63 protein-coding genes (2 of these 63 running past the window's edge) are annotated in these 57,671 nt (G+C 41.3%); 60 read left to right on the plus strand and 3 right to left on the minus strand.

What is annotated here, in order from left to right:
* From DWX96_RS00515 to gdhA, 20 genes are all read left to right on the plus strand, one after another.
* On the plus strand, positions 1–315 hold the 3' end of the coding sequence (locus DWX96_RS00515) for a GH36-type glycosyl hydrolase domain-containing protein (protein WP_118056653.1). 2,421 nt of this gene lie to the left of the window's left edge; the window shows 315 of its 2,736 coding nt (coding positions 2,422–2,736); its start codon lies off the left edge, out of view; it ends in the stop codon at positions 313–315.
* A 4-nt stretch (positions 316–319) separates the two neighbouring features.
* Positions 320–2,614: a hypothetical protein gene (locus DWX96_RS00520; RefSeq protein WP_147337958.1), complete on the plus strand. Its 2,295-nt coding sequence runs from the start codon at positions 320–322 to the stop codon at positions 2,612–2,614.
* A gap of 214 nt (positions 2,615–2,828) precedes the next feature.
* Positions 2,829–3,362: a hypothetical protein gene (locus tag DWX96_RS00525; RefSeq protein WP_147337959.1), complete on the plus strand. Its 534-nt coding sequence runs from the start codon at positions 2,829–2,831 to the stop codon at positions 3,360–3,362.
* Between the two features lie 51 nt (positions 3,363–3,413).
* Complete coding sequence (locus DWX96_RS00530; protein ID WP_118056651.1) at positions 3,414–3,941, plus strand: hypothetical protein; 528 nt, start codon at positions 3,414–3,416, stop codon at positions 3,939–3,941.
* A 15-nt stretch (positions 3,942–3,956) separates the two neighbouring features.
* The gene (locus DWX96_RS00535; RefSeq protein WP_330416130.1) at positions 3,957–5,306 is read left to right on the plus strand and encodes an MATE family efflux transporter; all 1,350 of its coding nucleotides are present in this window, start codon (positions 3,957–3,959) and stop codon (positions 5,304–5,306) included.
* Between the two features lie 203 nt (positions 5,307–5,509).
* Positions 5,510–6,058: a stage V sporulation protein T gene (gene spoVT / locus DWX96_RS00540; RefSeq protein ID WP_022243657.1), complete on the plus strand. Its 549-nt coding sequence runs from the start codon at positions 5,510–5,512 to the stop codon at positions 6,056–6,058.
* Positions 6,059–6,110: 52 nt separating this feature from the next.
* A complete protein-coding gene (locus tag DWX96_RS00545; protein WP_118056650.1) occupies positions 6,111–8,207 on the plus strand; it encodes a transglycosylase domain-containing protein in 2,097 nt (698 codons plus the stop codon).
* Between the two features lies 1 nt (position 8,208).
* Positions 8,209–8,868, plus strand: a complete 660-nt coding sequence (locus DWX96_RS00550; RefSeq protein ID WP_118056649.1) for a hypothetical protein — start codon at positions 8,209–8,211, stop codon at positions 8,866–8,868.
* Between the two features lie 143 nt (positions 8,869–9,011).
* Complete coding sequence (srtB, locus tag DWX96_RS00555; protein ID WP_118056648.1) at positions 9,012–10,127, plus strand: class B sortase; 1,116 nt, start codon at positions 9,012–9,014, stop codon at positions 10,125–10,127.
* Between the two features lie 51 nt (positions 10,128–10,178).
* Complete coding sequence (locus tag DWX96_RS00560) at positions 10,179–11,435, plus strand: leucine-rich repeat domain-containing protein (protein ID WP_118056647.1); 1,257 nt, start codon at positions 10,179–10,181, stop codon at positions 11,433–11,435.
* Positions 11,436–11,763: 328 nt separating this feature from the next.
* Complete coding sequence (acpP, locus tag DWX96_RS00565) at positions 11,764–11,994, plus strand: acyl carrier protein (RefSeq protein WP_022243652.1); 231 nt, start codon at positions 11,764–11,766, stop codon at positions 11,992–11,994.
* Between the two features lie 3 nt (positions 11,995–11,997).
* The gene (gene fabK / locus DWX96_RS00570) at positions 11,998–12,924 is read left to right on the plus strand and encodes an enoyl-[acyl-carrier-protein] reductase FabK (RefSeq protein ID WP_022243651.1); all 927 of its coding nucleotides are present in this window, start codon (positions 11,998–12,000) and stop codon (positions 12,922–12,924) included.
* A 10-nt stretch (positions 12,925–12,934) separates the two neighbouring features.
* On the plus strand, positions 12,935–13,849 hold the full coding sequence (fabD, locus tag DWX96_RS00575; protein WP_118056646.1) for an ACP S-malonyltransferase: 915 nt from the start codon (positions 12,935–12,937) through the stop codon (positions 13,847–13,849).
* Positions 13,836–14,576 carry a 3-oxoacyl-[acyl-carrier-protein] reductase gene (fabG, locus tag DWX96_RS00580; protein WP_118056645.1) on the plus strand — a complete coding sequence of 247 codons (741 nt, stop codon included), beginning with the start codon at positions 13,836–13,838 and terminating at the stop codon, positions 14,574–14,576. The genes fabD and fabG overlap by 14 nt, the downstream gene beginning before the upstream one ends.
* Positions 14,577–14,670: 94 nt before the next feature.
* Positions 14,671–15,906 carry a beta-ketoacyl-ACP synthase II gene (gene fabF, locus DWX96_RS00585; protein ID WP_118056644.1) on the plus strand — a complete coding sequence of 412 codons (1,236 nt, stop codon included), beginning with the start codon at positions 14,671–14,673 and terminating at the stop codon, positions 15,904–15,906.
* A gap of 14 nt (positions 15,907–15,920) precedes the next feature.
* A complete protein-coding gene (fabZ, locus tag DWX96_RS00590) occupies positions 15,921–16,358 on the plus strand; it encodes a 3-hydroxyacyl-ACP dehydratase FabZ (protein WP_117698965.1) in 438 nt (145 codons plus the stop codon).
* A 1-nt stretch (position 16,359) separates the two neighbouring features.
* Positions 16,360–18,072 (plus strand): acetyl-CoA carboxylase carboxyltransferase subunit alpha, encoded by a 1,713-nt coding sequence (locus DWX96_RS00595; protein ID WP_278336391.1) that lies wholly within the window; start codon positions 16,360–16,362, stop codon positions 18,070–18,072.
* 11 nt (positions 18,073–18,083) lie between these two features.
* Positions 18,084–19,046, plus strand: a complete 963-nt coding sequence (locus DWX96_RS00600) for a beta-ketoacyl-ACP synthase III (protein WP_117698963.1) — start codon at positions 18,084–18,086, stop codon at positions 19,044–19,046.
* Between the two features lie 12 nt (positions 19,047–19,058).
* The gene (locus tag DWX96_RS00605; RefSeq protein WP_117841417.1) at positions 19,059–19,520 is read left to right on the plus strand and encodes a MarR family winged helix-turn-helix transcriptional regulator; all 462 of its coding nucleotides are present in this window, start codon (positions 19,059–19,061) and stop codon (positions 19,518–19,520) included.
* A gap of 238 nt (positions 19,521–19,758) precedes the next feature.
* Positions 19,759–21,093, plus strand: coding sequence for an NADP-specific glutamate dehydrogenase (gdhA, locus tag DWX96_RS00610; protein WP_118056642.1), 1,335 nt, complete (start codon positions 19,759–19,761; stop codon positions 21,091–21,093).
* Positions 21,094–21,227: 134 nt separating this feature from the next.
* Here gdhA and DWX96_RS00615 read toward each other — a convergent pair whose 3' ends face one another.
* Together DWX96_RS00615 and DWX96_RS00620 are read right to left on the minus strand one after the other, a co-directional pair.
* The gene (locus tag DWX96_RS00615) at positions 21,228–22,340 is read right to left on the minus strand and encodes a tyrosine-type recombinase/integrase (protein ID WP_118056641.1); all 1,113 of its coding nucleotides are present in this window, start codon (positions 22,338–22,340) and stop codon (positions 21,228–21,230) included.
* Positions 22,341–22,367: 27 nt separating this feature from the next.
* Entirely contained in the window at positions 22,368–22,982 is a 615-nt protein-coding gene (locus DWX96_RS00620; RefSeq protein ID WP_118056640.1) for a YHYH domain-containing protein, read from the minus strand.
* Positions 22,983–23,109: 127 nt separating this feature from the next.
* On the opposite strand from DWX96_RS00620, the gene DWX96_RS00625 reads away from it, so the two are divergent.
* Positions 23,110–23,298 carry a helix-turn-helix domain-containing protein gene (locus DWX96_RS00625; protein WP_118056639.1) on the plus strand — a complete coding sequence of 63 codons (189 nt, stop codon included), beginning with the start codon at positions 23,110–23,112 and terminating at the stop codon, positions 23,296–23,298.
* Between the two features lie 325 nt (positions 23,299–23,623).
* Here DWX96_RS00625 and DWX96_RS00630 read toward each other — a convergent pair whose 3' ends face one another.
* Positions 23,624–23,986, minus strand: a complete 363-nt coding sequence (locus tag DWX96_RS00630; protein ID WP_118056638.1) for a helix-turn-helix transcriptional regulator — start codon at positions 23,984–23,986, stop codon at positions 23,624–23,626.
* 127 nt (positions 23,987–24,113) lie between these two features.
* Between DWX96_RS00630 and DWX96_RS14195 the strand changes: the two genes are divergently transcribed.
* The 39 genes from DWX96_RS14195 to DWX96_RS00810 all read left to right on the plus strand — a co-directional run.
* Complete coding sequence (locus DWX96_RS14195) at positions 24,114–24,263, plus strand: hypothetical protein (RefSeq protein WP_158561809.1); 150 nt, start codon at positions 24,114–24,116, stop codon at positions 24,261–24,263.
* A 10-nt stretch (positions 24,264–24,273) separates the two neighbouring features.
* Entirely contained in the window at positions 24,274–24,459 is a 186-nt protein-coding gene (locus DWX96_RS00635) for a hypothetical protein (protein WP_118056637.1), read from the plus strand.
* 9 nt (positions 24,460–24,468) lie between these two features.
* Positions 24,469–24,699, plus strand: a complete 231-nt coding sequence (locus DWX96_RS00640) for a helix-turn-helix domain-containing protein (protein ID WP_242988674.1) — start codon at positions 24,469–24,471, stop codon at positions 24,697–24,699.
* Entirely contained in the window at positions 24,696–24,989 is a 294-nt protein-coding gene (locus tag DWX96_RS00645) for a hypothetical protein (protein WP_118056636.1), read from the plus strand. Before DWX96_RS00640 ends, DWX96_RS00645 begins: the two co-directional genes overlap by 4 nt.
* The gene (locus tag DWX96_RS00650; protein WP_117841411.1) at positions 24,979–25,236 is read left to right on the plus strand and encodes a hypothetical protein; all 258 of its coding nucleotides are present in this window, start codon (positions 24,979–24,981) and stop codon (positions 25,234–25,236) included. Before DWX96_RS00645 ends, DWX96_RS00650 begins: the two co-directional genes overlap by 11 nt.
* Positions 25,215–25,748, plus strand: coding sequence for a hypothetical protein (locus DWX96_RS00655; protein WP_118056635.1), 534 nt, complete (start codon positions 25,215–25,217; stop codon positions 25,746–25,748). Before DWX96_RS00650 ends, DWX96_RS00655 begins: the two co-directional genes overlap by 22 nt.
* Positions 25,749–25,923: 175 nt before the next feature.
* Positions 25,924–26,694: a rolling circle replication-associated protein gene (locus DWX96_RS00660; RefSeq protein ID WP_118056634.1), complete on the plus strand. Its 771-nt coding sequence runs from the start codon at positions 25,924–25,926 to the stop codon at positions 26,692–26,694.
* 2 nt (positions 26,695–26,696) lie between these two features.
* On the plus strand, positions 26,697–27,149 hold the full coding sequence (locus DWX96_RS00665) for an RNase H family protein (RefSeq protein ID WP_118056633.1): 453 nt from the start codon (positions 26,697–26,699) through the stop codon (positions 27,147–27,149).
* Positions 27,112–27,459 carry an HNH endonuclease gene (locus DWX96_RS00670; protein ID WP_118056632.1) on the plus strand — a complete coding sequence of 116 codons (348 nt, stop codon included), beginning with the start codon at positions 27,112–27,114 and terminating at the stop codon, positions 27,457–27,459. The genes DWX96_RS00665 and DWX96_RS00670 overlap by 38 nt, the downstream gene beginning before the upstream one ends.
* Positions 27,460–27,461: 2 nt before the next feature.
* Complete coding sequence (locus tag DWX96_RS00675) at positions 27,462–27,881, plus strand: hypothetical protein (protein ID WP_118056631.1); 420 nt, start codon at positions 27,462–27,464, stop codon at positions 27,879–27,881.
* 151 nt (positions 27,882–28,032) lie between these two features.
* Positions 28,033–28,380: a hypothetical protein gene (locus DWX96_RS00680; protein WP_118056630.1), complete on the plus strand. Its 348-nt coding sequence runs from the start codon at positions 28,033–28,035 to the stop codon at positions 28,378–28,380.
* On the plus strand, positions 28,370–29,065 hold the full coding sequence (locus tag DWX96_RS00685) for a hypothetical protein (protein WP_199535168.1): 696 nt from the start codon (positions 28,370–28,372) through the stop codon (positions 29,063–29,065). Before DWX96_RS00680 ends, DWX96_RS00685 begins: the two co-directional genes overlap by 11 nt.
* Positions 29,066–29,083: 18 nt before the next feature.
* Positions 29,084–29,257: a hypothetical protein gene (locus DWX96_RS14200; protein WP_158561808.1), complete on the plus strand. Its 174-nt coding sequence runs from the start codon at positions 29,084–29,086 to the stop codon at positions 29,255–29,257.
* 22 nt (positions 29,258–29,279) lie between these two features.
* Positions 29,280–29,576: a hypothetical protein gene (locus tag DWX96_RS00690; protein ID WP_118056629.1), complete on the plus strand. Its 297-nt coding sequence runs from the start codon at positions 29,280–29,282 to the stop codon at positions 29,574–29,576.
* 2 nt (positions 29,577–29,578) lie between these two features.
* Complete coding sequence (locus tag DWX96_RS00695; RefSeq protein ID WP_147337960.1) at positions 29,579–29,866, plus strand: hypothetical protein; 288 nt, start codon at positions 29,579–29,581, stop codon at positions 29,864–29,866.
* 73 nt (positions 29,867–29,939) lie between these two features.
* Positions 29,940–30,437, plus strand: coding sequence for a hypothetical protein (locus DWX96_RS00700; protein ID WP_147337961.1), 498 nt, complete (start codon positions 29,940–29,942; stop codon positions 30,435–30,437).
* The gene (locus tag DWX96_RS00705; RefSeq protein ID WP_118056626.1) at positions 30,434–30,973 is read left to right on the plus strand and encodes a DUF7666 domain-containing protein; all 540 of its coding nucleotides are present in this window, start codon (positions 30,434–30,436) and stop codon (positions 30,971–30,973) included. The genes DWX96_RS00700 and DWX96_RS00705 overlap by 4 nt, the downstream gene beginning before the upstream one ends.
* The gene (locus DWX96_RS00710) at positions 30,970–33,117 is read left to right on the plus strand and encodes a PcfJ domain-containing protein (protein WP_118056625.1); all 2,148 of its coding nucleotides are present in this window, start codon (positions 30,970–30,972) and stop codon (positions 33,115–33,117) included. The genes DWX96_RS00705 and DWX96_RS00710 overlap by 4 nt, the downstream gene beginning before the upstream one ends.
* A gap of 1 nt (position 33,118) precedes the next feature.
* Complete coding sequence (locus DWX96_RS00715; RefSeq protein WP_118056624.1) at positions 33,119–34,228, plus strand: hypothetical protein; 1,110 nt, start codon at positions 33,119–33,121, stop codon at positions 34,226–34,228.
* Positions 34,225–34,545, plus strand: a complete 321-nt coding sequence (locus DWX96_RS00720; RefSeq protein WP_118056623.1) for a hypothetical protein — start codon at positions 34,225–34,227, stop codon at positions 34,543–34,545. Before DWX96_RS00715 ends, DWX96_RS00720 begins: the two co-directional genes overlap by 4 nt.
* Positions 34,508–34,645 carry a hypothetical protein gene (locus DWX96_RS14205; protein ID WP_158561807.1) on the plus strand — a complete coding sequence of 46 codons (138 nt, stop codon included), beginning with the start codon at positions 34,508–34,510 and terminating at the stop codon, positions 34,643–34,645. Before DWX96_RS00720 ends, DWX96_RS14205 begins: the two co-directional genes overlap by 38 nt.
* A complete protein-coding gene (locus tag DWX96_RS00725; RefSeq protein WP_117841396.1) occupies positions 34,645–35,142 on the plus strand; it encodes a hypothetical protein in 498 nt (165 codons plus the stop codon). Before DWX96_RS14205 ends, DWX96_RS00725 begins: the two co-directional genes overlap by 1 nt.
* Complete coding sequence (locus DWX96_RS00730; RefSeq protein ID WP_118056622.1) at positions 35,139–35,717, plus strand: hypothetical protein; 579 nt, start codon at positions 35,139–35,141, stop codon at positions 35,715–35,717. Before DWX96_RS00725 ends, DWX96_RS00730 begins: the two co-directional genes overlap by 4 nt.
* A 24-nt stretch (positions 35,718–35,741) precedes the next feature.
* Positions 35,742–35,972 (plus strand): hypothetical protein, encoded by a 231-nt coding sequence (locus DWX96_RS00735; RefSeq protein ID WP_117841395.1) that lies wholly within the window; start codon positions 35,742–35,744, stop codon positions 35,970–35,972.
* Positions 35,973–35,992: 20 nt separating this feature from the next.
* A complete protein-coding gene (locus DWX96_RS00740) occupies positions 35,993–36,334 on the plus strand; it encodes a hypothetical protein (RefSeq protein WP_118056621.1) in 342 nt (113 codons plus the stop codon).
* 213 nt (positions 36,335–36,547) lie between these two features.
* On the plus strand, positions 36,548–37,309 hold the full coding sequence (locus DWX96_RS00745) for a terminase small subunit (RefSeq protein WP_158561806.1): 762 nt from the start codon (positions 36,548–36,550) through the stop codon (positions 37,307–37,309).
* The gene (locus DWX96_RS00750; RefSeq protein ID WP_242988675.1) at positions 37,248–38,696 is read left to right on the plus strand and encodes a terminase large subunit domain-containing protein; all 1,449 of its coding nucleotides are present in this window, start codon (positions 37,248–37,250) and stop codon (positions 38,694–38,696) included. Before DWX96_RS00745 ends, DWX96_RS00750 begins: the two co-directional genes overlap by 62 nt.
* An 11-nt stretch (positions 38,697–38,707) precedes the next feature.
* The gene (locus DWX96_RS00755) at positions 38,708–40,681 is read left to right on the plus strand and encodes a portal protein (protein ID WP_197420787.1); all 1,974 of its coding nucleotides are present in this window, start codon (positions 38,708–38,710) and stop codon (positions 40,679–40,681) included.
* 9 nt (positions 40,682–40,690) lie between these two features.
* Positions 40,691–41,041 carry a ribosomal-processing cysteine protease Prp gene (locus DWX96_RS00760; RefSeq protein WP_117841391.1) on the plus strand — a complete coding sequence of 117 codons (351 nt, stop codon included), beginning with the start codon at positions 40,691–40,693 and terminating at the stop codon, positions 41,039–41,041.
* Positions 41,042–41,089: 48 nt separating this feature from the next.
* A complete protein-coding gene (locus tag DWX96_RS00765) occupies positions 41,090–41,992 on the plus strand; it encodes a hypothetical protein (protein WP_118056618.1) in 903 nt (300 codons plus the stop codon).
* Between the two features lie 17 nt (positions 41,993–42,009).
* On the plus strand, positions 42,010–42,990 hold the full coding sequence (locus DWX96_RS00770; protein ID WP_118056617.1) for a N4-gp56 family major capsid protein: 981 nt from the start codon (positions 42,010–42,012) through the stop codon (positions 42,988–42,990).
* Positions 42,991–43,001: 11 nt separating this feature from the next.
* Positions 43,002–43,322 carry a hypothetical protein gene (locus DWX96_RS14455; RefSeq protein WP_242988676.1) on the plus strand — a complete coding sequence of 107 codons (321 nt, stop codon included), beginning with the start codon at positions 43,002–43,004 and terminating at the stop codon, positions 43,320–43,322.
* A 69-nt stretch (positions 43,323–43,391) separates the two neighbouring features.
* Complete coding sequence (locus DWX96_RS00780) at positions 43,392–43,757, plus strand: hypothetical protein (protein ID WP_117841388.1); 366 nt, start codon at positions 43,392–43,394, stop codon at positions 43,755–43,757.
* 11 nt (positions 43,758–43,768) lie between these two features.
* On the plus strand, positions 43,769–45,589 hold the full coding sequence (locus DWX96_RS00785; protein WP_118056616.1) for a hypothetical protein: 1,821 nt from the start codon (positions 43,769–43,771) through the stop codon (positions 45,587–45,589).
* Positions 45,582–45,764 (plus strand): hypothetical protein, encoded by a 183-nt coding sequence (locus DWX96_RS00790; RefSeq protein ID WP_118056615.1) that lies wholly within the window; start codon positions 45,582–45,584, stop codon positions 45,762–45,764. Before DWX96_RS00785 ends, DWX96_RS00790 begins: the two co-directional genes overlap by 8 nt.
* Positions 45,751–46,908 carry a hypothetical protein gene (locus DWX96_RS00795; protein WP_118056614.1) on the plus strand — a complete coding sequence of 386 codons (1,158 nt, stop codon included), beginning with the start codon at positions 45,751–45,753 and terminating at the stop codon, positions 46,906–46,908. Before DWX96_RS00790 ends, DWX96_RS00795 begins: the two co-directional genes overlap by 14 nt.
* A gap of 11 nt (positions 46,909–46,919) precedes the next feature.
* Entirely contained in the window at positions 46,920–56,315 is a 9,396-nt protein-coding gene (locus tag DWX96_RS00800) for an ADP-ribosyltransferase-containing protein (RefSeq protein ID WP_118082904.1), read from the plus strand.
* 52 nt (positions 56,316–56,367) lie between these two features.
* On the plus strand, positions 56,368–57,357 hold the full coding sequence (locus DWX96_RS00805; RefSeq protein WP_117841383.1) for a BppU family phage baseplate upper protein: 990 nt from the start codon (positions 56,368–56,370) through the stop codon (positions 57,355–57,357).
* A 1-nt stretch (position 57,358) separates the two neighbouring features.
* Positions 57,359–57,671: the 5' end (the start) of a tail fiber domain-containing protein gene (locus DWX96_RS00810; RefSeq protein ID WP_118056612.1), read on the plus strand. Its footprint extends 725 nt past the window's final position; 313 of the gene's 1,038 nt are visible here — the first part of the coding sequence; its start codon is at positions 57,359–57,361; its stop codon lies beyond the right edge, outside the window.

The following is a 57,671-nucleotide window of genomic DNA, read 5'->3' on the forward strand; positions in this document are numbered from 1 at the left end:
CAGGTATATGGTGTGAGGGGAAAGCTTGGAGACTTATTAATTGAACCAAAACTAGTAAAGGAGCAGTATGATTCCGGTGAAGTTTTAACAGTAGACACATTATTTGCGGAAAAAGAAGTATGTGTTTCTTTTTATAACAGAAAATATTTGGATTATGGAGAATATCAGTTGGGAGAACTTAGCATAAATGGAGAAGTATGGAAGAATCAGATAAATAGTACCTCTGTTGTGCTACATCAGGCTGAACTGGAAGAAAAGCTTATAGCAGGTAGGAAAAATCAAATTTGTATCGAATTAGTGGAAAGGAAGGGATGATGTGATGGAACTTAAATTTCCGGTAGGATTAGAAAAAAATGAAGTTTTAATAGAAAGGGACGGAATAAAAATAGAAGTACCGTGGCCGGTTCAGATTCAGATTTTAAAGGAAAGAAATAAGAAAGCAAAGTATGATGTTATAAGAAGTGAAAAAAACATTCATATTGCAGAAGCAGACGTAGAAGTAAATAAAGAAAATAGATTTCATATTATTGATATGTGGGAACAAAATACAAATAATATAAAACTGAGTAGAAAGGTGGCCTGTATTTCAGCAGAAAAAGAGACTGCTATCCGGATATCTACGGAATTCCATTGTAAATCAAAACATGCAAAAAATTTTGACGATTATCAATTTGTAATACCGGGTGCTTTTTATAATAAGAATGATACAGACCAGAATGGACAGGATGATTATCTTGGAACTTTTGAGCAGGATTATAAGGATGATAGAAATCCAAATTTGTCAGTGACAGGATTTGCAAAAAATGACAAGCAATTTATTTCACTAATTCGGGCAGATATTCCAAAGGTGGATACTACAATAACCAGAAAACAGATAGCAGAAAGGCATTTTGTTCATAATACAGATATTGGATCCCTGGGAATTGCACCATCTGCAAATAGAATGGAAGAATTTTTGTTACGTTGTGATTATCCATTTTATGAGAGAAATTCATTTTGCTTAAATGTAGATGGATCAGAGTGGGCTGCATATCGAAAGATAAAACAGGGAGAAGAATTGGAAGTTTCATATATCCTGCAGTTTGGAGAAGCTGAAAATCTGACAGAAGCATCGTGGAAGACGAGCGTATTTCAGATGGAACGAATTCTTAATGATGATATCAGACATCCATTTAGTCTGGAAGAAACAATACCATACAGAAGAGACTTATTACACAATAGCTTTAGAGATTTTCCAGAAAAGAAAAATCATCCTTGTGGTTATGTGTGCCATTTCTCACCAAGAGAAAAATATGGAAATCAGAATGTACTGGAATATGGATTTTCTGGAAATCAGACTATGGTTTGCTATGAAATGCTTCGGGCTGCAGAAGAAACAGGAAAGGAAGAATATAGGGAACGGGCATTAAAAACAATACAATTTTTTGTGGAACACTGTATTGCAGAAAGTGGTTTGCCGAATGCAATGTACAGTGTAGAAAAAGAAGAATTTGTTTATTGGTGGACTGGCGTATTAATGCCATTTCAGTATTCGGAAAACAGGAAAGAATTAGAAAAATTTCTGGGGAATCAGGTCGTAGGTGCAATGATGGGAATTGCAGAAAAATTAAAAGGAACAAAAGGAAATTATTGCCGGACTATGACGGAGGCTATGTATTATTTAATGCTCTGTTTTCTGGAGGAAAAGGAAAATGGAACATTACATAAAGACTGGCTGGATGTAGTGGTTGCATTTTGTGATAAAATGATTGAAATTCAGAATACAGATGGCTCCTGGTATCGGGCATATACGATGGAAGGTACTCCAATGACATATCCGGAAGAATGGTTTGGAAGTAATGTGATAGAGCAGGGGTCAGGAACAATTTTTCCGGGAGAAGTATTAGCATTAGTACATGAATACACCGGTAATGAGAAATATAGAAGTGCATTGTGTAAAGCTGCTGATTTTATTATGGAACATTATGTAGAAGATGTTTTATATCTGGGAGGATTAAATGATACAACACATAAAAAGTCTGTAAAGATAGATGCTGTTGGAGTAATGTATAATATGCGGACATTGTTGTTGGCATATGAAACTACCAAAAAAGAACGATATTTGTATGGCGCAAAATCAGCAGCACAGATTCTTGCATCATGGACTTATCTTTGGGATATTCCGTTTGATGAAAATACACTTCTTGGAAAGAATGATTTTGGAACAACTGGCTGGGCAGGGTGTGATGTTATTCCGGGATGTAGCTATGTGGACGATGAATTTGTAGAATTCGTACCAGATTTAATGCGAATTGCAGAGTATAGCGGGAATAAAAAACTGGCTATATTGGGAAAAATTGTAACATTAGGAATGCAGCACGGTTTATCTATGCCACAAAGAATGTATGGATATACAATGCCTGGAATTCAGTGTGAAGGATTTCTGACATCCTTATGGCTTTCTGATACAGATGATTTGGAATTTTCGGGAGCTGTAGCAAAAAATAAAGGAGATGATAATGATACTTGTAATGGACTGATAAATGGTCAGGCACTTTACAATCTCGATTCATTAAAAAGAAGATATCACACATTAGAGTTTGATAAAATAATTGAGCAGATATTTGCCGAGTAAAGTTATAATGCCTCATAGACATTTTATGCGTCTATGAGGCATTTTCTATAGAAGTTGGTATCGTGCCGATTAGTATCAGCAGTGCTCCCGGAATTTCAAAAGGAGTCAGAGTTTCGTGCAAAAGCAGAACAGCAAAGATAACAACCGATAGTGTTTGACAGAATAAGCAGTGTTCATTACAATGTTTTTAGAAAAAAGAAATGGGGGAACAGAGATGTTGGAATGTGAAATTGAAATCGGAAAAGAAGAGCAGGATGCGCTGCTTGAAATCGCTTTGAATTCGAAGGAGTATCGAAAGAAAAGAAAAGTGGAAGCAATAAAATTTTCAATTCTGATTGTAGCTTGTATTTTGATTATAATATGGAGAGTAATAAATAACGATACAAGGCTTGTTGTACTTTGCTCACTCCTGGCTGCATATAGTCTTTTTATGATATGCGGAGGAAGCAAGCTGATGCAGAAGACGGTATTAAAGAAATCTGTTACAGCAATGGATAAAGAACTAAAATCCGGTTATCGGAAGTATACTTTCAGTGAAGATGGAATTCTTTTAAAATCAGAAGTTTCAGAAGGAAATACTGCATGGACACTTTATAAGGATTGGGAAATCTATGGAAATTACATCTGCATCAGGAATCTGTCGAATGAAAATGTTCTTGTAAAACAGGATAAATTGTCGGCAGAAGAGAGGACATGGCTGATTGATTTACTGACCCGTCATCTGGGAAAAGCAGTAAATGAGAAATGAATGGAAAGAAAATAAATAAAAAATAGACGAAAAGAAAATGGGGGAACAGAGATGTTAGAATATGAAATTGAAATCGGAAAAGAAGAGCAGGATGCGCTGCTTGAAATAACTTTGCAATCGGATGTATACCGGAAGAGGAGAAAAGTGGTAACGATTACTTCTGTGATTATGTGCATAATCTGTCTGCCGTTCGGAATGTTAAGCTTTATGCTTGGCAGGGCAGAAATGGGTTCACTTTTTATGATTCTTTGGGCAGCTTTTCTATATTTTGCATGCGGCGGGAAAAAGGTACAGCAGAGAGCAAGACTTAAGAGATTTTATGCAAATGCACAGAAGGCACTGGTAAGTGGCCACCGCAAGTATATTTTCAGTGAAGAAAGCATCAGCATAAAATCAGAAATAGCAGAGGGTGTGAATCTGTGGACTGCCTATAAGGACTGGGGATTCTATGAAAATTATATTTATATCAGAAATCTGTCCAATCAGGTGATTCTGGTAAGGCAGAGCGAGCTGTCAGCAGAAGGCCATGCATGGCTGGTGGATTTGCTGACCCGTCATCTGGGCGCAGCGCTGGCTTAGAGGAAGCAGAATGAAATGGTGGAACGGAATCTTACTACAGGAAGTGTATTTAAAAATGTAATTATATTTTCGCTGCCATACCTTTTATCTTATTTTTTACAGACATTGTATGGAATGGCAGATTTATTTATCATCGGGCAGTTTGAAGGAGTTGCCAGCACTACGGCGGTATCCATTGGCTCACAGGTCATGCATATGATAACAGTTATGCTGGTGGGACTTGCCATGGGAACAACGGTCAGCATCGGACAGGCGATTGGAAGCAAAGATAAGAAACGGGTGGCAGAAGGAATTGGAAACACGGTAATCCTATTTATGGGAGTTGCCCTTGTGCTGATGACGGTGCTGCTCTTGCTGACAAAACCAATTGTAACAGTAATGTCTACACCGCAGGAAGCAATAATGGGAACGATATCCTATCTTACCATCTGCTTTATCGGGATTCCTTTTATTACAGCATATAATATTATCAGTGCAATTTTCCGTGGTATGGGTGACAGCAAGAGTCCGATGTACTTTATTGCCATTGCATGTGCGGCAAATATTGTCTTGGATTATGTATTTATCGGCGGCCTGCATCTTGGACCGGCAGGTGCAGCTCTTGGAACTACCTGCGCTCAGGTCATCAGTGTAATGATTTCCCTCGTTATGATTATAAGACAGCGGGAGAAATTTTCTCTTAGCAGAAAAGATTTCAGACCGAATCGAAATGTAATGGGACAGATTTTAAAAATCGGTATTCCCATTGCATTGCAGGACGGTTTCATTCAGGTGGCATTTATGATTATCACCATCATTGCGAACCAGCGTGGATTAAATGATGCAGCAGCTGTGGGAATCGTGGAAAAGATAATAAGTTTCCTGTTCCTGATTCCGTCCTCCATGTTATCAACAGTATCTGCACTTGGTGCACAGAATATCGGAGCGGGAAAGAGGCAGCGTGCCAATGAAACACTGCGCTATGCTGTGATGATTACAGTGGGATTCGGAATTATAGTAGGAATCTTTATGCAGTTTTTCGCCAGTCCGGTGGTGGCGTTATTTACAGATGCATCGGATGCATCGGGAGCGGAAGTGGTACGTCTGGGAGGTCAATACTTAAGGGGATATGTCTGGGATTGCATGTTCGCAGGAATTCATTTCAGCTTCAGCGGATATTTCTGTGCCTGCGGCAAATCCGGCATCTCATTTTTACATAATATCATTGCAATTACACTGGTAAGAATTCCGGGCGTTTATCTGACTTCGACTTTATTCCCGGATACCTTATTCCCAATGGGACTGGCAACGGCAGCAGGCTCCCTGCTTTCCGCAATCATCTGTGTTGTTGCATTTACAATCTTAAACCGGAAGGAAAAATCATGAAGCCGTTAATTTTGTTTGCACTGCCAGTACTGTTTGGTTGCAGCTATCAGCCAAAAATGAAAAAAGATTGATTTTGGCTAATAAAAACACCAGTGATTTAAAAATGTAAATACGAGGAAGGCTTGCATAATTCCTCCTGTTTTCCACATACTACCCATACAGCACAAAAATGGAAAGTATGTAGGAAACAGGAGGAATTTTTAATGAAAGCAACAGGAATTGTACGTAGAATAGATGATTTGGGGAGAGTTGTAGTGCCAAAGGAAATCCGCAGGACACTGCGAATCCGGGAAGGTGACCCGCTGGAAATTTTTACAGACCGGGAAGGTGAGATTATTCTTAAGAAATATTCACCGATTGGAGAACTGAGCCAGTTTGCCGGACAGTATGCGGAGAGCCTTGCGCAGAGCACCGGGCATCTGGTATGTATTACCGACAGGGACCATGTGATTGCGGCTGCAGGAAACGGAAAGAAGGAATTCGAAGGAAAACCAATCAGCAGGCAGTTAGAGGAACTGATCGAAGACCGGAAAAATATTCTTGCACAGCAGGGAGACAGCAAATTTGTACGAATTACCTTAGATGATACCGGGAACTATCATGACCAGGCAATCAGCACGATTATCTGTGAAGGAGATGCCATCGGAGCAGTTGTTTTATATGAGAAAAATGAAACTGCAAAAATGGGAGAAACCGAAAGCAAGCTTGCTATTACAGCGGCGGGATTTTTAGGAAGACAAATGGAACAGTAGCCTTGTAACTTTTTATGGAACAGTGTAAAATAGAGCAATATGGAGGAATCCCATGTCCCATAAAGAGAAGAAAAAAAGGAAAAAGAAATACCGTGGTTTCTGGCTTTTTGTAAAGCTGCAGATAGTTCTGATACTTCTGGTAATCGGCGGGCTGGCGTATTACTATTTTGGCGGGTATGCCAGTCAGGTCAGTGCCATGCATGAAGAGGCAGTCCGGTTTGTAAAAGAGTCGACGAAGGACACATTCCGGGCGGAGCAGACCAGCCAGGTTTATGATGTGAATGGAACGAGAATCATGTCGCTTCGTGGTACCAAGGATGTATGCTATCTGACGAGTGATGAGATACCGGAAGAAGTCAAAGAAGCCATGGTCAGTATAGAAGATAAAAAATTTTACAGTCATGGCGGAATTGATTTTAAGGCAATTATCCGTGCAGTCTGGGCGATGGTGCGTAATGGAGAAGTAACCCAGGGCGGAAGTACCATTACGCAGCAGCTTGCAAGAACCATTTTCCTAAATAATGACAGAACGTGGCAGCGAAAAATGGAAGAAATATTCATTGCCACAGAGCTGGAAAAGAAATATACCAAGGATGAAATCTTAGAGTTTTATCTTAACAATATTTATTTTGGAAATGGATATTATGGCATTCAGGCGGCGAGCCGGGGATATTTTGATACAGATGTTTCATTTTTGTCATTGTCCCAGATGGCATATCTTTGTGCGATACCGAATAATCCGACGATGTATAATCCTTATAAGAACCCGGATAATACGTTAGGAAGACGTGACCGCATTTTAAAAAACATGTATGAAGATGGCAAAATCAGCCGCAGGGAATATAAGGATGCCAGACAGGAAACGATTGTACTCAGCACAGCAGAGCCAACAAAGCGTTATGATGCGGTAGAGACCTATGCCTGCTATTGTGCAACACGGGCATTGATGGAGCAGCAGGGCTTTGAATTCCGGACAGATTTTTCTTCGGAGGAAGATCGAAAGACCTATGAAGATGCCTATCAGGAGCAGTATAAAACCTGCGAACAGTCTCTTTATACAGGAGGCTATAGAATCTATACTTCCATTGATTTAAATATGGAAGAGCAGCTTCAGAATGCAGTGGATGAGAAGCTGCAGGATTTTACCGATGTCAATGAAGAGGGCATTTATACATTGCAGAGTGCGGCAGTATGCATTGACAATGAGACCGGTTTTGTAAAGGCAATTGTAGGCGGCAGAAGTCAGGAATATGACGGGCATATGCTAAACCGCGCCTATCAGAGTTACCGGCAGCCGGGCAGTGCCATCAAACCGTTGATTGTATACACACCGGCGTTGGAGCGGGGCTATACCCCGGATACTGTGGTGGAAGATGCACCGATTGAGGATGGACCGGAAAATGCCAGTGGCAGGTATCTTGGCAGCGTAACCTTGCGTTATGCAGTAGAAAATTCCATTAATACAGTGGCGTGGAATCTTTTGGAAGAGATGACTCCCGTTACAGGAATTTCCTATCTGAAGGAGATGAATTTCGCAAAGCTGTCCCCGGAGGATGAAAGACCGGCGGCATCCCTGGGTGGATTTACCAATGGAGTCTCTCCGGTAGAAATGGCGGCGGCTTATGCCACCATAGAAAATGATGGAAAATACCGGGAGCCTACCTGCATTGTAGAGATACAGGATGCAGACGGAAACGCTATCTATCAGAAAATTGTCGATGAAAAGCAGGTTTATAAAACCAATGCAGCCCGTTGGATGACCAATATATTAGAGGGTGTTCTGACACAAGGAACAGCAAAGGGACTGGCATTGTCCGAGACTGCCAGTGCAGCGAAAACAGGAACCACCAATTCCAATAAGGATGGCTGGTTTGTAGGCTATACAAAGTATTACACCACCAGCGTCTGGGTTGGATATGATATTCCGGCAGAACTTCCAGGACTGACAGGAGCCAGCTATCCGGGAGAAATCTGGTATGATTATATGGAAAATTTACATAAAGAATTACCGTATGCAGATTTTGTGGCACCTCTTGGCACAGGCAATGATGCTGATGCTGAGAGTGGCACAGATGTGACAGAGGGTAATACAGCAGAGAATGACACTACAGGAGATAATACAGCTCCGGCAGAGGAAGAAAGGCGATAATATGGAAAAGAAAGCTGATTTAAAGACAATGACCTGGAAACAGCGGATCGGATTTGTCTGGGACTATTACAGGCTTGTAATACTGGCAGTAGTTGCAGTGATTATTTTGATTGGTATGACGGTACATCATTATATGACCACAAAGGAAGATATTTCCCAGATTGTATTGGTAAATGCAAAGAGTATGCCGGCAGATGAAGAACCGGATTTCTCAGAATTCATGGAGCAATATGGATATGATCCAGCAGCCCGGGAGGTTGTGGTAAATGATGCATATTATGTGGATTTAACCAGCACAGATACCAGTAATCTCTATTCCTATCAGTCCCTGCAGACAGTGATTGCAGGCGGTGGAGTAGATGTTTTGGGCGCCGATGAAATGGTCTTTGAAAATCTTGCCCAGTCCGGTGCCATAGCAGATTTGACACAGTATTTTTCCAAAGACGAGCTGGAACAGTTAAAGGATTATATCTTCTATGTAGAGGATAAGGACACCGGAGATACTTTTGCAGCAGGCATCCGTCTTGGAGCCGGAAGCTGGCCGGTTGAACACGGTTATTATGAAAAGGAATGTATTCTTGGTATTGCCCTTGGCTCCGAACATAAGGTAGCAGCGGAGCAGATGTTCCGTTATTTGCTGGAAAAATCCAATTTAGACTAAAGAAAGCGCAAGATATAGACGATATAAAAATGAGAAATGGTATATTGTGTATATCTTGCGGAAAAATCTTGCGAAAGATGACAAAATGACCTATAATAAAACTACCTGGACCATGAGAAGATAAGGCAGATGAATCATAAATTATGGATGAAAAGATTTATAAAATAGGCGATTATGAATTCGAAACCTTAAGGGAATACAGGCAGGCGCAGGAAGATTTAAAGAAAATCAAGTATATTACCGATGAACTGGATATTTATGATCCGGAAGTAGCAATCCGGTTGTATACCATGATGCGCACGAAGAAAATCCGTTTTAAAAGTGAAATCGGAAAATCGTTCTTCTGGTGCATTTCAGATATTGTTGCGGATAGTTCGCAGAACATGATAGAAGAAAAAATTGCCAAGGAAGAAGCGGAAGCAGAAGCAAAGCTGCCATTTCATTTTACCTGGCAGAAGGTGGTCGGCATCGTATGCATCATTGTTGCGACAGCCTGTATCGGATATTATGCGATTTCGGAATATGCGGATTATAAAGCTGCTAACAGGCTTAAGGATTTACAGAATAAGAAACAGAATAATGTAGTAGAGCACCTTGTAACAGGAACGGAGCAGATGAATCCGGAAATCACAGAAGATGCAACTGAAACAGGAGAGACAACAGAGCAGCCACTGATTATGTTAGAGGATTATGTTTCCCTGTATGCGGAAAATCCAGAATTAATCGGATGGTTACATATTCCGGATACGGATATTGATTATCCGGTCATGCAGTCTTTACAGGAAGAACCGGATTATTATCTGAAACATGATTTTGATAAAAATGACGACCTGAATGGCACCCTTTTTATCGATGCCAGAAATGATTACATAAACAGGGATACCAATATCATCATTTACGGACATAATATGAAAAGCGGAATGATGTTTGGCGAATTAAAGAAATATCTGGACGAAGATTTTTACAATGCCCATAAGACGATAGAGTTTAATACTCTTTATGAAAGAGGAGTCTATGAGGTCATTGAAGTGGGATTATCAGAGGTTCAGTATCAGGATGAAAATGTATTCCGGTATTATAATTTTCTGAATGCAGATTCCGAAGAAGAATATCAGGAATATTTAAATAATGTGGCACAGCTTTCTGTATATGGCACAGAGATAGACAGTGCTTATGGAGACCAGCTGCTGACTCTTTCTACCTGCAATAATTACACACAGGACGGAAGAATGTTTATACTGGCAAAGCGTGTGCAGTAAGTAGATAAGAAGTATAATGTATCAAGCAGATAAAGCTAGGAGAGATGAGAGATGCAGATATTGAAAAAAGGATTTTCTATTTTTACAGCAGTATGTTTGCTGCTGGCAGTGATGCCGGGACAGACCGTCCGGGCAGACGAGACAACAGATGAAAATGGATTTACAGTAGATGACAGTGGAACACTGGTTGCCTACAGCGGAGCCGGTGGAGCAATTACAATTCCAGAGTCGGTATCTACAATTGCAAGTGGTGTATTTGCATCAAATGCATCCATTACAAGTGTAACGATTCCATCTTATGTGACTGGAATGGGAACCGCAGTTTTCTATAACTGTACAAGTCTTGGTTCTGTCAGCATAGAAGGAGATATTGGTTCTATTCCGGCAGAGACATTTTATAACTGTACAAGCCTTACCAGTGTATCTATTGGAACTTCAATTTCATCCATTGGTTCCCAGGCATTTGCAGAGTGCAGTTCATTATCCCAGTTTACAATTCCGGAATCCGTAGGAAACATCGGGGATAAAGCATTTTATGATTGTACTTCTTTAACCGGAATTACAATTCCGGCTGGCGTTTCCAGCATCGGAAGCAACGTATTTACCGGCTGCAGCAGACTGGCATCCATCAGTGTTGCATCAGGAAATGGTACATATGCATCCAGTGATGGATGTCTATATAACAAAGCAATGACCAGGTTAATCCGTTGCCCGGAGGGAAAATCCGGTGCAAAAATTGCGACCAGTACTGCAACCATCGGAGCAGGTGCTTTTGCAAACTGCAAGTCGGTTACTTCACTGACAGTTCCGGATTCTGTTAATACTATTGAAACAGATGCGTTCAGCGGCAGCAGTATCAGTACAATTTTGATTCCGGCAAGTGTAACGTCAATCGGAAGCCAGAGCAGCTGGAGTCCATCCACAATTTCCGGTTATTCAGGAACACAGGCACAGGTATATGCAACCGGAAATGGAATCAGTTTCCAGAGCCTTGGAGGGGAGAATCCACAGCCGACTCCGGATAATGGAAATAATTCCAATAGCAATGGTTCAACAGATACTTCCAACAGCAACAACGGAAGTGGTTCCGCTACTACAGTAACCGGTGGCGGCACAGCAGTGACTGGCGGAAATGTGATTGGCGCAACCAAGAACAGCAATTCCGGTAAGACAGTAACTTCGGGCAGCCATGAGAAGGACAGCACACCGAAGACAGGTGACGGTATCAATCCGGTATTCTTCTTATGCATCGGAGTATTATTAGTAGGTGTTTACTTTGTAGTATCAAATCGTAAAAAAGCTGCATAAGTGATAAAAAATAAAAGAAGTAACTAACATAAGACAGTGAAAGAACAGAAAAGTTCCGACACTGTCTTTTTTGCTTTACAGGAAATTGCTTTCCTGTAAAGTAAAAAACGCTCCGCGAGGATGCACACTGCGGCGTATAAGGTAGATGTCGCAAGCGACCGCCGCAGGCGCGGGAATGTGCCAAGGCACATTCTTTATTCCTTGAGTAAAAATATAGTTGACAACAGAAATGCTTATGTATATACTTTGAGTTACAAATAATTTGATAATCAAAATATTTGTAACTCAAAGTATTATCAAAGAAAAGACAAAAAAGGAGAACAAAATAATGTTAGAGAAATTAGCAGAATTAATCAAAGAGCAGTTAAACTATGATGGAGAGGTAAAAGCAGAATCCAATTTCAAGGATGATTTAGGAGCAGATTCTTTAGACTTGTTTGAACTGGTTATGAGCATGGAAGAGGAATTCGGTGTAGAGATTCCGTCAGAAGATTTAGAGAAAATCGCAACTGTAGGAGATGTTATTGACTACTTAAAAGCAAAGGGCGTTGAGGAATAAAAGATGAAAACAAGAATCACAGAACTGTTAGGAATAGAAGAGCCTGTTATCCAGGGCGGAATGGCATGGGTTGCAGAATATCATCTGGCTGCTGCAGTATCTGAAGCAGGTGGACTTGGTATTATCGGTGCAGCCAGTGCTCCACCTGAAGTGGTTCGGGAGCAGATTCGCAAGGTGAAGGAACGCACCAGCAAACCATTTGGTGTGAATGTCATGTTGATGAATCCGAATGCACCGGAAGTGGCAAAGGTGGTAGTTGAGGAGCAGGTTCCGGTTGTCACAACAGGAGCCGGAAATCCAGCCAAATTCATGAGCCTCTGGAAAGAAGCAGGTGTTAAAGTAATTCCGGTAGTAGCAAGTGTAGCTATGGCAAAACTTATGGTCCGCGGTGGCGCAGATGCTGTTGTGGCAGAGGGAATGGAATCCGGTGGCCATATCGGTTCCACTACAACCATGGCATTGGTGCCACAGGTGGCAGATGCCATTGATGCACCGGTGATTGCAGCCGGAGGAATTGCAGATGGAAGAGGAATGGCTGCAGCATTTATGCTGGGTGCAGAAGCAGTTCAGATGGGAACAAGATTTGTGGCAGCTAAAGAATCTATCGTACATGCAAACTACAAAGAGAAGCTGATAAAATCCAAAGACATTGATTCTGAAATAACAGGTTCCAGTACCGGACATCCAATCCGTGTCATCCGTAATAAGATGAGTCGTGAGTATCTGAAGATGGAAAAAGAAGGCGCAACATTAGATGAATTAGAACAGCTTACCCTTGGTTCCCTCCGCAAAGCAGTGATGGACGGCGATGTGGTAAATGGAAGTCTGATGGCAGGTCAGATTGCCGGAATGATACAGGATGAATTGTCCTGTAAGGAAATTATTACTTCTATCGTATCAGAAGCAGAACGTCTGATGAATCGGAAATAAGGAGAAGAAAATGAGTAAGGTTGTATTCATGTTCCCTGGACAGGGAGCGCAGTATATTGGAATGGGCAAAGATTTCTATGATGCCTGTGAAGAGAGTAAAGCCGTATATGAGCTTGCTTCAAAAGTAACCGGACTTGATATTGCAAAGCTTTGTTTTGAAGAAAATGAAGAAATCAATATTACAGAGTATACACAGATTGCCATGCTGACCACAGAGGCAGCAATTTATGCAGCATTAAAGAAAGCTGGAAAAGAACCGGCAGCTTGTGCAGGATTAAGCCTTGGAGAATACGGTGCATTGATTGCATCCGGTGTCATGAGTATGGAAGATGCATTCCGTGTCATTCGTGCAAGAGGAATCTTTATGCAGGAAGCAGTACCAACCGGCGGAGCAATGGCAGCCGTTTTAGGACTGGATGCGAAGGCAATTGAAGAAGTATGCAGCAATACCGAAGGAATTGTATCTATAGCAAATTATAACTGTCCGGGACAGATTGTAATTACCGGAGAAGAAGCGGCAGTAGAAAAAGCTGGTGCAGCATTGAAGGAAGCTGGAGCAAAGCGTGTGGTTCCGTTAAAAGTAAGCGGACCGTTCCATTCCGCCATGTTGACCGGAGCCGGAGAAAAATTAGCAGAAGTATTGGAAAATACAAAGCTGCAGGAATTTAGCATTCCGTATGTAACCAATGTGACGGCAGATTACGTTACCACAACAGAACCGGTAAAAGAGCTGTTACAGAAGCAGGTATCTTCTTCTGTAAGATGGCAGCAGAGCATCGAGCGCCTGATCGCGGACGGTTATGATGAATTCGTAGAAATCGGACCGGGACATACTTTATCTGGATTTATGCGTAAAATCAACCGGGATGTCAAGACGATAAGCATTGAAAAACTGGAGGATTATAAAGCCTATGTTGGAGAATAAAGTAGCACTGGTAACCGGTGCAGCCAAAGGAATCGGCCGTGCCATTGCACTTCGTCTGGCAGAAGACAAAGCAACGGTAATTGTAAATTACAATGGCAGTAAAGAGCGGGCTGAAGAAGTAGTAAAAATGATTACCGATATAGGTGGCAGAGCAGAATCCTATCAGTGCAATGTGGCAGATGACGAGGCATGTCAGACCATGATCAGAGATATCATAAAGAAATACGGACATCTGGATATTCTTGTAAATAATGCAGGAATTACAAGAGATAATCTTGTGATGAAGATGAATGATGAAGAATTTGATGCAGTCTATGAGACAAACTTAAAGGGTGTATTCCATACCATTCATCATACATCCCGTTATTTCTTAAAACAGAAAAGTGGAAGGATAATCAATATATCATCTGTATCCGGAATTACCGGAAATGCCGGCCAGGCAAATTACTGTGCAGCCAAAGCAGGAGTCATTGGATTGACTAAGAGTGTTGCAAGAGAACTTTCCACCCGCGGTATTACTGCAAATGTAGTAGCACCGGGAATGATTGAGACCGATATGACAAAGGATTTGCCGGATACGGTAAAAGAACATATGCTTCATAACATTCCACTGGGAAGAATCGGAAAGCCGGAAGAAATTGCGGCAGCAGTTGCATTCTTAGCATCCAAAGAGGCAGGTTATATCACAGGACAGGTGCTTGCTGTAGATGGCGGAATGACTATGTAGATGCAGAAATAATACTGGCTGATGTAAAAGCTTAGAAAAAACAGCGGATGACGAATAACGTGAGATGGATTGTTTAGATAGAGAGGATAAGAACATGAATCGTAGAGTTGTAGTAACAGGATTGGGTGCGATTACACCAATTGGAAATAATGTGCCGGAATTCTGGTCTGCAGTAAAGCAGCAGAAGGTAGGTATTGGAGAGATTACACATTTTGATGCAACAGACTATAAATGTCATCTTGCAGCAGAAGTAAAGGATTTTGATGCAAAAGAATATATGGATTTCCGCTCTGCAAAGAGAATGGAAGCATTCTGCCAGTTTGCCGTAGCGGCAGCCGGAGAAGCACTGGAGGATTCCGGACTTTCCATGGAGGCAGAGAATGCATACCGTGTGGGTACTTCCATCAGTTCCGGAGTCGGAAGTTTACAGGCAATCGAAAGAGAGCATAGCAAATTAGTGGAAAAGGGTCCGGGAAGAGTAAATCCTTTATTTGTCCCGATGATGATTTCCAATATGGCAGCAGGAAATGTATCCATTCAGTTTGGATTAAAAGGAAAGAGCTTAAATATTAGTACCGCCTGTGCATCCGGAACGAATGCCATTGGTGAAGCCTTCCGTACCATCCAGTATGGTGATGCAGAAGTGATGGTGGCAGGTGGAACAGAAAGCTGCATTACTCCGCTTGGAATAGCAGGATTTACATCTTTAACCGCACTTACTTCTTCGGATGATCCAAAACATGCATCCATTCCGTTTGATAAAAACAGAAGTGGATTTGTTATGGGAGAAGGTGCCGCAATTGTAATTTTAGAAGAATTAGAGCATGCAAAGAAACGTGGAGCAAAGATTTATGCAGAAGTAACCGGATATGGATGTTCTTCGGATGCATACCATATTACATCTCCGGCAGAGGATGGTGCAGGCGCAGCAACCGCAATGATAAATGCAATGAAGGATGCCGGTGTAAATCCGGAGGAAATTACTTATATCAATGCCCATGGAACCAGCACCCATCATAATGACTTATTTGAGACAAGAGCAATCAAGCTGGCGTTTGGTGAGCATGCAAAGGATATCCGGATTAATTCCACCAAATCCATGATTGGACATCTTCTTGGAGCAGCAGGAGCCATCGAGTGCCTGACCTGTGTAAAGGAAATCGAAGAAGGTTACATTCATGCAACGGTAGGTTATGAGACACCGGATGAAGAACTGGATTTGAATTACTGCAAAGAGGCATATGAAGAAGAAGTGCCATATGCCATCAGCAATTCACTGGGCTTTGGCGGACATAATGCAAGTCTGCTTCTGAAAAAATATCAGGCATAAAGGAGAAGGGAACTATGTCAGTACTGACAACGAAAGAAATTATGGAAATCATCCCACATCGTCATCCGTTTCTTCTGATTGACACGATTGAAGAACTGGTGCCGGGACTTCGTGCAGTAGGAAAAAAATGTGTTACCTTTGATGAACCTTATTTTGCAGGACATTTTCCGGGAGAACCGGTAATGCCGGGTGTTTTAATTATAGAAGCACTGGCACAGACCGGTGCGGTAGCAATGCTCTGTCAGGATGAATTCAAAGGAAAAACCGCATATTTTGCAGGAATCAGCAATGCAAAATTTAAGAAAAAGGTGGTCCCGGGGGATGTACTTGTTTTAGAAACAGAAATCATAAAAGTAAAGGGACCGATTGGAATTGGAAAGGCAACTGCAACAGTAGATGGAAAAATAGCTGCAACAGCAGAGTTGACATTTGCAATTGGAAGTGGTGAGTAAAGTGAGCAGATTACTGGATAAAATCAAGGAAAATAAAGCCGTAAAGGATGCCGCAGAAGGTATTTTACAGGAAGAAAAAAGGAAAGAGGAAGTACTATGTAAAGCCTGTGGCAAAATGGTAAATAAAGCAGAGGTAGTAAGAAACCGCTATGTCTGTTATGAGTGTGGAGCATATTTCCGCGTAAAAACCGGAAACCGCCTGAAAATGGTATTAGACCCACAGAGCTTTGAAGAATGGTTTGCCGAAGAGCATGGAACAAATCCACTGGATTTTCCGGGCTATGTCGATAAGCTGACGGCAGTCCGTGAGAAAACCGGATTAAAAGAAGCAGTTACCGTAGGAAAAGGTAAGATTTACGGAGAAGATGCGGTTATTGGTGTGTGTGATGCCAGATTTATGATGGGAAGCATGGGTCATGCCGTCGGAGAGAAAATTGCGGGAGCAGTAGAACGTGCTACGGAAGAAAAACTTCCGGTTATTCTTTTCTGCTGTTCCGGCGGAGCCAGAATGCAGGAGGGTATTGTATCCCTGATGCAGATGGCAAAGACAGCAGCAGCTTTAAAGAAACATTCCGATGCCGGACTTTTATATATTTCTGTATTAACTGACCCGACAACCGGAGGTGTAACAGCAAGCTTTGCTATGTTAGGTGATATTATTTTAGCAGAGCCTGGCGCACTGATTGGATTTGCCGGAGCAAGAGTAATTGAGCAGACCATCGGACAGAAACTGCCGGAGGGATTCCAGAGAGCAGAGTTCCAGTTAGAGCATGGTTTTGTGGATGCCATTGTAGAGCGGAAAGATTTAAAGAAACGTCTGTATGAAATCCTTCGTATGCATAAAGTAAGTGGATATGCCAAATTTGACCCGGCAACTGAAGTAGATGGAAGACCGACAGAGCTGATGCGGGAACGCGCTTACAATACAAAAGAAAAGAGTGCATGGGAAAAGGTTAAGATGGCACGTAAGGTAGACCGTCTGTCCGCAGAGGATTATATCAACAGTATCTTTACCAAATTCATAGAATTTCATGGAGACCGTTATTACAGGGATGACCCGGCAATTGTGGGCGGTATCGCATACCTTGACGGACAACCGGTTACGGTAATCGGAATCCAGAAGGGAAAGGACATGAAGGACTGCATGCGTCATAATTACGGAATGCCGTCTCCGGAAGGATACCGTAAAGCAATCCGCCTGATGAAGCAGGCAGAAAAATTCCATCGTCCGGTTATCACCTTTGTTAATACAGCCGGAGCATTCTGCGGTATGGAAGCAGAGGAAGGCGGACAGGGAGAAGCTATTGCAAGAAATCTTTATGAAATGTCAGGGTTGAAAGTTCCGGTTATTACCTTTATGATAGGAGAAGGCGGAAGCGGCGGTGCATTGGCACTGGCAGTTGGAAATGAAGTCTGCATGATGGAGAATGCAACTTATTCCGTACTTTCTCCGGAAGGCTTTGCATCTATTCTCTGGAAGGATGGCAAGCGTGCGAAAGAAGCAGCAGAAGTGATGAAGATAACAGCAAAGGATCTTTTAGAACTTGGCATTATCGAGAAAATTATACCGGAGTATGGTGGAGCAGATGATGAGGCATTGAGTTCCATTGCAGTTTATATGCATAAATGTATCCGCGAATTTTTAGAATCCTATGAAGGAAAAAGCGGAGAAGAGATTGCAAAAGCACGTTATGAACGTTTCCGTAAATTTTAAAGGAGCAGAGCATGAACATTCGAATATGTGGAACTGGAAGTGCGTTACCGGAAAGAAAAATTACCAATGACGATTTAAGTCAGATTATGGATACTTCCGACGAATGGATTTCCAGCAGAACAGGAATAAAAACAAGACACCTTGCAACGGAAGAGACAACAACATCTCTTGCCACAGAAGCTGCAAAAAAAGCACTTGCAGATGCAGACATGAAGCCGGAAGAAGTGGAACTTATTATTGCAGCGACGGTAACACCGGATCATCTTGTGCCGACACTTTCCTGTGAAGTGCAGCGGGAAATCGGAGCAGTGAATGCCGTAGCCTTTGACCTTGGTGCAGCATGTTCCGGATTCTTATTTGCATTGAGTACAGCACAGGCATATATTGCCAGTGGCAGATTTAAAAATGCACTCTTAATCGGAGCAGAAGTACTTTCTAAAATTATGGACTGGAATGACCGCAGTACCTGTGTCCTTTTTGGAGATGGCGCAGGAGCAGCTGTAGTCCGGGCAGACGAAGAAAATATCTGTCATGTGGTGCAGGGCTCAGATGGTGCGAAGGGACTGGTACTGGCATGTGAGAACCGTCCGGTCAATAATCCATATCATAAGATGGAAAGTCCTCTGGGTTATGTAAGCATGAATGGACAGGAGGTTTATAAATTTGCTGTCCGCACAGTTCCGGCAACCATTACAAAGGTGCTGGAAGAGGCAGATTTAAAGGCAGAGGAAATTTCGCTTTTCGTATTACATCAGGCAAACTTAAGAATTATTGAGGCGGTAGCAAAACGATTGAAACAGCCGATGGAAAAATTTCCGGTAAATTTGACGGAATGTGGCAATATTTCGGCAGCAAGTGTGCCGATTTTGCTTGATAATATCAACCGGCATGGTATGATACATAGAGGAGATAAAGTTGTACTGGCTGGTTTCGGCGGCGGACTCACATGGGGCGCAGCGGTACTGGTCTGGTAAAAGGAGATAAGAATGAATGCGGATAAAACCTTAAATGACATTCTGGTAAAGCTGTTTAATGATTTGATGGAAATTGAGGAAAAATGCTTAATCTCCGGAGAATTCATGAACATTTCCGGAAATGATATGCATATTATTGAAGCAATTGGTCTGGATGAACCAAAGCGGATGTCGGAAGTGGCGGCGAGGATGAATGTTACAACAGGAACCCTGACAAAAGCTGTTGAAGCACTGGAACAGAAAGGTTATGTAAATCGTTGCAGAAATGACAGGGATAAAAGGGTAGTCCGTGTATCACTCACCGATTCCGGAGTCCGGGCATATGAGCATCATGCACGTTTTCACAGCAATATGATACATGATATCAAGGAGAGCCTGAGTGACCAGGAGAGTGAGATTCTGATTGGAACACTGGGAAAACTGGTGAAGTTCTTCCAGAAGAAATATGAACCATATCTGAAAAATAAAAAATAGTATATTTATACAAAAAAAGAAGTGGAAAAGGGAAATAAAAAACTGTTTTCTACTTCTTTTTAATTACAAAAATGAATTTTCCTGGTACAAAACTTGCAAAAAAGAAGAAAAAGTACACAAAAGTATAAAGTTTTTGACACAAATATGAAAAAAACGTTGCGAAAAAATTCATTTCATACTAAAATAGTAGTGTTGATGTATATATAATACTCAAATTAATATGTAAAGGAGATATAATATGAGCTACGTTGATGAAGTATTAGAAAGAGTAAAAGCAAAAAACGCTTCTGAGCCAGAATTCCTTCAGGCAGTAGAAGAAGTACTGGAGTCTTTAAGACCGGTAATCGAAGCAAATGAGGAGAAATATCGTAAAGAAGCATTACTTGAGAGAATAACCGAGCCGGATAGACAGCTTAAATTCCGTGTACCTTGGGTAGATGACAAGGGACAGGTTCAGGTTAATACAGGATACAGAGTACAGTTCAACAATTCTATTGGACCGTACAAGGGAGGTCTTCGTCTCCATCCTTCCGTAAATATCGGAATCATCAAATTCTTAGGATTTGAGCAGGTATTTAAAAACTCTTTAACAGGACTTCCAATCGGCGGTGGTAAAGGTGGTTCTGACTTTGACCCTAAGGGAAAATCAGACCGTGAAGTAATGGCATTCTGCCAGAGCTTTATGACCGAGCTTTGCAAATATATTGGCGCTGACGTTGACGTTCCGGCAGGAGATATCGGAACAGGCGCAAGAGAAATCGGATACATGTTTGGACAGTATAAGAGAATCCGTGGAATGTACGAAGGTGTTCTGACAGGTAAGGGACTTACCTATGGTGGATCTTTAGCTCGTACAGAAGCTACCGGATATGGTCTTTTATACATTACAGAAGAATTAATGAAATGCCATGGTGAATCTATGGAAGGTAAGACAGTTGTTGTATCTGGTGCTGGTAACGTTGCAATCTACGCTATCCAGAAAGCACAGCAGATGGGTGCAAAAGTTGTTACCTGTTCTGATTCTACCGGATGGATTTATGATCCGGAAGGAATCGATGTTGCATTATTAAAAGAAGTAAAAGAAGTAAAACGTGCTCGTCTTACTGAGTATGCTGCTGCAAGAAAGAGTGCAGAATATCATGAAGGCCGTGGCGTATGGCAGATTAAATGTGATATCGCTCTTCCATGTGCTACACAGAACGAGCTCCTTATCGATGATGCAAAACAGTTAGTAGCAAACGGATGTAAAGCAGTTTGTGAAGGTGCTAACATGCCTACAACCTTAGATGCAACCAAATACTTACAGGATAACGGAGTATGGTTCATCTGTGGTAAAGCTTCTAACGCAGGTGGAGTTGCAACTTCTGCATTAGAGATGAGCCAGAACTCAGAGCGTTTAAGCTGGACATTCGAAGAAGTAGATGCTAAGTTAAAACAGATTATGGTAAATATCTATCATAATATTGATGATGCTGCAAAACGTTACAACATGGAAGGTAACTATGTAGCAGGAGCTAACATCGCAGGCTTCGAAAAAGTAGCTGATGCTATGCTCGCTCAGGGTGTCTGCTAATAATAAAAAGAAAGTCCCCGAAACCTTATGTTTCGGGGCTTTTTTTATTGTCAGAATTTTCACATAAAAGGAGTAAAAAGGTGGAAAAATAAGGTCGATGGTTACAAGTGGGTTACAAGTGGGTTGCAAGTGGGTTACACAAAAGAAATTGGTAATTTATTGACCTCGTTTACTAACTCAGGGATTGTTTTTTCGGTATATACGCTTTGAGTTACATCGCCGGAGCCGCCAGTCTTAAAAGCAGTTCCGGATTTATTAGAAACGGCATGTCCCATTATTATTTTTTTTGACGTTTCATTCATACAGACATTATCTGCCAAAGAAGCGAATGTATATCGACAATCGTGCGGAGCATGATTAAGATTGAGTTTTTTCATGACAGTGATCCAGTTACTTGCTGTATAAACTGCACGAGTATACATATTGCCGTATTTATTTGTGATAAGGTATGGACGCTGCTGTTTGAGACGATATTCTACCAAAGGAACAATTGCTTCGTGTATAGGTATAATACGATTGCGACCAGCTGCTGTTTTCATACCACCAATCATATACCGCTCATTAAGGTGAACATCTTCAGACTTAATTTCCAACAATTCTGCTGGGCGGAGCCCGGTATAAATATAAATTAAAATAATATCGACATTGTTGATGGACCACAAGGAATTCCAAAGAAGAGCAATCTCAGCATCCGTGAATCTTGTATGGACGGGAGTGTCTGAATCCGTGTATTCAAAGACGAGCCGTTGCGTAATATCGTTTTCCGTGTATTCATTGGCAATTGCATAGTTCCACATACCACGAACGATAGCACGCATATTTCCTATTGTAGAGCGGGATTTACTGTTGTGAGCAGTAATGCAGTCCTGGAGGTCTTGCGCCCGAATAGATATAATTTTTTTGGAATGAACTGGAGCGTACATTGAAAAAGCAATATCATAATTTTTCCAGGTAGCAGCTCCTGGCTTATTTTTTAATGAGCAACGATATTTTTTCCATTTCTCATACATTTCTGCAAAGGTTGGAATATCAGTATATTTTTGATGCTCAGAAACAACAGAACCATTGTTATATTCTGCGAGATAAGCAAGTGCACTGTCTCGTTTAGTGAAAAATTCCAGATATTTTCTTTTGCGCTTTATAGTTCCATCTGGTTGTTCTTCAAGATAAGAGACACGAACGGCATAGGGTTTACGCCGCTTGCCAGAGAGCTTAACAATTCCGCCATAGCCATTAGGTAATTTCATGATTAACACCTCCAAAATTGAAAAAAGTTATCTATTGATAAACATCACACAAAGAAACGGCAATAGTAAAACAAAGAACATAATTAGGAATATGAAGAAAAGTTTTTCTACAAGATTCACAAAGGTTTCATTATCAAAAAAAGGAATTAATTTCAATAGTGGAAGAATGAGCAAAAGGAATAATGCACAGATGTCAATGCGAACGAGTGCTTCAATAAATAATTGCAAATCAACCGAAAAAAACAAGGATACAATTAAAACAACATAGGCAATAAGAAAAATAACCCACACAAATTTTGAAAAATAAGAATCTCCTTCATTGAGGGGGTGTATTTTATTGTAAATATATATTGCCACAAAAAGAAATATATAGAAAAGACCTCCAAAAAGCCAATAACGAAAATAGGAATCAGATGTAGCGACAGCCACTGATTCATCATTACTATCTGATTCAGAATCATCGTAAGGACAAACACCATCAGGGTGCTGGTGCGCAGGGTAGCCATGATGATAATGATACTCGCCGGTAGAGCGGTTGTAGTGACCTCCAGAAGAATCTGTCCTTCCTGGATGAGCAAAAGCATTTAGTGAAAAGATAGAAATAAAAACTAAAAATGTAAAAAGAAAGACTCTTTTTTTCATAACCCAATACCTCGTATAAAAATAATATTAAGGAAATTATAGAAAATAAAATAAGAAAGGTCAAGATAAAATGAAATGGAATACATTACCAGTGGATGTGCAGCAGGCACAATGATAGAATATTTACATGGAAATACTAATCTGGCAAATCAGAAGGGAGAAACATATCACAATGCCAGAGTTGGCAGAACTGACGGGGATAGGAGAAAGCACCCTGTATGACTATGAGAGCGGAAGAACATCACCAACACTGAGAGCTTTAGAAAAAATAGCAAAAGCAATGGGGGTAAGAATCAGAGATTTGTATACAGAATAGAATTGTGCGAAAGATAGAAGAAATAAGCCAAATGTTTAGAATTTCTCCGGATATTCGGAATTCTTAAGCGAAACACTTTTCTGTGGGGAGAAGTAGTGGTAAACTCATAGCAGAAAGGGGGGCTGAGTTATGAAGCTGGAACAAATGAAAAAAGAGATAACAAAAATGATTATGAACTGCAATAGTCTTCATATGCTTAGAGCGGTTTATATATATGTGAAAAAAATGATTGGTTGAAAAAGCCGGGGCATTTGCCCCGGCTTTTTCAACAAGTATAAAGATAATAAAAGAACCAAGGGCCTGCGCATTACCCTTGGTTTTTTTATTATTTACTGGACAATTTATTAAGCAATCGTTCCAGGTCATTCCAGTCATCTTCTGTAAAAGCTGCCAATGCCGAAGCCAATCGGTGCTTAAACGAATCTTCACCGGAAAGCTGGATGTCCGCAAGCATTTCTGCAATCTGCTCATCCTTTGTCTTTTCAATGAACATTTCACCTTCACCAGTTCTGAGCCATTCTTCATTAACGTCAAATTCACGGCAAATTAGAGAAATTGCGGCGTCACTTGGGATACTGCGACCCATTTCATATGTGGCAACGGTATTACGTTTAACTTTAATTGCCTCAGCAAATTCCTGCTGGGTCAATCCAACCTCTTTCCGTATCTTCTTAATACGCTCATTCATAATATCACCTCCTTGACGCTATACTATCATAAGATGTTGAAAAAATCAACAAAAAAGAGTTGACAAAAGTTTGATACCGACATATAATAGTTTTACAATCAACAATAACAGAGAGGAAGTGAAAAACATGAGTGAAAAAGAAAAAAACGTAATGGAGCGCTTGGTGAAAGTCTTACCGGAATTATCAGACTTCGACAAGGGCTACATATTAGGAAAAGCAGAGCAGACAGCGGAGAAGAGACGGGAGGAGTCAAAAGAAGAATTGCCAGTAGCATAAGGAGAAAAATATGGAGTATCAGAAACCAGTGATGAGCATTGCAGAGCTTGGAGCCATGGGATTTTCTGTAAGGGATATGAAAAATGATGTTCATGTTCCGGGGCAGAAATTCGCATGGAAAACATCCGGCGGCGGTAAATGGATGATTGATGTACGAGAATATGAAAAATTCAGAAACAGGCGCCGGAGACGATAGGAGGACAAAATGGAAAGTGAAAAAAAAGAACATGAAAAGCTGGAACGTGTAACTGTAAAACAGGCAGCGGAAGAGCTGAACATGGACCATGAGACAGTGAAATATCTGATGAGAAAAGAAAGACTTCCAATCGGATATGCAGTATTAAGAGAAGGCTGTAAGAGGACAACATATTATATTTACCGGGATGCACTGGATGCCTATAAAAAGAATATGAAAATGCTGGGTGGTAAGAGATGAAAGACTTCTTTGAAATAGACAAAGAAGAACTGAAGAAAGCATATAGACTGGCATACAGTATTGAGAACATGGAAGGATGGGAAGCGGAGAATCGCCGGATAGAGTACATAGGTTCTACGGAAAAAGCTGGAAGAATCACGGATTACTACAGAGATTCCACTGGAATGTACTGGTATTGCAGCAGGCACCGAAGAAAGACCGGAGAGATAGTATCGATGGAGACATTCATATTTGGATCGGGCTTTCAGAAGCGAGAAAGAGAAAGGAAAAGAAAAAGATATGTTTTTTAAGAAGTGGAGAGAAAAGAAGAAAAAGGACAAGGAAATTACAGACAGACTTAATGAACTGATGGACAAGTACCGGAACGAATGCGTATGGTACATGATCATATCAGGGATGCCGGCGGAAGAGATTAAAAAGCAGGATGTCAGTGCTGACCATCTGATGGAGACCGCACTGAAAGAAGCAATTGGAGCAGTGCAGGAAATGAGTGAGGAGATAAGGAGAAAGAAAAAATGCGCTACAGAATCAGAGTGATCACATTAATGGCAATAGCGGTAGCAGTTTTCCTTTTCACCATGTGGATGACATCACCACAGGAAGTGTCCGGAGAAGTAAACAGCTTCACCGCAAAGACTATGAATGCCGTTGGAAATATGGAAGTTGCACCGGTGCAACCGCAGGAGCAGGAGAATCCGCTCGGTGAACCGTTCCTCATCCGCTGCACCTGCTACACATGGACTGGCAACCAGTGCCGGAATGGTAGCTGGCCGGTAGAGGGATTGTCCGTAGCCGGTAAGGAAGAATGGCTGGGAAAGGCAATCATCATGTATTCAGTCACAGAAGATGGCGGAATCGGTGACTTTATCGGATATTTCGATTTCACTGACACAGGGGATGGAATCGACCTGGATGGAGACGGAAGGGGCGAGACCATACGCAACGGGACAAGCATTGATGTATACAGAGATACACTGGAGGGCTGTTACAGATGGATAGAACGGTACGGAGATTATGTTTATATCCAGGTGGTGGATGCTGCCGGATAGATAAAAAAAGAGAACGTGTGGCGCACGTCCTCAAGTGGGCTGTAAGTAATTTGGCGAATTGCAAACTTCCCGCATGAACAATATACCATAAAAGCCGCAAAAATGCAAGGAAACAGGGCATTTCAGACCTGTTTTCGCAACTCGATTAGGAATATTAAAAATAAGGACAAAGGCTATGGCATATTGTGTTGATATTTATAACTTCCCAGGCTCCATTGAGTATGAGTATAAGTGGGAAGGAAATTACGGAGCCAAGGGAGAGAAGAGAGCCGCAAGAGAGAGACCTTCCCCCTGGCAGATAGAATTGCAGAATCAGATTAATAAGAAAAACAGAATACGAAGGACCATAAAGGCAAACTTCGTGGAAAATGACTTCTGGCTGACCTTCACATACCGGAAGGGAGAGAGGAAGGATATGCAGGGAGTAAAAGAAGACCTCAATAACGTTTTGCGGAAGCTGGCAAGACGTTACCGGAAGCTCGGAGCAGAACTGAAATGGATGAGAGTTATTGAAATCGGATCCAGAGGCGGAATACATATCCACATGATCATGAATCGAATCAGAGGAGCAGATACGGATGTCTTAATCAAGGAGTGCTGGCAGCATGGAAGGATATTCTTCTCAAACCTCTATGAAGAGGGTGGATTTGAACAGCTCGCCCAGTATATGGCGAAGGTGCCGGATGAGGAAGAGAGAAAGAAGAAAGGTCTCCCCCGGAAGCTGACCAAAGAGGAGTACAGCTATTCCACGAGCCGGAATTTAATCCGGCCAAAACCGGAGAGAAAGAGATACAGGCGGTGGACTATGAGAAAACTGCTGCTTTATGGACCAAAACCGACACCGGGATATTATATCGTCCCGGAGAGCATCCGGAGCGGCACAAACCGGTATACCGGGTATTCATACATGCGATATACCGAGGAAAAACTGGACAGGAGAATTTGAAGATGGAAGCAAGGATTTATTTAAGAACTTCATACCATGGACTCCGGAAAGCGGAAGGGTGTTACTGTGGCATCCTGGAAGCAGATACCAGTGAAGGAGAGAAGACACTGGAAGAGACCGGAAAAGACACCGGCACAGCCAATCAGATAGCCTTGCTGGGGCTGATAAAAGCCATGGAGCATATGAGAAGAGCGTCTGACCTTGAGATATTCACAGACAGTAAATATCTGGAATCCGGTGTGAATCGGTTCTTGGATAACTGGATAGCGGCAGACTTCAGGAAGCAGAATGGAGAGCCGGTGAAAAACAGTGTTTTATGGAAGCGGACGGCAGAGCTGCTTGCACCACACAATATAAATATTTGCTATGCGGAACACACCAAGTATTCCAATTGGCAGGACAGGAGAATGAAACATTATGAGCAAGAGCAGAAGAACAAAAGCGTGCACCTTTGACAAGGGCACAATCGCAAGAATCATTAGCAGAGACGGAGACACCTGTATATTCTGCGCCAGTGGCAGATGGCCGCTTGTAAAGAAGGACTTCGGGGCGCACATCCGGGATATAGCCCATGTGGTAAACCGAAGCCAGGGTGGTCTTGGAGTGGAACAGAACGGAGTCACCGCCTGCCGGAGCCACCATCAGTTACTTGACAATGGCAACAAGGGCTTAAGAGCTGAAATGCTTGAATTTGCAGAATGTTACCTGAAAGAGCAGTACCCGGGATGGGACCGGGAGAAGCTGGTATACAAGAAAGGAGTATGAAGATGCTGAAAAAATTAGTGAAAGAAAATAAGGACAGGGCTGTAGAAAAAAATGGAGCCTGCAGATTTTGCGGTCAGATAAAGCTCGTAGAGGCACTGGAGGAATTCAACGAGGATGAATTGAACGAACTGGCCACAGAGCAGTGCAATTGTTATGAAGCACAGAATTATATATCAAGGTTGTACCGGAAAGAAAAGGCAGATTTCAGAATTGAAGAGCTTTTCGGATCAGGAAATAAACCGGAGCTTACAGATGCAAGGATGCAGATGCTTCATCAGGCAGCAGGCTATGTGGTGGATGGAATAGCAGAAAAGGTAACTGTTGAGGTTACCGGTGAACTCAAGATGATGGTCAGCGAGACTAAAAAAGGAAACATTAAAATAAACCGCAAAACAACCGTCCAGAGGGCGGCAGAAGTCTAGACCTCCAAGATTAACTTACATATACACGAAGGAACTTATAAATCTGTCACAGCTGGGGCATGGAAACCGCATAAACACAGAATGCGGAGCGTTTTTGGAAGAGGTACAAAGACCACACATATACACCATGCTCCGGAGAAAGGAGAACGTGATGGGAAGACTGACAATTAAGGATGAACAAGGCAACTGGGCTTTGAAAGGTGTTAAATGGAATCAGCTCCATGTGGGCGAGACGATAACACAGCAGGTACAAGAGAAGATATATGGAGCATTGGCAAAACTGAAGGATTATGAAGATTCAGGGATGACTCCGGATGAGTGCTGGGATTGCTGTAATAGAGAAAAGGTTGTGAAGCAGTTGGAAAAGCTGAAAAGCCTTGTCCCAGTAAATAGGGTACTTGATGATATTGTAAATGATAAACCGAAGGAATTAGGAATGCTTATAGCCTATGAAAAAGCTATTGAGGTTGTAAAAGGCGGTGGAGTAGATGGCAATTAAACCGATTTTATTCAACACGGAAATGGTTCGGGCAATTCTGGACGGGCGGAAGACCTGCACAAGACGGCTTGTAAAATTCTTGCCGGGAGAGAATTCGCAATGGACTGGATATATCAAAGACGGATTGATGTTGTACAACGGAAGGAATGAGCCTTGCATCAGAAAGGTGCCGTATCAGCCTGGAGATATCATGTATGTCCGGGAAACATGGCAGTATTTATATGAATTGGACGGAAATGAGCAAATTATTGAAGGAACCGGAAAATATTATTATGCAGCAACAGATACAATTCCTTTTGATACATATGTCGATGCGAGTGGAGTGACACACGAGCGTGTACCGTGGCACCCGTCCATTCATATGCCGAAAGAAGCAGCACGTATCTGGCTTAAGGTTACAGGTGTGAGGATGGAACGGTTACAGGAGATGAAGCCGGTTGATGTGATAAAAGAGGGGGCTTATCCTGATTGTTGGGATTGTCTTAATACATACGGAGAAAGCGGTTTGCAGTGCTGTTATGGGACAGAAGAACAGTGCAGTCAATGTGATGAAGTGATGATGGAATGGGAAAAACTTTGGACCTCCACCATCAAGAAATCCGACATTGACCGCTACGGATGGGATGCATCACCGTGGGTTTGGGTTATCAAATTTGAACGGTGTGAGAAGCCGAAAGAAGTTTGAGTTAGGAGGCCATAGGTAATGACAAGAGAAGAAAAAGATGAACTTTTTAACAACTTAGATGAAACGATAATACAGCCGGAGGAACCAATGAACCTCGCAGAAATGAAAGCGTATGTGAAAGGCTTTGAAGATGCAAGAAACGCAATTTTTGATACTGTAGACAAGTTTTATCGTCTCAATAAGACGGATTAGAGCCGTAGATAGGAGTTGAGATATGCCTAAAGCAATTTTGGTTATGGATATGCCGGAATCGTGCAGTATGTGTAAATTCCTGTATGAGTTTCAAGGCATTAAGAAATGCCAGCTTATGAATGTACTCAATAATGGAGCATCAAGGCTGTCACAGAATACTTTTACTGAGAAACGGCATAAAAAGTGCCCGCTACGGGAACTACCAGAGAAAAAAGAAGAAGTACGAATATATCAGCAGGAAAAAGATAAAGTCAAGGAAAATCCTTTGGTATCACAGGTGAAAGCAGAATTGCGCAGTATAAGGAAGGAGCGATGTTAGGTATGGCTAAAGCAGTATTGATTATGGATGATATGCCGGATTATTGCAACGATTGCTACGCTATGTACATGAGTTTGAGTGGAATATTTTGCAGAGCAGCAGAAGAGAGCTTACCAGCAAAAGCAGAGAGACCAGATTGGTGTCCGCTTCGGGAACTGCCGGAGAAAGCAAATCATCCTGATTATTGTGATAATGGAAGATTTGATAAAGGCTGGAATGCCTGCTTAGATGAAATTTTAAAAGATGATGGTATGAGAAAGGAGATATGCCGAAATCATGTAGCGGAATAATTTGAATTTTATTTTTTTTAAAATCGCACATATTCTATGTGCCGAGAAAAATCAGAAGGAGGAAGTAAGTATTATGTTTGAAAAATTTGGCGAATTCAAAACCGTAGAAAAATTAAACAAAAAGGCAGCAGAGCTGAAAGCAGAGGGATTATATAAAAGCATTGTTGAAATTGCAACAGAAAACGGACTTGATGAAGAGGATGCAGAGGACTATGCAGCAGGTGAAACGGAGGTATTGGCAACACCATGTACCGCAGCACACGGAAGATTGAAAGCGGAATCAGAAGATTTAAAGATTGCCGGAGTGCTTATGGACTGGGTGGATGAAATACGTCAGGAGTGCCTTGAGAATGAAAAAGTATGCGCCGGAGTGATGAATCATTCACTTGCCGGATATATGGCTATTTTACTGGAAAAAGGATTTGAAGAAAAAGCGGTGGTAGACAAACGCATTGTGCAGCAGGCAAAGGAAGTGGCAAAAGTAGCAGACAACCATGAAATTTCAATCGGATTTCCTAATTTAGCGGAGCGAAAAGAGATAATCAGGACTTATTACGGAGGCACAAAATGAGATACGCATACAAGGGATTTAATAAAGACCTGACCTGCACGATGGGAAATGGAACATTCCAGTACAAGCCGGGGGTCTGGTACAAAGAAGAAAAAGCACACTGTGCCAGGGCAGGATTTCATGCGACAGATAATCCGCTTGATGTGCTGAATTACTACAGAAATGGGCGTTACTTCATTGTGGAGCTGTCAGGCAACATTGATGAAGATGGATACGACACAAGGATATCCGCTCCGGAAATACGACTTATCAAGGAGCTTACAAAGCTGGAACTGATAAGGGAAGGCGTCATATGGCTGGTAAATCATCCGGACATGAAGTCAGATTCTGTCGTGAGAAACAAAGGGATAGCATCAGACGGATATGTGATCGTGCGAGGGAGAAGCCCGGTGGCAGCAGGCAGAAAAGGAGACACTGTTTTTTTGATAAAAGAGGACAAAAGTGGCGAAATTACAGAATGCGCAGAGTATCCGATAGACGGAAAAAAGTACCTGCCGGACACCTATTATGATGTGAAAGGGAGGAAGGTACGGTGAAAAAGAATGAGTTGAATAAGCTGAGAAGACTTCCCGCCACACCAGCCATGACTGAATGGGCGAAGATGCCGGGAAAAAAAGTAAGAAGATACAGGGGTGGATTAAATAAAAAATGGTATGCCTATGTGTGCCGGTGCCAGAATCTTGGTAAATACTTAAAAATTGCAATATGCCGGTCAGATGATGTGAAAAAGGGAATCACAGAACCGAAATGGGATGTGTTTATTGACTTTAAAGACGGGGCTTATATCACAAGAGAAAGGCAGAAAGACGGCTCATACAAATGGCTGACAGCAAGGATAGATAACCTGGACAACGAAAACAGGTGGGAGTTGTATTACGATTCAGACGAAATGTATTACCTGAATCCGGCTGGAAAGGCAGAGATAAAGGCACTGCTTAAGACGGAAAAAAACGGGATAGAGGGGGCAATCGAATGGCAGAAAAAAATACAGTCGGACAAGGAAGAGAAAAAGGCAAAAAGGCTGATGGATGCGTGGGACGCAGCCATGAAGGATGTTCCAAAAAAACTGCCGGAAGGATTTGAAAAATTCTGGAAAACAGAAGCATTCAGCGACCATTATATTTTTTATAATGGAGCAGACGCAGAGACGGGTTACTGTACCGGATGCCTTTGCGAAGTCCCGATAAATAAAAAACCAAAGCATAATGAATGGGAAAAATGCCCGCATTGTGGAAAGGAGATAACCTATGTTTCCAGGAAGAAAAAAAGAAATCTTATCTGGTCCTATGGCACTGCCATCTTGCTGCAGAGATACCGTAATGGAATCGTGGAAAGAACATTCCAATGTACAAGGGCGGACACGGAAGCATCTTTCCATGTAGGAGAGACAGGCTTATCAATCCGTGAGACAAAAAGGATACTTTTCACAGATGAAGGGCTGGAGGAATACCGCTATGAGGACTTCAAACTGAAAGGAAAGTGCTGGAGAAGACAGGACAGAGTAAACATATATTATGGGAATTATGAAAAAATCTACAAGAGAAATCTATCTGCTCTGCTGAAAAATACAAACACGGCATATAACATTGCGGTCAAGCATGGCTATAAAGAAAATCCTATTTACTTCATGAAGAGGGAAAAAACCAACCCGCTGATTGAAAAAGCGTACAAGGCAGGGCTTTACGCAATGGGAACAGAGCTGATACGGAGCGAATACTGGTACAGAGAGTTAATAGACGAGGAGCAGACAGAACTTATAAAGGCACTGCAGCTTGACAAGGCAAGACTGAATCGCCTGAAAAAGATGAATGGAAAGAGATGTGAGCTTCTATGGCTTCAGGACGAGAAAAAGGCAAATACTGTATGGAGGGATGAAGATATTAAGACGCTTGCAGAAGCAGGAGCGGGCGGAGCAGACTGCAGTATCCTTCAATATGTCAGCGTGCAGCAGGCGGCTAATTACTTGAGAAAGCAGCAGGCGGTAAGAAAGAGAGCATTATCCGACATCTGGATGGACTGGGAGGATTACATAAACATGCTGGAAAAGAGAAAGACGGATATGACAAACGGTATGTTAATCCGGCCAAAGGACTTGACCGTGGCACATAATGAGCTGGTGCTCCAGGAAGATATGTTGAAGAAAGGCACAGAGATAGAGGAGAAGAAAAAGACCTTTAAGAAAGCGGAAAAGCTGATGCAGGAAGGAACATTGAAAAAGTATGAGTATCAGAATGATAAATACTGCATTGTTGCCCCAACCGGCATAAAAGACATCTATGTGGAGGGCATGGCATTAAAACACTGCATACACACTTGCGACATCTACTTCCAGCGCATTGACATCCGGGAAACATATCTGCTTTTCCTTAGAAAGACAGAAGCACCGGATACCCCATGGTATACATTGGAGGTAGAGCCGGGCGGCAATATCAGACAGAAGAAATCAGTATTAAATGAAGCCTATGCAGACCTTGAGGATGCAATGCCTTTCCTGAAAGAGTGGCAGCAGTGGGTAAAGAAAAACCTTTCAAAAGAGGATGCGGTGCTGGCTGATAAGAGTAATAAGGCAAGAAAAAAGAACTATGGACAGCTCAGAAAAGAGAAAAAGCTGATATGGCATGGAAGACTGCAGGGTACCATGCTGGTGGATGCATTAGAAAAAGATTTTATGGAGGTATGACATGGAAGAATTAAGGAATATAGAAAATTATGAGCAGTTCAAGCAGGCTCTGGACACGGAGCTGGCAAATCAGGCAGCAGGCTTCGTAAGAACCGGCTACCTGCTGAAAAAGGCAAGAGACACAGATATCCTTGCATCATCCGGATACAGTACAGTAGCTGAATTTGCAAAGGCAGAATATGGTCTTTCAAAAGATATTGTATCACGGTACATAGCCATTAATGACAGATACAGTGAGGGCGGTTATTCTGACCGCCTCCAGGATAAGTACGAAGGGTACGGCGTGGCAAAGCTCCAGGATATGCTCACCCTTCCAATTGAGGTAGTAGATCTCATATCGCCTGAAATGACAAGAAAAGAGATTGCAGAAGTCAAGGCAGAGGTCAAAGCAGAGGAAGCCATATCACCATTAGAAGTAGCCATTGAGGGCACAGATGAGCAGCAGGCGGATATGGAACTGTGCCAGAAAGCCATATACAAGTACGCAAAGGATAATCCGGAAAAGTTCAAAGAGCTGGTGAAGTGGACAAAGGATGGAGATTCAGAAGAGCTTGAGAGCATCCTGGCACCATCAGGAATTGCAGTATTGGCTTCCAGGCCACAGGGAATCGGAAAGGTATTCACATCCTTCAAAGGAGAAGGGCAGCCAGTGGATATTCTGGCAGTCAAAGACAATGAAAAACAGACCTTAAGCATGGATGAGTACGCAGCCAAGGTCAGAGAGGTATTTGTTCCGGTGGCAGATATGCCGGATGCATATGAAAAAACCTTCGGAGTTGCACCGGTGCAACCGGAAAACGTTCCTGAAAAGCCAGAAAACGTTCCTAAAAAGCCGGAAAACGTTGAAAAAACAGAATGCGAGGTGCTTTCCGGAGAAGTTGTGGACAATGAGCCGGAAGAAGTACAGGAAGAAAAAGCTACAGAGGAAGCTCCGGCGGCAGCAGGCTTAGATAAAAATGTATTAAGAGGTTATGCAGCGGCAGTAAGTTCCAGTATTAAGAAGCTGGACCGCCTCTGGGAAAACCGGGAATTGGAGAAGTGCTTGGAAGAATTAACAAACATACGCTGGAGAATAGAGCAGATACAGAAGAATGGAGGGAATGCAGAATGAAACCAGTAGAAAATGAAGAGTTAATTGAAGCAGACATAATAAGAGTATTTTTCCACAGCGAGAATGAAACCTTTAAATGCCTGGAATTAATGCCTACAGAGGAAGAGAAAGAGACATTAACTTTTGAAGATATTTATAATCTGGCCAAGAAGAACGGACTGGCAGAGGAGGATATGTACATTCTTATGATTGCAGAGAATCCGCTGAGCGGAAAAGTTTACAAGCACGGCAATTATAAACAAGGAAGTAATCTGCTCAGTAGCGTGCCGGCAGGAACGGATGAAGGAAAGAGCAGAAAGAAGAAAGGCGGCATATAAGAAGCCGGAGCTTAAGGTAGGAAGCATTGCCTGGGTAAATGCAAAAGCGAGAGAAGCAGGCATGACATACGGAGAGTATGTGGGAAGGAGTGGGATTTGATGGAAAACGAACGTATTAAAGTATCAAGTCTAGACATCATTGTGACAATGATGGATGAAAAGCCATATTACGAAATTAAGTACAAGGAAATCGGAGAGAGCTATCACCACATAGGATACAGTTCATATGAATTGAGCAACGTTTTAAAGTGGAAAAAGGAATGCTTTGAAATCGTGAGCGAAACACCGAGTGATGCGGAAAAACAGGGGTTATTACTGAAGTTGCCGTGCAGAATTGGCTCGGACGTATACATAGTTCCTAGTGAAACGAATTTTCGAATGAATATTTTTGAGGGGTTCCCTAAAAATAACAGAGTTTTTCACCAGAAAGTGGCTTTAATTACTTTTACAGAAAACGGATGGTATATGGAAGGAGATATAGACAGGGAATGCTGTACATGCCGAACGCTGCAAGAAAACAAGTATAAGAAGACATGGTTTTTATCAAGAGAGGAAGCCGAAGCCAAGCTGAAAGAAATGGAGGGTAGAGCACAATGAGAGAATTCATGAGAAGAGTTCCAATAAAAGCCGGAAAGAGGGGAAAAGATGATGAAAAAGACCTAGTAAGAGACATATTGAGAAAGTGGCCAAAACTGATAGCATGGCTTGAAGAAAAAGAATACTTTACAGCACCGGCTTCAAAGGATCATCACGGAGCGCATGAGGGCGGATTAATAGAGCATTCACTTCAAGTGGCATATGAACTTGAGAGAATAACCGTAAAGATGGGCTTAAGGTGGGAGAGATCGGAAAGCCATGGAATAATAGGGCTGCTACATGACGTATGCAAGCTGGATGATTATCATACTGTCTCAATTGGGGACGAGCCGGCCAAAACTGGAATTGAACGGAACAAAGAAAGACTGTACCCAGGACACGGAGACAAGAGCCTTATCATGCTGATGGGCTTAATAGACCTCACAGAAGAAGAGAAAATGTGTATCAGATATCACATGGGAGCGTTCACAGATAAGTCAGAATGGGAGTTTTACAGCCAGGCGGTGCGGAGATACCCGAATGTTCTTTGGACACATACAGCAGATATGATAGCTTCTCAGATAAAGGGCGTGTAAAAGTGTAGGAGGGAGAAGGCGGTAATGAATAAAACAAGTGACGCAAAAACGAAATGTCCGTTTTTTATAAGGGATTCAGCTACAAAGATAACATGTGAGGGCCCGGGAAAAACAGAATTGGCAATTGGATTTAAGTCGAAGGTAAGAAAAAGAACATATCAGAAGCAGAATTGCTACAAGTATAAATGCAAGTGTGAGATTAAGAGGATGATGGAAGAAAAGTATGATAATAGACCAGAATGTGACAATGGATAGAAAAGAACAGGAGGAAAAATGTGAAAAAGCAACGGAAAGAGATACGTCTAAAAAGGAAACGCCTGAAAGCAGAGTATAACGCTGCCTTGAGAGAAAACAGAAGATTAAACAATGAATTAAGCTTCAAAGCAATGGAATATGGCAGAAAAGAGATTAAAACATTAGCAGCTCGGGAAGTAATTCTACTACAGAACGTAATTGAAATGGGAGAAAATCGGATGGTAGAAATTGCAAAAAATATGCTAGCGCGTGAAATCTGCGAAAAACTCAAAGAAAATGGAGCAATCCAGTTTGAAAAAGACTATAGCCCTATACATAATGGATTTATTGTGGATGCAAGGGTGAAAATCGTTATGCCATAGACGTATTATAAAGCAATGAAAAAATATGAGCGTCAGCACATCTGTAAAGTATGCTGATGCTCATATTTTTTTACTTAAAATCTTCCATCATGAGAGGGAGCAGTTCTCCAGTTACTTGCAAAATGCACAAAAAATAAAAAGGAGACAGTTTCGGGGAGAAAAAGGATGCATCTCTTTATAAAATACAGGCAGAAATGGAGAAGGGAGGACCGTATGGGAGAAGTACATGAAGAAGCAGAAAATGATTACATGCTTGGCATGAAATATAAAGAAATAGCGGAAAAATATGGAATCAGCCTGAATACGGTCAAGTCCTGGAAGCAACGATACGGATGGGAAAGAGGCGGAGGAAAAAAGTGTGCACACAAAAGGCGAAAAAAAGTGTGCACACAAAAAAAGAATGCATATACAGAAGAAGAAAAAGATTCGCCAGAAGAGGAGAATGCAGTAGACAGAGATGAGCTTTTTTGCCAGTATTATGCAAAATCTTTCAATGCAGTAAGAAGCTATATGCGTGTTTATCACTGCTCTTATCAGTCGGCGGCCGTTTCGGCGCATAATAAGCTAAAAAATCCTAAAATCAAAGAACGTTTGGAAGAAATCCGGCGGGACAAGATGGAAAGGATGCTTCCAAAAGAAGAGGATGTTGCGGAACTGCAATCAAGGATTGCATTTGCTGACTTATCAGATGTTGTAAATATATCGGCATATGGAGTGAGTATTAAAAATCCGGATTTGATAGATTGGCAAACGGTAAAAGCTGTAAAGAATACAGCGCATGGAGTAGTCATTGAGCTGAAAGATTCTCAAAAAGCAATTGACTGGTTGGACAAGCATGGCTTTAAAGGTGAAGACGATGGAGAGAACAATGAAGGAGTAGTATTCCTGCCACCAGTAAAGGAGGTGGATGAAGATGAGTGCTTCGTGGATGCCACAGCCGAAGCAGAAGATATTCATGGAAAGACCGGAGTATGAGGTCTTATTTGGAGGAGCAGCAGGCGGTGGAAAGTCAGATTCAATGTTAGCGGAAGCGTTAAGACAGATAAACATACCAAATTACAGAGGAATCATATTCCGAGACACAGTACCGCAGCTTGAAGGATTAATTACACGATCCTATGACTTGTACGGCAATTTGAAGGGGCAGCGTCCCAAATTTAATGAAAATAAAAAGCGCTGGCTGTTTGAGTCCGGCGCAAAGATATTTTTCGGATACATGCAAAGAGACTCTGACCGCTTCAACTATCAAGGAAAAGCATACGATTTTATTGGATTTGATGAATTAACACATTTTTCACTGACGCAGTATCAGTATATGATGTCTCGTAACAGACCAATGGGACCTGGTACAAGGGTATACATGAGAGCGACAGCGAATCCGGATGGAAAAGGGATGGCATGGGTTAAGCAGAGATTTGTAACGCCTGCACCGCCAAATACAAGGATTGTGGAAAGGTACAGCGTGCTTAATCCGCAGGGTGAGAAGATACAGCTTTCACGAGACAGGATATACATACCGGCCACAGTATTTGATAATAAAAAACTGTTAGAGAATGACCCGGATTATTTAGCGAACCTGGCGGCATTGCCAGAGGCAGAAAGAAATGCCCTGATGTATGGCTCATGGGACAGCTTTAGCGGACAGGTTTTTACAGAATTCAGAGATGATCCAAATCATTATAAAGACAGAATGTGGACGCATGTGATTGAGCCATTTCAAATACCGGACCACTGGAAGATATACCGGGGGTTCGACTTCGGATATGCAAAGCCGTATTCAGTTGGATGGTATGCAGTAGATACAAAGGGAAAGATATACCGGATAGCAGAGCTGTACGGTTGGAATGGAATTGCTAATCAGGGATTAAAAGAGCATCCCGTAGAACAGGCAAGAAAGATTCGAGAAGTCGAAGAAAATAATCCGTTGCTGAAAGGTAAGAGAATCACAGGTGTAGCGGATCCGGCTATATTTGATGAGTCAAGAGGAGAATCCGTTGCCAGAATGATGGAGAGAAGCCCTAATTTTGTATACTTCCATGGCGGAGACCATGTCAGACTGCCGGGAAAGATGCAGTATCACTATAGGTTTGCCTTCGATGAAATGGGAGATTGTATGTTTCAAATTTTTAACACATGCAGAAACTTCATCAGAACAATCCCAAACCTTACATATAGTGAGACAATTCCGGAAGATATTGACACAACAGAAGAAGACCACATCTATGATGAATGCAGATATGTGCTTATGGAGCACCCAATTGCTCCGAGAGGAAATGTATTACAAAAAAAACCGGCATTCGACCCACTAGATATGTTCAAAGAGCAAAAAGGAAGCCAAGGAGTACAGATATTAAATATTTAGGAGGATGAGAGATGGCTTATAAAAAAGGAAAAATAACAGAAGTTGCACCGGTGCAACAGGAAAAAGAACAGCAGGACACATTAATTCAGACGGAATCAGAAGAAAAAGAGATGCAGGAAGAGCAGACGGTAGATGCTATCACGGATGATGATGTGAAAGAAGCAGCAGAAGTATTGAGAAAATATCATGCCGGAAAAAAGAACCTTGAAAATACAATTGTGGAAAACGAGGAATGGTGGAGGTTAAGGCATTGGGATTATGCAAGAAAAGAACAGGAAGAGGAAGCAGAAAAAAGAATAGAACCACGGTCTGCATGGCTTTTCAACGCACTTGCCAATAAGCATGCTGACATCATGGACAATTTTCCAGAAGCAAATGTGCTTCCACGAGAAAAGAATGATGAAAGAGCAGCCAAGGCTTTATCAGAAATCATACCGGTTATATTGGAACGAAATGAATTTGAAGAGACGTATTCAGCTTGCGGATGGTATAAATTAAAAAATGGAACGTGTGTAACAGGCGTATTCTGGGATGGTTCGAAAGACAATGGATTAGGCGACATATCAATTAAAAATGTCGACATTATGAATCTTTTCTGGGAACCAGGAGTAAAAGATATTCAGAGGTCAAAGAATGTATTCTATGTATCCATGGAAGACGTAGAGGACATAAAGGCTGCTTATCCAGATAAGGAGATAATGGCAGGTAGTGATATTAGTATTACGCAGTACATAAAGACGGATGCGGAAGATAATACAGAGAAGGTTGCAGTTGTGGACTGGTACTATCACAAAACCATTGTACTGGAAGACGATAATGGTTTGATTAAGAGAAAGAACGTGCTGCATTATTGCAAATTCTGCAATGGAAAAGTGCTCTATGCGACAGAAAACGATGATGAATTAAAATACACAGGGCTGTATGACCATGGTCTATATCCGTTTGTGTTTGATGTATTGTTTCCAATCGAAAGCAGTGTCTGTGGATTTGGTTATATTGATGTTATGAAAGACACCCAGGCATATATAGATAAGATGCAGCAGGGTATTCTTGAAAATGGATTGTCACTGGCAAAGCCAAGATGGGCGGTCAGAGACGATGTGGGGCTGAATGAAAATGATTTTTGCGATTTTTCAAAGTCACTTGTGCACTTTAGCGGAAACTTGGGAGAGGATGCTTTTCGACAGATCACATCGACACCAATGGCGGGCATTTATGAAACCATTTTGAATAATAAAATCGAAGAACTGAAGGATACTTCTGGAAATACAGCAGCGGCACAGGGACAGACCTCTAATGTTACTTCAGCAAGTGGAATTGCAAGTCTCCAGGAAGCATCCGGAAAATTATCGAGAGATGCAAACAGAGCGGATTATAGAGCATTTACAAAGATATGCTATCTGGTGATTGAGCTTATCAGACAATTTTATGATGAGCCAAGGGAATTCAGAATTACCGGAGAAACTGGACAAACAGATTATGTGACGTTTGATAATAGCGCATTAAAAGGACAACCAATGGATACAGGATTTGGACAGGCACAGTCAGAAAGAGTTCCAATTTTTGATGTAAAGGTTGTACCAGCAAAGCAGAGCGCATACACCAGGGAGACACAGAATCAGCTTGCATTACAATTCTACAACCTTGGATTTTTTAATCCGCAGAATGCAGAAATGACTATCGGATGTCTGGATATGATGGACTTTGACGGAAAAGACGAGGTGAAGCAGAGATTAAATAAATCCCAGACATATTACAACCTGTACTTACAGATGCAGCAGCAGGCTCTTGCGCTGGCACAGGCAGTAGATATGTCGAGTGGCGGAACAACGAATTATGCAGAAAGAATAGCGGGAAATGCACAGCTTGCAATGCAGCAGGCAGAAGAACCTATGGCACAGAGTCAGTCCGTACTGAATCGAAACAGCAATGGCTCATTAACAAGTCAGGCGGCACATGCGACTAGAAATTCTACGTCAGTATAGGAGAAAGATATGCTTAAAGTCAGAGTGAGAGAAGAAGAAAATCTGCTGGAAATAAAAATGGAAGGCCATGCTGACTATGCAGAAGCAGGAAAGGATATTGTGTGCTCGGCATGCAGTATCCTTTTATTTACGCTTCTTGAGGAATTGCAAAAGCAGCAGGCAACAGGAAAAGTAAAAATTACGGTCTTGGAAATGGAAGAATCCGGGAGATGCAGAATGGAAATAACGGACTGGGTCAAAGAGACAGAAGTAGTATTAGAAACAATTTTTAACGGCTATAAAATCATTGAAAAAAATTTCCCAAAAAATATTTCATTTGTGGCAAAAATTGGGAGTTGCAAAAAAAATAAATTGATATAGTGCAAGTGGTTTAAGAAAAAAACATGGCACTTCGGAAAGGACGAAAGTATGAGAAAAAAATATTTTAACTTGCAGTTTTTTGCGGAAGGTGGAGCAGGCGCAGCTTCAACTGGAGCAGAAGGAACAGCAGGACAGGCGGAAGGGCTCAACGCCGGAGCCACAGACGGTCGAACAGGTAACCAGGACGACGCTGGAACGTCGCAGGATGCGACAACACCGGAAGACACAGAAAAAGCCTTCGAGGAACTGATTAAGGGCGATTACAGAGACGCATATAGAAAGCGTACAGAAGGAATCGTTAAGGACAGATTGAAAAAATCGAATGAAACAATCAGTAACTTGCAGAAACAGTATGATGCAATGACTCCAATCATGGGAGAGCTTGCTATGCGTTATGGTCTTGAAGCGGATGATGTAGAAGGACTCGTAAGAGCAGTACAGCAGGACAATGCACTTCTGGAAGATGAAGCAGCAAGACATGGAATGTCCGTAGACCAGCTTCGGGAAGTAAACCGGGTAAAGTTGGAAAACAAGAAACTGACAGAAGCAATGGAACAGTTGGAGAAGAAAAAAGAAGGCGAGCAGATTTATGCACAGTGGACACAGCAGGCGGATGCATTAAGACAGAAGTACAACATGGACTTTAACCTTAATGAGGAACTTGCAAATCCAGACTTCACGGCAATTCTTAAAGTTGGTGGAAGCATTGAAGCTGCTTACATGGCCACACACCATGATGAGATTATGACATATGGAATGGCACAGGCGGCAGAAACAGCAAAAAACAATGTAGTAAAAAGCATCAATTCAAAGAGTGGAAGACCAATTGAAGGTGCAGCATCTTCCGGTTCACAAGGAACAGTGAAAGTAGATGTTAGAAAATTGACACCTGAACAGATGAGAGAATACGAGAAGAAAGTACTGGAAGGAGAACGCGTTTCTTTCTCGTAATTCAGAAAGGAATTTATATGAAAATCAGAAATATCTTGCAGTTTTTTGCAAATCCGAACACGCAGACAACTGGTACATCCAGTTTGTCGGCAGAAAATAAAACATTTTACGAAAAGGAATTGATTGAAGAAGCATCCCCAGAATTGGTGCATGACCAGTTTGGAGATGATTATCCGATTCCTAAAAACGGTGGTAAACAGATTGAGTTCAGAAAGTATGACTCTTTGAAACCGGCGAATACACCACTTACAGAAGGTGTGACACCGGATGGAAATAGCTTAAGTGTAAGTACAGTTACAAGTACAGTAAAACAATATGGAGATTACATCACAATTTCTGACGTGCTGGACCTTACAGCCATTGACAACAATGTTATACAGGCTTCAAAAATATTAGGTGCTCAGGCAGGTTTGACATTGGACAATGTTACAAGAGACGTTATGGCCGGTGGCACAAACGTATTAATTGTTGGAGACAGAGCAACAAGAGCCCAGTTAACAGCAGCAGACACACTGACACCGGAAATCTTCTTCCGTGCCGCATCTATGCTGGAAGCAATGAATGCTCCAAAAATTCAGAACTCTTATGTAGCTATCATTCATCCATACGCAGCCTATGACCTTATGCGCAGTGAGGAATGGATTGACACACATAAATATGCAGCATCAGAAGCAATTTTTAAAGGAGAAATCGGAAAGATTGCGAATGTACGTTTTGTATCTACTTCAAATGCAAAAATTTGGAAAGGCGTAGGATGCCCGACAGACCTTGCAGTATTTGGAACGTTAGTACTTGGAGGACATGCGTATGCAAAGACCGGTATTGATGGCGGAGCATTACAGATGATTATCAAGCCGGCAGGTGCTGGTGATGACCCATTGAACCAGCGCTCAACGGTTGGATGGAAAGCAATTAAAACGGCAGAACGTCTGATAGAACAGTATATGATTCGTATTGAATCAACATCAAAATTCAGCGGAAGCGTAGAGGCAAACTAGGAGGAAACTGTATGGGAACAAAAACAGAAGGAACGAAAGTAGCAGAAGAAACCAAGGCAACAGAAGAAACCAAGGCAACAGAAGAAATTCAGGTAAAAGATGCGGTAGAAGCTGATCCATGGAAAGAAGAAGTTAAGTTCATGGCACCATTGGATGGTGAAAAAGGAGACATTTTTGTAGCTTTAAATGGACATAATTACAGAATTAAAAGAGGGGAAGAGGTAACCATTCCGAAACCAATCTTTGAAGTTCTGAAGAACAGTACAGAAATGGACCAGCTTGCAATGAGAAGACAGCAGGAACTTATTGCAAAAGGAAAGGCTTTTAACTAATAAGAGATTCCATTAAAACGAGGAGAGGCACAGCATTGTTGTGCCTCTTTTTTAGAAGGAGAGACATGTATGAAGGTAAATGAAGCAATAACAAAGGTGGATGACCTGGAACCAAATACTTATGAGGATAACGAAAAGTTAGATTGGATCACTGAATTGGATAAAAGAATTGCTATTGAAATCCTGAACGTAAGAGAACGTGAAGAGGATGTAGTGGTAGAGCCTTATACAGAAGCTGATATGGATAAAGAACTTCTTGTGCCTGCCCCATATGACAATTTATATGTCCAGTGGCTTATGAGCCAGATTGATTATTATAACAATGAAATGGACAGATACGCAAATTCAGCAGCTATGTTTAATCAGAAATACCAGGATTTTGCTAATTACTGGTACCGGACACATAAAAGCTCTTTAAGGGCAACAATGTATTAGAGAGGTGACATATGAGATTACCTAAACTTCAAAGTACAAGGTCGGAAACCAAGGTACTGAGTGCATTTGGCGGCTACAATGCCAATGGAAGAATACAAGACGGGGAATTCTCGGATATGAAAAATATGACGGTGGATTATTATCCGATACTGTCTCCGAGAATACCGAGAGGAAAATTGCGGGACCTTACAGACTGTAAAGGCCTGTATGGCACGGATAAGCTGGTGTGGGTAACAGAGAATAAGCTGTACTATAACCAGTCAGAAGCGTGTGATTTAAAGGAATCATGCAAGGATAAGGAAAGAACATTTGTAAGAATGGGAGCATATTTGTGTGTCTTCCCGGATAAGGTTATGTACAACGTATATGACCAAACATTAACCGATATGGAAAATAAGGTAACCACCACAACAAAGCCATCCTTTACGCTTTGCAAAATGGACGGAACGGTATTTCCTGAAAAGAAAACATATACCGGTGATACAGAACCGGATAAAACGCAATATGAATACTGGATAGATACTTCTGAAAATACAGTTGTAATGAAAATATGGAGTGAAAATTCTGCAGCATGGGTATCCGTAGGAACAACCTATGTAAAGATACAGTCACCAGGTATCGGGAAAGGTTTTAAAGTATATGATGCTGCTACATTCAGTGGAGTAGATAAAAGGGCAGAGATTTATAACAATTATGATTTTAACACATCCAATATTCTGTATGGTTGTGGAGATGATTATGTAATTGTGATGGGTCTGATTAATAAAGTATTTACGAACAGTGAGAATATAACCATCTCAAGGACAGTCCCGGATATGGATTTTGTAACTGAGATGGATAACCGGTTGTGGGGGTGTTCTTCTACAAATCATGAAATATATGCTTGCAAGCTAGGAGACCCAAAGAACTGGAGATGTTATATGGGCCTGTCCTCTGACAGCTACGCAGTAACGGTGGGTTCGGAAGGGGATTTTACCGGTGCAATATCTTATTCCGGTAGTGTACTTTTTTTTAAAGAGGGTGGCATGCACAGATTATTTGGTGATAAACCGAGTAATTATGAACTTTCATGGAAACCTATGCGTGGCGTTCAGTTGGGTTCGGAAAAGAGCCTGATTGTATTAAATGAGGTTTTATATTATAAAAGCCGGGATGGTATATGCGCATATAACGGAAGTATGCCAAGTAAGATATCTGGAAATCTTGGAACAGAGATGTACTATGATGCAGTTGCCGGAGGATACCGTGATAAATATTATGTCTGCATGAGAGATGAATTTAGTAATTACTGTACTTATGTGTATGACATTACAAAGGGAATGTGGACAAAGGAAGATGAAGGTATTAAGAAAGCCTTTGCATATTCAGATGGCGGACTGTATTTCTTAGATAAGAATAACTCTATCTGGGTAATTAATTACGAACAAATATTTATGCCAATAGCTCCGATGGATGATCGGTTTGGAGAACAGTATATGTATCCGGGAGAGTGGTATCCTGGAGCAATTCCAGTTGGAGAGGAAGAAGAAAAACAGGAATGGTATGCAGTGACAGGAGATATGGGTCTTGACTCTATTTATAACAAATATATCAGAGAGCTGGTTATCCGGCTTGAGATAGAAGCAGATGCATATTTCAAGATAGAGATAATGTATGATTCGGAAAACTGGCAAAAGGTAATGGAATATACAGGAACAAAAAAACGGTCATACCAGGTGCCGGTTCGAATAAAACGATGCGACCATTTTAAACTAAGATTATCCGGAAAAGGCGCAGTTAAAGTATATTCAATAGCACAAATGATACAGGAAGGAAGTGCAGTAAGTGGCTAAATTTGATTATCCAAATGTAGATATGGAGAACATGTCAAATGAACAGAATATAGAGAGCTTAAAGAGCTTTCTATACAATCTTTCTGATACACTGAATTATTCATTAAATCAGGTAGATGCAAGGATATCGGCACTAGAAGAATCAACAGGAGGTAAGGACAATGGGGAATCATAAAAACTGGGAGAAAGTAATATCTGACGGGACACGAACAGCACAGACGAATCTTGATAACCATCTGAACAATAAAGTTGGAGATTATCAGGAGTCGCAGAGAGTGCAGGATGCTTATAAAAACTATACAGACACTCAGAATGCAAAGCCTGGGGCTTATAACAGCAGGTATCAGGGGGCAATTGATACAATTTTAAATAGAATACAGAATAAAAAGCCATTTTCATACGATTTCAATGCAGACCCATTATACCAACAGTATAAGGAGCAGTATGCTAATCTGGGGAAACAGGCAATGCTTGATACAACATCACAGGCAGCAGCATTATCCGGAGGATATGGCAATAGTTATGGAGCAACAGCAGGCTCTCAGGCATACCAGGCATATCTTGGAAAGCTGAATGATATTATTCCGGATCTTTATGGACAGGCATTAGATAAATACAATACAGACCTCACCAATATGTATAATGAGTATTCCGCATTGGGACAGGCAGAGGATAGAGCATATGGACAGTATCAGGATAAATACCAGAATTGGCAGAATGATACCAGTAATGCATTGAATGCATATAACATTCTTCATGGAAATGATTTTGACGAATATCAGCAGAAAGTAAGTAGTTGGCAGAATGACAGAGATTATCTGTTTAATGCACTTCAGAATTCACAGACTAACGATAAGTATTTGAATGATTACAACTATCAGGTAGACAGAGATAATGTTGCAGATGACCAGTGGCAGCAACAGTTTGAATATCAGAGGCAGAGAGATCAAATCGCAGATGACCAGTGGGCGCAGGAATTCGCATTGTCGCAGGCAAGAGCAGCAAGAAGCGGTTCATCTGGACGTAGCTCAAGCAGGAGTTCTTCTGGTTCATCATCCGGTGGAACACGGCCGGCAACGAGCGGAACAATCAGCAACAGCTACTATAATGAGCTAAAAAATAAAGCTGCATCACAGGGAAGCTCATATGCAGACAGCTTGTATAAGGCAGGAATTATTGACGAGGGAATATGGAATAAACTATATGACGACCTTGGCTTTGATGCACCAACAGCTAGAAGCGCAACAAGTACATTAGCAGGGGGAAGTTCTGCACCTAGCTTGAGTGGATTTCTTAACAACAAAAAGAAGAAAAAGTAGGGGGTAACAATATGGCAGACAGATTATCTTTGGAAGAATTAAAGAAAAAAAGGCAGGAAGGAACACATGAAAATACAGAAAGAAAACTGAATACACGGAGCGCTGCAATAACAAGAGAATCGGGCGGAGAGAGAAAGAGCCTGGAAGAACTTAGACAGGCAAGAATGAATAGAAATGCTTCGCCGGATGTTTCAGTTTTTCACAACAGCATGAGCAGATACCAGCAGGAAAAACCTGCTGGATTTGACTATGCACTGGAAAAGGTACGGAACACGGCAAATACGACCGCAAGAGCAATGTCAAAAAATGGAAGAGCATTACAGGGAGCTTTGGATATTGCAAAAAGAAACCGGGAAACAAAGAAAAAATTAGATAGCTTCAAACCGGTATATGATAGCAGCAATGAAGATAAAACAATGACAGGAAGAAGCAGAGCAAAACTTACACCGACAGAGTACCGAAATGAAAGCACTGGAGAGACAATGACGGTGGAAGATTATAATAATGCAAAAAGCACACTGAATTCAAATCAAAAAGGAAAGCACGGAAACGCAGTAAGCAGTTTTAAAGGTGCAAGAAAACGTGCGATTGAAGAAGCGTTAAAGCAGCAGGAGAATACAGCATGGATGCCGGAAAAAGAACCGGAAACTGCAAAGGAATATGCAGACTACATAGATAAATATTATCAGAGCTTATCTGACCCGGAGCTTGCAAGTCTTTCTGATGAAGAATTATCAGCAAAAATTACAAGTGCGAAGGATGAAAAAGAAGGAAATAAAGATAAGCTTAAGAATTATGAACCGGTATACGGTAGTTTTGATAGTCCAGTGCTGGCAAGAAACATTACCAAGGATACAAAGCTCGCAGGATACAGAAATAGATTAACCGGGGAAACCATGTCTGTAGAAGAGCATGATGCACTGGAAGACTATGCAACGATTGACGATAAGTATGAAAATGAGCAGAGCTTAAGAAAAAGTCAGAAGGTAATTAAGAGATGGGCAGAGGATTATGCAAAACTTACTCCGGAACAGGAGCAGGCTGTCATGCAGATGTATATTACAGACCATGACGAGGAGGAAGCAACAGAGCAGGAACAGGCTATAAGAGATACGATTGGAAACAGAGACCCATTCGAATTAGAAAAGGCATATAACAGCGCAAAAGAAAACCTGGAAAGTCAGGGAATCAACGCTGATGATATGGAAGAATACTATTCCTGGATTCATAATCGCCAGATTGATACAAAGAAACGAAAGGAATTGGAAGAGGAAACAAAGCAGGAAGGATTAAAAGGATTTCTTATTAATGTAAAGGAGTCCGCTATATCGGTAGGAGATTCACTACTTACAGTAGCAGATCTTGCAGACCAGTTAGGTCATTCTGCAAAGAACTATTTCGGAGGAGATGAAGCCTATACACCTTATGACCCGTATTCCGCTCGATTCACACAGTCGAGAAACCGAAGAAGAGAAGCAGTATCAAATGACATTAATTCCACCATAGGAAAGTTTACATATGATGTTGGAATGAGTATGGCAGATTCGGCCGCGGCCATGGCAACAGGAAGTGAACCGGTTTCTCTTGGAATCATGGCGGCAAGTGCCGGCTCCCAGGCATATGTGGATGCGTCTGAGCGTGGTGTAGACACGAATAAAGCCGCTGCTATTGGAATTGCCAATGCAGCAGCAGAGGCAGGATTTGAAAAGTTGAGCTTAGACCATTTATATGGCATGGCGGAGAATCCAACTAAAACTACATTTAAGAAAAAGATATTGGATTGGGCTGCTCAGTCTGGAATTGAGGGCAGTGAGGAAGTATTTACCGATTTTGCAGATGAAGCAGCAGACCGCATGATTAATGGCGGATTATCTGAATATAGCACAAATGTAAAGGAATATATGAAAAATGGAATGTCAGAAGATGAAGCAAAAGCAGCGGCTAATGAGCAGTTTTGGAACCAGGTAGGGCAGGACTTTGTAGCCGGTGCTATTTCCGGTGCAGTATTTGGTGGAGTAGCAAATACCGTAAATTCCGTGCAGTATCATAAAATGGGAAAGACAATTAACCAGGATAATACAATGAGAGACACTATCCTGGAAACAGCAGAAAAGATGCCGGAGAATTCTACTGCAAAGCAGATTGCGGATACAGTAAAAACGGATAATATTACTGATTCGCAAATGAGCCAGATTATAGAGTCCATGGCAAAAAGTGAAGACGTAAATCTGGACAAGGTTATAACAGAGGGATTTGTCAGAAAAGGAGCTGAACAGGAACAGGCACAGCAGCAGGCGCAGGAGCTGATGAATAATACTGCAGATACCAGTGCTGCAAGGGAAGATAATGCAATTGAGAACACCACGGGCAACATGACAGGCAGAGTAAAAAATGCGGAAGGAATAGTGATAGAAAATGAGAAAGTTGCACCGGTGCAACCGTATAGCAGAAATCAGACAGGGGTAACTGCAGCAGTAAATAGAAATACAGGAAAACAGGATATCGTTGTAGAGATTGCAGAGAGCACACCGGAGAAAACCATGGTAAAACTGTCAGATGGAAGAGTTGTAGATTATAAGACAGTGGAGATAGGTAATCCAACCATGCGAAATCTGTATAATTTTGCGGCAACATTTGATGATACAAAAGCGGCCAATGCAGTCATTGAGAATTACAACGGGGAAAGTATGCCTACTTACCTGGAATCAACCGCAGTATTTTACAATGCTGGAAAACTTGGAAAAACTTCATATGAGAGTATTATGAATAATCCGGTAAATGCAAGAATTGTAAGTGAAATGTCACCATCAACCTTGCTGGAAATGTATTATCTCGGAGAAAACAGCAGAAGTCCGTTATCACAGAATTCCAATGTGCAGCAGGCCGTGAAGATGGGAACTGGATCCGTAATCGATAACAGACTGGATAAATCTGACAATCGCATGAAATCGGTTGTGGAAATGGTAGCAAAGAAAACCGGGCTTGACATTGAATTGAATGATGAACTGGAGCATGGAGAAAATGGTAACTTCCAGAAAGCATTGTCAAGAATAGCGTTAGCAAAGACCACAGGAAAGGGAAATACTACTAATGAATACACAACACTTGTGCATGAATTGGGTGAATTCTCCGAGGCATATAATCATGAAGGTATGCAGAAAGTAGTAGATACGGTATTGAATTATGTTACAACGAAAGAAGGAGCTGCTTACCTTACAAATGCTATTGAACAGTACCATAAGGCATATAAGACAGTAGAAAAAGGAAAGACCTATGAAGATTCTGCAAATGAGTATGTATTTGACTATGTAGCAGGACTGTTTGCTGACCAAAAGGGAGTAGAAGCATTTTCCAAGTATATGTCAGAGAACATGACAGAGAGCCAGCATAAGAGCATTCTCAAGACGATTGCTGACTTCTTCAAGGGAGTTTACGACAAAATCACATCATACCTGAATGATCATGTATTATCCAGCACAGCAAAGAAAGCACTGAGAGCGGATGCGGAAGAAGCACAAAGGATAAGAGATATGTTTTTGGGTGAATTGACAAAGGCGCAGGAAAATTATAAGCGGGAAAATGTAACGGCAGAGAAGGGAGAAACAGAGACAATAGACATTAGCTCGAAAAAAACGGTTTCTAAAGATGACAAGAAGAATCCTTTTAAAACATATTCTTTAAACATTGAAGAGAGATTAAGCGGAGATGAATTGCTAAATGCTCTCGATATGATAGAGGAAATAAAAAGAGCAGGCGGGGAAGTAGATGAGTATGGAAATGTAAGATTGTATCATGCAACAAGCGAAAAAGCGGCAAAGAAAATTAGAGAAGAAAAGATAATGGTTGCAAAGGAAGACGGCATCTTCTTTTCAACTAAGAAAGATGGTCAGATTGTAGGGTATGGAAAGGAAATATTGGAATTTACTATACCGGTCGAGAAGCTTGTGCTGGATGATGATTTTGGGGATGAATTGCACTTTAGACTTCCGCTTGAAAAAAGTTGGGAATACGACGTATCGGATTCACTTGTGATAGATGGTATACAGCGGATGAAGACAACTGAGAGTGGAATCAGATACTCAATAACAATTGGACCAGATGGAATAGAAAGATATGCGCTAAGTAATGAAACGAAAAAACTGACTTTTAAAGAACGTAAAAAAAGAATGCTGAATATCATGAGAGAACAATATGCAGGTCGTGCAGCAAAGTTTGTAAAAAATGGACATGTATATTATGCACTTTATGATGAAAGCGGAATTAGAAAGGGGATATATGGAGATAAAAAATCTAGCAGGAAAGGATTAAGAGCTAAAATCAGCATAGGCGCAGAAGGAGAGTATATTGAGCTTGCAGAAAATAGTATTTATACAGGAAGTAAAACAGAGCTAGGGAAAACAAACAGATTCCATAGAAATGCAAAAACATGGGATTATTATATCAAAACAATTGAATTTGAGGGAGACTACTTCGATGTGCTAATAAATGTAAAAGATACTGGAAATGAACATTATGTATATGATGTAACATTAAAAGAAGCAGTTTCACGATCAAACTCCCGAGGGTTTTACAACGATAATGAAACTGCTTCTAAAAGTAGTATATCACAGAATCAGAAAAATGCAACAACTTTTTCACTTGATGTAGATTCCGAAGGAAGAAAATTATCAGAAGAGCAGAAAAAATATTTTGAAAATTCGACTGTAAGGGATGACAATGGAAATCTTCTTCCTATGTATCATGGTACACCAAATGGAGATTTTACGGTTTTTAAAAACGATATACAGTTTTTTACTCCAAATAGATGGTATGCAGATTTTTACCAGGAGCCAAGTGCGAGTTCAAGAAAAGCGGGAAAGACAGTTACAAATAAAAAAACATATGAAGTATATTTAAATATCACGAAACCTTTTGATATAAGAAATCCGGAAACGAAGGAAATATTTATTAATGATTATGTAAAAGGAGGATATGCATTAGGAATCAATCCATATGAAGAATATAAGGATACTACAAATAGTGGACTCCCATCGTGGGAAGAAGCAGATAATATATATGAGTTCCTTGAGGATAATGATTTGCTGGATGAATATGACGGCATTATTGTGGATGAAGGTGGATTTCCGGGAGAAGATGGAAAGATAGTGCAAAGGGGAATAAGCTATGTCACGTTTAGTCAGAACCAAATTAAAAACGTAGATAATAAAAAGCCAACAGCAGACCCGGACATCAGACATTCAGTGGACATTGATGAAGACCTCATGGCAATACTGGAAGAGGAGTATTCCGATACAGAAAAAGAAATGGGTTCTATTATTGAGGATGGCTTTAAAGCACTTGAAAATGTGAGCATTGACGATAAGACAATGCGTAAGATAGCATCCGAGGTAAAGCAGGAATACAAGAGTACCTATAATGCCAAAGAACTGGCTGATAATCTGACTAAGGTATTTGCGTATTTAAAAGATACAAAGAATGTTTCGTATGAGGATATGGTAAGAATCGTACAGGAAATTGCTATGCCGGTTATCGAAGAAAGTACAGATGTGGATAGTGTGGAAGCAGATGTGTATAACTCTTTCCGTAAAACATTGAAAGGGCAGAAAATCAGATTGAATGAAGCCCAGAAGAAAGAAGTAGCACATTATTATGACAGCTATGATAAATTCCGGAAGATGAATTTCGGAAACATTACTTTCTCAGAAGATGGTATGTATCTGGATTCCTTATGGGATGAGCTGTGCCAGAGCTCTAATTACATATTGGATATGGATACTGCAGTAAATGATCAGCCAATAGCATTGATTGATGCTATGAATGAGATGAAACCGGCAAGGCATAATATCTTTGGAATGAATAAGCAGCAGGCAGCATATGACCTTGCATTAGACATTTACCGGAGATTCTTTGTAGAGCAGAGCACGGATGCAGCAAATAAAAAGGTGCTGGCGGAAACCCAGAAGCTGATTGCAAAGCAGCAGGAATACAGAAAGAATCTGAATGCAGAATACCGTGAAAGATTCGAAAAACTGAAAGAGCAGGAAAAGACCAGACGAGACAGCCTGAAACAGAAGTATGAGAGGGAACTGGATGAACAGAGAAGAGAACTCAGCTCGGCTATGGCCTATCGTGATGCAAAGGCAGAAACGGAAATCAGAAAGAAAATAAAGTCATACGAAGCAAAGCTGGCAAAGGTGAAACAGCAGAGCAACGACAAGTATATGAAGCTGAAAGCGGAGCAGTCAGAGAACCGTACGGCAAAGAGAAATATCGAGGAGCGGAGAAGATACCGGGAACGTATCAGAAAGAATGCTCAAGGGATTGTAACTGCATTTAATCAGAATACAGATAAGAATCATGTGCCGGATGCATTAAAGAAAATGGTTGCTGATTTCATAGATGCGATAGACTTCACGACAGACCGGACAAATCCAAATAGTGTTGATTCACTGAAATGGTACAATGCTTTAAGCCAGATGCAGCTTAAGTTATCAAGCGAGAGAGAAGCCATTGCCGGAGATTATGAGGATATTTATAATGCTCTTATGGATGGTAATTCAGGAGACCGGAAGACAAGCTCACTGCTGGATGATATTTCAGATTTCCTGAACAATAATGAGGGTGTACGAATTTCGGACATGGATATTAATGGTCTGAGATATCTGGACAGACTGGTATCCGGATTGAAGAGAGCCATCACCAGTGTAAACCAGTTATATGTAAATGAACGTGCACAGAACGTGGAAGAACTTGGAGACAACACAATTGAAGAGCTGAAAACCAAGAAGGATAAGAAAGTATGGAATAATGATACATTAAGGGGAAAGGCAATTAACAAAGCAGAAAATATGCTGGATGCCAATATGCTGGACCCAAGGTCATACTTCTACAGAATGGGAGATTCTGCACTTAGTATCTATAAAGGATTGCGTAAGGGACTGAATACCAGAACGGAAAAGATTGCGGAAGCACAGGATTATATGCAGTCTCAGTTTGGAAAGATTGCTGAGGAATGTGGACTTACCGAAAAACAGTTAAAGTCTGAAATGAAGAAGTGGACCGGAAGGGATGCGGAAGTTCATGAGTTTGATTTTGGCAATAAAAAGTTGCGGATGACAACAGCACAGATGATGGGGCTGTATGAACTTAAGAACAGAGAGCAGGCGAAAGAACATATCAAGTATGGAGGAGTGATAACAACAACCAAAGCTGGAACAAAGGTATATCGGAATTCTGATGGAATCCGGCTTACTGAATATGAGGTAGGAAAGATATGTGAGGAGCTTACTCCGGAGCAGAAGAAAGTGGCGGATTCTATGCAGCAGTTTATGCAGAATAGATGCTCTGCATGGGGTAATGCTACCACAATGCAGATGTATGGATACAGAAGATTCGGTGGACAGCATTATTATCCTATTAAGACATCCGGAAATACTGTAGATACAAAGGATCAGACTTCATACTGGGGAGTAAAAAATCAGGGATTCACTAAGAAGACTATGAAAAATGCGAGAAATGCTATCGTGGTGGATGATATCTTTGATGTATTTACGAAGCATGTAACAGATATGGCAAGTTACGGAAGCTATACAGCGGCACTGTCAGATGCTATGAAGTGGTTTAATTACAGACAAAAAGCAGGACTGGATGAACATATGTCAGAGGATGAAATGCTGGATATTCTGAATTCCAAGACATCCGTTAAGGCACAGATAGAAAGGGCTTATGGAAAAGAATACCAGGAATACTTTAAAAAACTGGTGCAGGATATTAATGCAGAAGGAACAGGGGATGTCCAGGTCAAGTTTGTGGATGAATTGGTTGGAAATATGAAGGCTGCATCTGTAGCAGCAAATATCAGGGTAGCAATACAGCAGCCAACAGCTTATTTCCGTACAATGGCAGTGATGGATTCCAAGTATCTTTTAAAAGCATTGACCATGAAACCTGCAGTGCATGAGGTACAGGAAAAAGCACCTATTGCAAAGTGGAAGTCCTGGGGATATTTTGAAACATCAATTGGTCAGTCTATGAAAGAGGTTATTACGGACCAGCATACCTTTAAAGAGGGATTGCAGGAAAAATCCATGATTCTTGCTCAACAGGCAGATGATATTACATGGGGTGTACTGTGGAATGCAGTAAAACAGGAGACAAAGGCACTGCATCCGGATATAGACGTAAATTCCAAAGAGTTTACAGATTTATGTGTAGACAGATACGATGAACTAATCGACCAGACACAGGTAGTAGACTCTGTATTGCACCGGTCACAGATTATGCGAAGCAACAATGGCTTACATAAAATGGCAACGTCGTTCATGGCAGAGCCTACGAAGTCTTACAATATGCTGGCAAATGCATTGAGGGATTGGTATGAGATGCCGGGTAAATGGAATGCCGGAAGTAAAAGATTCTTTAAACAGACATTGAAAGCATATATTATTACAAATGTTGTGAATGCAGCAGCACAGTCCTTTATGGATGCATTCAGAGATAAGAAGGATGATGACACAACATACTGGGAGAGATGGCTTGAGGATTACAAGGATAATGTAAAAGATAACCTGAATCCGATTCAGCTGATACCGTATCTTAAGGATATCCTTTCTATAGTACAGGGATATGATGTAAACAGACTGGATATGCAGGGGTTGTCAAAACTGTTTGCCGGAGTAAAGAATATGCAGAAATATGCGACAGATGCAGATTACAGAGAAAACCATACCTGGTTAGAAGCGGCTGAGTCATTAATGAGCGGAATTTCTTCTGTAACGGGTATTCCAATTTACAATGTGGAAAGAGATTTCAAAGCAATCTATAATACTACAACTGGAAAATATCTGGGAGGAATCAAGAGAAATAATAGCAGACAGTATGAGAGAATGCTGGATGCATACCTTTCCGAAGATAATGCAGCATATAAAGAGATAGAAGGAGAACTGAAAGAAAAGGGACTGGAGAAAAAGGAGATTACATCCAAGGTGAAAAAAGAGATGAAGGATGGTTATCTTGCTGGAGATATATCAGAGAAAGAAGCCAAGAAGTTCCTTAGAGAGAAAGCTGGACAGAGTGATGAGGAGATATGGTGCACCCTGGAAGAATGGAACTACGGTGAAACATATCAGAGGCTATATGATGCAATTGACAATTCTATAAACAAGGGAGCAGACAGAGAGGCTATCTTTGACTACATAAGTGAAGCAAAAAGTAAAGGCGGGAAAGAAAATAAAGATATCAGTGGAGTTGTAACAAGAGAATATAAAAAGAAATACCTTAAGGCAAAGGAAAAAGGTAAATATGCTGATATGAAGAACCTGCTTATCTCAATCTATATGCACCTTGGATATACGAATGCAGAAGCAAATAAAAAAATCGAAGAATGGTCAAAAAAGAAGACGAAATAGGGGAGAAATCCCCTATTTCTTTTTTATATAATGAGGGCGAAGGAGGTTATCTATGAGGAATAATATCGTAAATAATATGCGACTTGACCTGGATCATGAACGGACACGCCCCCGGATTTCTGTAAGACAGGGAGATACAAAGACAAGAAGCCTGCATTTTACACTTATGCAGAGCGGAAAGATATACGACTTGTCAGATGTATTAGTGGCGGCAGTAAGCATCGTGAAGCCAGATGGTAAAGTTTGCTACAACGATTGTGTAATAGATGGCTCTGAGATACAGTACGAAGTCACGACACAGACCATTAATGTGTTGGGCGAATGTATTGGACAGATAGAGCTGTCTATGCAGGATGGGGCAGTTATTACTTCGCCGGAGTTTGTAATCTATGTATATAACAAGATTCTGGACCCGAATATCATTGAATCTCAAAATGAATACAAATCATTGGTGCAGCAGGTTGCTCAGGCAGAAGACTATTGCAACCAGGCAGAACAGTACAAGACACTTTCGGAGAACGCAGAGAGGAATATATCTGCTATGGAAAGCGGATTTACCGAGAAAGCAACAGCTCTTGAGGAGTATCAGAATGAGATATCAGGTATGCAGGAAACACTGAGGCAGCAGGCAGATGATGCAATAACTTTAATAAACCAGTCAGTAACAGAAGCTAGTGGATATGCAGATGAAACGAAGAACAGTGCCGCAGGAGCGGCAAGCAGTGCCGCAGGAGCGGCCGGAAGTGCAACGGAAGCGGCAAACAGTGCGAAAGGAGCGGCAAGCAGTGCAACAGGAGCAGCGAACAGTGCGACAGATGCTAGTGGATATGCAGATGAAGCGAAGAACAGTGCCGCAGGAGCGGCCGGAAGTGCAACGGAAGCAGCAAACAGTGCGAAAGGAGCAGTGAGTAGTGCAACGGAAGCAAAAAATTACGCTACCGGAGATAAAAACTCAGCAAAGGTTTATTATGAAAAAACACTAGAATTATTTAATAGTCTTCAGAATGTAATAGATTCGATAGGCTATCCGAAAGGAGTATAAAATGGCGTATGAAAAAATAAATTGGAAGAATTATCCAGATAAAACCACACTGATATCAGCGGAAAATTTAAATCATATGGATGAGGGAATCTATGATTTAGACCAAAATAAAATATCGAACGATAAAATAACACAGAGAGAAAATATAACGCAGGAAGGATATGTACTTGATGGAAGGGAAAAAAATCCAAATGAAGAGGGTACACTTGCCAAACAGCTTGTAGACTTTAAGAAAAAAGCAATTACAACAGATAACATTAAGCAGCAGACGGTTAGCAGTGCGGCAGTTGCAGATAAGGCAAAAAGTACGACAT

The sequence above is a fragment of the Roseburia sp. AF22-2LB genome, assembly GCF_003461125.1.
GTDB lineage: Bacteria > Bacillota > Clostridia > Lachnospirales > Lachnospiraceae > Roseburia_C > Roseburia_C amylophila.

Bases quoted from the DNA above. Each gene is read 5' to 3' on its own strand.
- DWX96_RS00665 (WP_118056633.1), top strand. From the start codon at position 26,697: ATGGAAGCAAGGATTTATTTAAGAACTTCATACCATGGACTCCGGAAA.
- DWX96_RS00635 (WP_118056637.1), top strand. From the start codon at position 24,274: ATGGAGTATCAGAAACCAGTGATGAGCATTGCAGAGCTTGGAGCCATG.
- DWX96_RS00800 (WP_118082904.1), top strand. From the start codon at position 46,920: ATGGCAGACAGATTATCTTTGGAAGAATTAAAGAAAAAAAGGCAGGAA.
- DWX96_RS00735 (WP_117841395.1), top strand. From the start codon at position 35,742: ATGAATAAAACAAGTGACGCAAAAACGAAATGTCCGTTTTTTATAAGG.
- DWX96_RS00750 (WP_242988675.1), top strand. From the start codon at position 37,248: ATGAGTGCTTCGTGGATGCCACAGCCGAAGCAGAAGATATTCATGGAA.
- DWX96_RS00640 (WP_242988674.1), top strand. From the start codon at position 24,469: ATGGAAAGTGAAAAAAAAGAACATGAAAAGCTGGAACGTGTAACTGTA.
- gdhA (WP_118056642.1), top strand. From the start codon at position 19,759: ATGAGCTACGTTGATGAAGTATTAGAAAGAGTAAAAGCAAAAAACGCT.
- DWX96_RS00780 (WP_117841388.1), top strand. From the start codon at position 43,392: ATGAAGGTAAATGAAGCAATAACAAAGGTGGATGACCTGGAACCAAAT.
- fabF (WP_118056644.1), top strand. From the start codon at position 14,671: ATGAATCGTAGAGTTGTAGTAACAGGATTGGGTGCGATTACACCAATT.
- DWX96_RS00685 (WP_199535168.1), top strand. From the start codon at position 28,370: ATGGCAATTAAACCGATTTTATTCAACACGGAAATGGTTCGGGCAATT.
- DWX96_RS00615 (WP_118056641.1), bottom strand. From the start codon at position 22,340: ATGAAATTACCTAATGGCTATGGCGGAATTGTTAAGCTCTCTGGCAAG.
- DWX96_RS00770 (WP_118056617.1), top strand. From the start codon at position 42,010: ATGAAAATCAGAAATATCTTGCAGTTTTTTGCAAATCCGAACACGCAG.
- DWX96_RS00725 (WP_117841396.1), top strand. From the start codon at position 34,645: ATGGAAAACGAACGTATTAAAGTATCAAGTCTAGACATCATTGTGACA.
- DWX96_RS14195 (WP_158561809.1), top strand. From the start codon at position 24,114: ATGAGTGAAAAAGAAAAAAACGTAATGGAGCGCTTGGTGAAAGTCTTA.
- DWX96_RS14200 (WP_158561808.1), top strand. From the start codon at position 29,084: ATGACAAGAGAAGAAAAAGATGAACTTTTTAACAACTTAGATGAAACG.
- acpP (WP_022243652.1), top strand. From the start codon at position 11,764: ATGTTAGAGAAATTAGCAGAATTAATCAAAGAGCAGTTAAACTATGAT.
- fabZ (WP_117698965.1), top strand. From the start codon at position 15,921: ATGTCAGTACTGACAACGAAAGAAATTATGGAAATCATCCCACATCGT.
- DWX96_RS00625 (WP_118056639.1), top strand. From the start codon at position 23,110: ATGGAAATACTAATCTGGCAAATCAGAAGGGAGAAACATATCACAATG.
- DWX96_RS00785 (WP_118056616.1), top strand. From the start codon at position 43,769: ATGAGATTACCTAAACTTCAAAGTACAAGGTCGGAAACCAAGGTACTG.
- DWX96_RS00645 (WP_118056636.1), top strand. From the start codon at position 24,696: ATGAAAGACTTCTTTGAAATAGACAAAGAAGAACTGAAGAAAGCATAT.
- DWX96_RS00545 (WP_118056650.1), top strand. From the start codon at position 6,111: ATGTCCCATAAAGAGAAGAAAAAAAGGAAAAAGAAATACCGTGGTTTC.
- DWX96_RS00765 (WP_118056618.1), top strand. From the start codon at position 41,090: ATGAGAAAAAAATATTTTAACTTGCAGTTTTTTGCGGAAGGTGGAGCA.
- DWX96_RS00600 (WP_117698963.1), top strand. From the start codon at position 18,084: ATGAACATTCGAATATGTGGAACTGGAAGTGCGTTACCGGAAAGAAAA.
- DWX96_RS00680 (WP_118056630.1), top strand. From the start codon at position 28,033: ATGGGAAGACTGACAATTAAGGATGAACAAGGCAACTGGGCTTTGAAA.
- DWX96_RS00745 (WP_158561806.1), top strand. From the start codon at position 36,548: ATGGGAGAAGTACATGAAGAAGCAGAAAATGATTACATGCTTGGCATG.
- DWX96_RS00700 (WP_147337961.1), top strand. From the start codon at position 29,940: ATGTTTGAAAAATTTGGCGAATTCAAAACCGTAGAAAAATTAAACAAA.
- fabK (WP_022243651.1), top strand. From the start codon at position 11,998: ATGAAAACAAGAATCACAGAACTGTTAGGAATAGAAGAGCCTGTTATC.
- DWX96_RS00795 (WP_118056614.1), top strand. From the start codon at position 45,751: ATGGGGAATCATAAAAACTGGGAGAAAGTAATATCTGACGGGACACGA.
- DWX96_RS14455 (WP_242988676.1), top strand. From the start codon at position 43,002: ATGGGAACAAAAACAGAAGGAACGAAAGTAGCAGAAGAAACCAAGGCA.
- fabD (WP_118056646.1), top strand. From the start codon at position 12,935: ATGAGTAAGGTTGTATTCATGTTCCCTGGACAGGGAGCGCAGTATATT.
- DWX96_RS00630 (WP_118056638.1), bottom strand. From the start codon at position 23,986: ATGAATGAGCGTATTAAGAAGATACGGAAAGAGGTTGGATTGACCCAG.
- DWX96_RS00535 (WP_330416130.1), top strand. From the start codon at position 3,957: ATGGTGGAACGGAATCTTACTACAGGAAGTGTATTTAAAAATGTAATT.
- DWX96_RS00525 (WP_147337959.1), top strand. From the start codon at position 2,829: ATGTTGGAATGTGAAATTGAAATCGGAAAAGAAGAGCAGGATGCGCTG.
- DWX96_RS00550 (WP_118056649.1), top strand. From the start codon at position 8,209: ATGGAAAAGAAAGCTGATTTAAAGACAATGACCTGGAAACAGCGGATC.
- DWX96_RS00670 (WP_118056632.1), top strand. From the start codon at position 27,112: ATGAGCAAGAGCAGAAGAACAAAAGCGTGCACCTTTGACAAGGGCACA.
- fabG (WP_118056645.1), top strand. From the start codon at position 13,836: ATGTTGGAGAATAAAGTAGCACTGGTAACCGGTGCAGCCAAAGGAATC.
- DWX96_RS00520 (WP_147337958.1), top strand. From the start codon at position 320: ATGGAACTTAAATTTCCGGTAGGATTAGAAAAAAATGAAGTTTTAATA.
- DWX96_RS00650 (WP_117841411.1), top strand. From the start codon at position 24,979: ATGTTTTTTAAGAAGTGGAGAGAAAAGAAGAAAAAGGACAAGGAAATT.
- DWX96_RS00605 (WP_117841417.1), top strand. From the start codon at position 19,059: ATGAATGCGGATAAAACCTTAAATGACATTCTGGTAAAGCTGTTTAAT.
- DWX96_RS00560 (WP_118056647.1), top strand. From the start codon at position 10,179: ATGCAGATATTGAAAAAAGGATTTTCTATTTTTACAGCAGTATGTTTG.
- DWX96_RS00805 (WP_117841383.1), top strand. From the start codon at position 56,368: ATGAGGAATAATATCGTAAATAATATGCGACTTGACCTGGATCATGAA.
- DWX96_RS00660 (WP_118056634.1), top strand. From the start codon at position 25,924: ATGGCATATTGTGTTGATATTTATAACTTCCCAGGCTCCATTGAGTAT.
- DWX96_RS00655 (WP_118056635.1), top strand. From the start codon at position 25,215: ATGCGCTACAGAATCAGAGTGATCACATTAATGGCAATAGCGGTAGCA.
- DWX96_RS00760 (WP_117841391.1), top strand. From the start codon at position 40,691: ATGCTTAAAGTCAGAGTGAGAGAAGAAGAAAATCTGCTGGAAATAAAA.
- spoVT (WP_022243657.1), top strand. From the start codon at position 5,510: ATGAAAGCAACAGGAATTGTACGTAGAATAGATGATTTGGGGAGAGTT.
- DWX96_RS00695 (WP_147337960.1), top strand. From the start codon at position 29,579: ATGGCTAAAGCAGTATTGATTATGGATGATATGCCGGATTATTGCAAC.
- srtB (WP_118056648.1), top strand. From the start codon at position 9,012: ATGGATGAAAAGATTTATAAAATAGGCGATTATGAATTCGAAACCTTA.
- DWX96_RS00720 (WP_118056623.1), top strand. From the start codon at position 34,225: ATGAAACCAGTAGAAAATGAAGAGTTAATTGAAGCAGACATAATAAGA.
- DWX96_RS00730 (WP_118056622.1), top strand. From the start codon at position 35,139: ATGAGAGAATTCATGAGAAGAGTTCCAATAAAAGCCGGAAAGAGGGGA.
- DWX96_RS00755 (WP_197420787.1), top strand. From the start codon at position 38,708: ATGGCTTATAAAAAAGGAAAAATAACAGAAGTTGCACCGGTGCAACAG.
- DWX96_RS00715 (WP_118056624.1), top strand. From the start codon at position 33,119: ATGGAAGAATTAAGGAATATAGAAAATTATGAGCAGTTCAAGCAGGCT.
- DWX96_RS14205 (WP_158561807.1), top strand. From the start codon at position 34,508: ATGAAGGAAAGAGCAGAAAGAAGAAAGGCGGCATATAAGAAGCCGGAG.
- DWX96_RS00690 (WP_118056629.1), top strand. From the start codon at position 29,280: ATGCCTAAAGCAATTTTGGTTATGGATATGCCGGAATCGTGCAGTATG.
- DWX96_RS00675 (WP_118056631.1), top strand. From the start codon at position 27,462: ATGCTGAAAAAATTAGTGAAAGAAAATAAGGACAGGGCTGTAGAAAAA.
- DWX96_RS00620 (WP_118056640.1), bottom strand. From the start codon at position 22,982: ATGAAAAAAAGAGTCTTTCTTTTTACATTTTTAGTTTTTATTTCTATC.
- DWX96_RS00530 (WP_118056651.1), top strand. From the start codon at position 3,414: ATGTTAGAATATGAAATTGAAATCGGAAAAGAAGAGCAGGATGCGCTG.
- DWX96_RS00705 (WP_118056626.1), top strand. From the start codon at position 30,434: ATGAGATACGCATACAAGGGATTTAATAAAGACCTGACCTGCACGATG.